Here is a 57,671-nt window from a genome sequence, read left to right as displayed (position 1 = left end):
TCCTCATCCTCGATCAGTTGTCCGGCATTCTCCATCGCCAGGATCATCGTACCGGAATTGTACCGTTTCGGCGGAGAAGTTTCTCCCTCTTTGATCTCATATCCATCGACCGGAAGAATGGCGCCCTTTTTCAGCTTTTGCAGGCAGGCAAGAAAGGCGGCATCACACTGGATATCATCCGTTTTCTCCTCTGCATTTTTCGCATCCTCTTCTTTCTTTCCGGATGGTACGTTGGCCACCTTCAGATACCCTTCCTCCACCAGTACCTTGAAACTCGAAAACAGCTTCTCTTTTCCGACCGCCGACACCAGGCTCACCTTCTGATACACCGCCGCCGGATAAAACACACTCAAAAACCGGCGAACGACCACCTGATACACTTTCTGTGAAATCTGCGGCAGTCTGCCAAGATTCTGCAGTCCCTGACCGGTAGGAATAATCGCATAATGGTCTGTGATCTGCTTGTCATTGACATATCTGGTCTTTTCGATCTCTTGAAAACTTCCCGCCTCCAGGATCTCCTGTGCAAACGGTGCTGCCATCTGGTATCTCGTTAAACCCTTCAGGTTTCGGCTTATCTCCTTGGCAACTGCAGTGGAAAGCACACGGGCATCCGTTCTTGGATATGTCACCAGCTTCTTTTCATACAGTTCCTGCACCACCCGCAATGTCTCGTCCGGACTGATCTTGAACATCCGTGAACAGTCATTCTGCAATTCTGCCAGGTTATACAAAAGCGGTGGGTTCTTCTTCTCTTTTTTCTTCTCGATTTTCTCAAGTACCGCCTGATGCACCGGAGCTGTCTGCTGTGCCATTCTGTTGGAACCGGAAAGTTCATTCGTCACACTGACTGCACTCTCCCGTTCCAGAATGCCTTTCAGTTCTTCCGCCCGGTTTCTGTCCTTGAAACCATTTTCCTTATACAGATCCGGTGACTGAAAATACCGGCTGTCTTCCACAGCACGCCATTCTCCGTCGAAGGTTCTTCCTTCCAGCAAGAATTTTCCAAGCACCCGGTAAAACGGTGTTTTTACGAATTCACGGATCTCCCGCTCTCTTCGCACTACCATTCCAAGCACACAGGTCATGACCCGTCCCACGGAAATTACCTGATATTTATTTCCCAGATAGTTGGACACGCTGTTTCCATACCGCAGTGTCAGGATCCTGGAAAAGTTAATACCCATCAGATAGTCTTCTTTCGCCCGCAGATATGCCGATGCACTCAGATTATCATAAGCACTCAGATCCTTCGCTTCTTTGATTCCACGGATGATCTCCTCTTCCGTCTGGGAATCGATCCAGACACGTTTCTCTTTCTTTCCCCTGACGCCGGCCATCTGTGCCACCAGACGGTAGATATACTCTCCCTCTCTTCCTGAGTCGGTACAGACATAGATGGTGTCCACATCCGGACGGTTTAACAGTCCCCTGACAATCTCAAACTGCTTTTTTACCGACGGGATGACTTCATACTTGAACTCCCCGGGCAGAAAAGGCAGAGTTTCCAGAGTCCAGCGCTTGTACTTGATATCATAGGCTTCCGGATAACTCATCGTCACCAGATGACCCACACACCAGGTGACAATGGTATTTTCCGATTCCAGATATCCGTCATGCCGCGTGGTCTTCACCTTTAACGCTTTGGCAAATTCCTGGGCTACGCTTGGTTTCTCTGCGATAAATACGGATTTATTCATATAAATTTAACCCTTTCTCGTCTCTTCAGCGTCCCTGCGATATAAAAACCTCACAGGGGCAACAAAGAGTATACCGTTTTTCTTCCGGAAATTCAAGTGCACTCCGGAACTTGCCTGGTTTCTATATTGAAATCGTTACTGTTCGCTCCGTGCCCAGCAACACGCTGCGCGATGCACAGAATCTTACAGGAAAGCAATTTCCTGTAAAGTAAAAAATCCCGGGCATGCAACACACCCGGGATTTTATTTTTCTTATTTGCATTCTTATTTATTTTGCCTGAATATATCCTTTTGCTTTCAGAGTCTCTGCACACAGAACAGCACCGCCGGCAGCTCCTCTTACAGTATTATGGGACAGACCTACGAATTTCCAGTCGTATACAGTGTCCTCTCTCAGACGGCCTACGCTGATCCCCATACCGTTTTCGAAGTTGACATCCATCTTAACCTGTGGACGGTTGTCTTCTTCCAGATACTGGATAAACTGCTTCGGAGCACTCGGAAGTTCTGCTTCCTGTGGGAATCCTTTGAAGTTCACCAGTTTTTCGATCAGCTGTTCTTTGGTAGGATTCTTTCTGAATTTTACAAAGACTGCTGCGGTATGTCCGTTCAGTACCGGAACACGGATACACTGGCAGGTGATCACCGGTTCGCTGGCTTTTACGATCTGACCGTTTTCTACTTTACCCCAGATACGAAGCGGTTCCTGTTCACTCTTCTCTTCTTCCCCGCCGATGTATGGGATGATGTTTTCTACCATTTCCGGCCAGTCTTTGAAGGTTTTACCTGCTCCGGAGATTGCCTGGTATGTAGTAGCAACTACTTCGTATGGCTCGAATTCTTTCCATGCAGTCAGAACCGGTGCATAACTCTGGATGGAGCAGTTTGGTTTTACTGCGATGAATCCGCGTGTGGTTCCCAGACGTTTTTTCTGAGATTCGATAACCTCAAAGTGTTCCGGGTTGATCTCCGGCACTACCATTGGTACATCCGGTGTCCATCTGTGAGCACTGTTATTGGAAACAACCGGTGTTTCAGTTTTTGCATATTCTTCCTCGATCGCTTTGATTTCCTCTTTGGACATATCTACTGCTGAAAATACAAAATCAACGGTGGAAGCTACTTTTTCCACTTCATTTACATTCATAACTACCAGTTTTTTTACAGCTTCCGGCATCGGAGTATCCATTTTCCAGCGTCCGCCTACGGCTTCTTCATATGTTTTTCCTGCACTTCTCGGGGATGCTGCTACAGTTACTACTTCAAACCATGGGTGGTTTTCCAGCAGAGAAATAAATCTCTGTCCTACCATTCCTGTTGCTCCTAAAATACCTACTCTTAATTTGCTGCTCATTGTGATTTCACTCCTCATTCTTCTTACTCAATGCACAACCGTAACTTTTTGTATTTCTCTCGCGTACATTTGTATTTACTTGGTAATACTATACCAGTTTTCTGAAAAAATCAACACTTTTTTACTTTTCTTCCAAATATTTTTTATTCCACTCTACCACCTTTGCCATGGCATCCGGTCCCGGAGCACCGATGGTCATACGTTTTTCCACACAGGTTTTTATGCTGATGGCTTCGTAAATATCTTCTTCAAATACCGGACTGATCGCCTTGTATTCTTCCAGGGTCATCTCGTCCAGCGGAATTTTTTTGTCCAGGCAGTACAGCACCAGACGGCCGACAATGCCATGTGCATCACGGAACGGTACTCCATGATTTACCAGATAATCTGCTGCATCCGTTGCATTGGTAAATCCGTGTTTTGCACTGTTTTCCATCACATCTTTACGGAACTTCATTGTGGAAACCATACCTTCAAACAATGCCAGACACCCTTTTACGGTATCAATCGCGTCAAAGGTCAGTTCCTTGTCTTCCTGCATGTCTTTATTATATGCCAGCGGAATTCCCTTCATGGTTGTCAGAATCGACATCAGCGCGCCATAAACACGGCCGGTCTTTCCTCTTACCAACTCGGCGATATCCGGGTTTTTCTTCTGTGGCATGATACTGCTTCCGGTACTGTAGGCATCATCGATCTCCACAAACTGATACTCGTTGGAGTTCCAGATGATGATTTCCTCGGAAAAACGGCTCAGATGCATCATGATCGTGGACATGGCAGATAACAGTTCGATCACATAATCTCTGTCTGCTACGGAATCCATACTGTTCATCGTAGGACCGGCAAATCCCATCAGTTCGGCACTGTAGGCACGATCCAGCGGATAGGTGGTTCCTGCAAGTGCTCCGCTTCCCAGTGGGCAATAGTTCATTCTTTCGTAAATGTCTGCAAGACGACCTCTGTCCCTGCGGAACATCTCAAAATACGCACCCATATGATGTGCCAGTGTGATCGGCTGTGCTTTCTGCAGATGGGTGAATCCCGGCATATAGGTATGCAGATTTTCTTCCATGATCTTATTCAGTGTCACCAGCAGTTTCTTCACCAGTTCGTCCAGTTCTTTGATCTCGTCTCTGACATACAGTTTCATATCCAGCGCTACCTGATCATTTCTGCTTCGTCCGGTGTGCAGTTTCTTACCTGCGTCACCGATCCGGTCGATCAGATTGGCCTCCACAAAACTGTGGATATCTTCGTACTCACTGGTGATCTCCAGTTTACCGGCATCCACATCCGCCACGATACTGTCCAGTCCGGCGATGATCTGATTTTTCTCATCTCCTGTCAGAATCCCCTGTTTTGCAAGCATCGTCACATGTGCTTTGCTTCCCTGTACATCCTGATGGAAAAACTTCTGATCGAATCCGATGGATGCGTTAAAATTATATACAAGTTTGTCCGTTTCTTTTGTAAAACGGCCTCCCCATAACTGTGCCATATTGTTTCCTCTCTTCCCTGTATTTTCCGGCAGACTTCTTTTCCTGTTCCTCACTTAAATTATTCGGGAATCCGCGGATTCACTGCCATTTACTTTCTCATAGTAAAGTCTGAAATCATTCTATCATTAATCCTGTGTCGGCGCAAGTCGCTTTTTATATTCCGTTATTCTGCAAGATTTCCTGCTCGATCCGGGCTTTTTGCTCTTCACGCTCCCGCATCGAGAACACACATCCGCAGTAATCCTGCCGGTACATCCCGTATTCTTTTGACAATTCTGTGGATCGTTTGTACCCGTTCTTCTTCTTAAAATCCGACGGCAGCCACGCCACTTTTGTATCCCGGCACAGTTCTTCTCCGATCTCATTTAATTTCTGTGCATTTTTCATCGGACTGATCGTCAGCGTAGTCGTCACATAGTCAAATCCACCCTTCTCGGCCTCTTTGATCGCCTCCGACAGCCGCAGACGGTAACAGGCAAAGCACCGCTCTCCACCCTCCGGGATCTTCTCCATGCCTTTTACTGTCTCATAAAACCGTTCTTTTTCATAGTTGCCTTCCAGAAAAGAGATTTTATGTTTCGCAGGCAGAAGACCGATAAACCGCTCCTGTTCTCTCACCCGTTTCCAGTATTCTTCTTCCGGATAAATATTAGGATTGTAATAAAACACCGTGATTGCAAAGTCCTCACTCAATGTCTCCAGACAATAACTGCTGCACGGCGCACAACAGCTGTGTAAAAGCAAGGCAGGAACTTTCTGCTCCTGCCTGTTGTGTGCGATTTCATTTTCCATTAATTTCTGATAATTTATTTTCTGCATTTTTCCACCTTATCTCCTACAGCCTCTCCCTGGGTTACTTTTGTTTCGTAACCGTCCCGGCTGTTGTCCAGAAGATCCTGATCCGGCTGAACCTGTCCCCGCTGATAAAGCACCACGATCGTAGAACCACCGAATGCAAATCTTCCCTTTTCCTCTCCCCGGTGTACAAACGCTTCTTCCTGAGCATTCTCGATCTTCCCCACCATCAGTGCACCAACCTCCATCTGCAGGACGGTTCCTGCATCGGTTGTCCTGATCAGGCAGAACTCTCTGGTATTTTCCTTATAGATCGGCTCCAGATCGTTTGCAATCGGGTTAACCGTATGGAAGATTCCGGGTATCTTATAGTTGCCGGATTTTTTTCCGGTTTCTGTATAAATATACCTGTGATAGTCGTCCACTGTCAAGCGGTAAACGAATCCATAGCCGCCTTCATAGGCACGAGCCAGTTTTTCACTCTTTAACAGTTCTTTTACCGTATACGGTGTATGCTTGATCTTCATGATCCCGTACTCCGTGATCGGACAGACGGTAAGTTTGGCATCACAGGGACTGATGATCCGCGCTGTATCTTCTTCCACCGGACGTTGTCCCGATTTCAGCTTTCTCATAAAGAAATCATTATAGGAGGTAAATCTTCGTTTGACCCAGCCGGACTGATCCATCGGATGTCCTTTTAAGAATAACGGGATCAGCCAGCAGGATGCTTTCTGGCTCAATATCCAGCCACCCATTCTGGAAACCCACGGATGTACCAGCACTTTTACCACCACACGCCCCGGTACGCTTTTATATAATTTTTCCAGAAAACGATCCTGCAATCCGGTTTCTTCCCAGCGATTTCCGTATCGATCTGCGTATTTCATATGTTCTCTCCCTTTTACATATATGTTCTCGGAATTATTCTGTACCTGACTTTTCGAAAAAACATGTATAAAATACAAGCCAAAATGTTATCGTATGTCATCTGCAATACTCCGTAATACATTTCGGATTTTGATCATCATTATTAAAAACTAAAAAATATGAAAGATTTTTAAGATTGCCAGGGCAACAACGCCGACCAGGACTGCCAGTGTGGAATTCCTGGGTTTTTTCACCTGGATATTCGTCACAAACAGCGTACCGACAACAAACATAGCCACATGAAGTGCCACTGCAAAATGGTTCCTCAGCACCGTATGCAGCACAAACACCAGCGGCAACACGACAGCGATCGATGTGATTGGCAGACCGCTGTAATATTTTCTCACTTCCTCCGTCTCTTCCTGACGTTTTGTCTCACAGACATTAAAGTAGCCGAGACGGACCACACCATTCATTCCATACCATGCAAGGATCACGATACCAATCGGTCCTCTCATACCAAGGCTGTAGGCCAGCAGAATCGGAAATGCCCCAAAGCAGACCATGTCACACAGGGAATCGATCTGAATACCAAAACATTTTTCATCATCCGTACGGTCTGTCTTTCTTCTGGCGATTTTTCCGTCAAACATGTCACACAGTCCCGAAAGAGCCAGGCACAACACTGCCATCTTATACCACCCGTTCACAGTAAACAACATCCCCGCAATGGAACAAAACAGACTGATATACGTCAGAATCACCGTGTAATTGTAATAACCAATAAAACTTATCATGAGTTCCCCCTCTTTCTTTCGTATCCTTTTCCCTTTTCCTGTATCGTTTTCAGCTTTTCGCTGATCTTTTCTCTGTGTTCTTTTTCATTACCAAGAAACAGCTGCGCAGCTACAGTCATGACTGCACTGATCAATAGCTCTGTGTAATAACTCAGTCCACGGCTCAGGATAAGTCCCGCCAGAACCTTTACCTGCCCGAAAATCCCTGTAAACAGCATGGAAAACAGCTTTTCTGAGATTCCCATACCTCCGGGCAGCGGGAGCATATCCACAGCCACGGAAATCATACCCTGAAGTATTACAATATCATACATACTGTACTGATGTAAACCAAAAGATCGATAAACAAAATATGTTACAAAAAACAATGCAACACGCTGCAGACAGGTGATCAGAAACACGATGCCTACCACTCCCGGATGATTTCTCAGATATTCTGCTGTTTTCTGATACTCGACCATGGATCCTTCCAGTTTTTCCAGACGGGAGGTCTTCTTTTTCAGGATATGCATTTTTACAAGAACTTCATGTCCTTTTACCAGAATCTGCCGCATCAGCTGCGGATGAAAAGTCAGAAGCAGCATAAATATCACACAGAATACATTCAGCCACAGTCCCAGCCACATCACCGGCATCACATTCTGCATATAGGTATCTGTGATCCGCGGCTGAAAGAACAGTACAAATAATCCAAGCAACACCAGTACCAGTTTGTAGGTAATGGTTACGATCATCAGTACTACGGAGGATACCGAGATCGGAATCTTTTCTTTTTTCAGATATACCATCTGCATCGGCTGCCCGCCACTTGCCGATGGTGTAATACAGCTGAAAAAGAAGCCTACCGAAGAGATCAGAAAACACTTCCACTTTTTCAGCCGGATCTGCAGAGTATACAGCAGATAATGTATAATAATCGACTCTCCCCAGATAAAAAATATCACACAGATGACTGCCGGGAAGAGATAGCGATTATCCGCTTTTTTGACATTTTCCCAGATCAGTCCCAGATCTTCTCCATGAAAGACACCGTACAAGGTAAGACCAAGCACCAGAAACAGGAAAATACCGTTTCCTATGATTTTTTTCTTATTTTTCATATCCGTTTTTCTCCATCCACAGACGGAACCGTTCTGTTTTTTTCCAGCGGATCACACATATATAGCTGAGTTCCGCAAGTGCTATCCCTGCTGCCACATCCAGAATCCCGTGCTGTTTTGTAAATAACGTGGATGCACAGATTGCCGCAGCCCAGATCCAGGTGATCGTCATATACCAGCCCGGTACTTTCCGGATATTCCGAAGTACCACTACGCAAAACCAGCTGTCCATACAGTGAATCGACGGAAACAGGTTCACTGCTGCATCCATCTGATACAATTCCACAAGCATCCGGCTCCAGAAGTCCGTTCCCACGATCTCCGGCCGAAGATTCGTTGTCGGAAAACACAGGTAAAAGATCCCGCATACTGTCTTGGCCAGAAGCTCTGCACATAAAAACAGACAGGCTTTTTTCTTCCCATAATAACCCATCAGCAGAAAATTAACTGCACAGAACAAGAAAAACGAAAAATAGATTCCCACAAACCAGGGGATTACCGGAATCTGATTGTCCAAAGATATTTCGATATTCCGGGCTTTCGTATGAGTTCCCATCCACTGACCACTATAATAGATCAGCGAATTATACAGCAGATTAAACACCAGCATCAGCAGATAAGTTCGTGAAATCCACTGACCGGTCCGTATTTTATTCCATATTGTCATATTCTTTTCCTTTCTCCGGGACTTTACAGGACTTTATTATAACAGTTTTCACCATCGTCACAACCGATTTTCGGAAATCTTACACTTTCGTAAGCAAATCTTAATATATGACCATTCGTTGTCTTTTTCATATAATAAACTATAGTGTATTCCCTGACTCTTGTTTTCTCTGCTTTTAGTGCATTTTGCCTGTTACTGTGGGAATACATAATTCCAGGTACACGGAGGTTTTTTCTATGCCTGCTTTATTGGAACTTGACCATGTCGGACTTTCGTATCACACACTCTCCGGAGAGATCCAGGCGCTCTCACAAATCAGTTTTTCCGTTCAGGAAGGCGAGTTTGTCTCTCTGGTGGGACCCAGTGGATGCGGAAAAAGTACCGTCCTGAATCTGATAGCCGGACTTCTGATACCGGAACAGGGACAGATCACCATGCAGGGACTTCCACGGGAACATTCTGTTCTCTCTGTCGGATATATGCTGCAGAAGGATCATCTTTTCGAATGGCTGACCATCTATGAAAATGTCCTTCTTGGTCTTGAAATTCAAAAAAGGAAAACAAAAGAATCCCTCTCACACGTTGACCGTCTCTTACAGGAGTATGGTCTCTGGAACTTTCGTTTTTCCCACCCTTCCCAGCTTTCCGGCGGGATGCGACAACGGGCCGCACTGATCCGCACCCTCGCCCTGGAACCTGCACTTTTGCTTCTCGATGAACCTTTCAGCGCACTGGATTATCAGACCAGGCTTTCTGTCAGTGATGACATCTGGAAGATCCTGCGTAAAGAAGGGAAAACCGCGCTTTTGGTCACCCACGATATCTCCGAAGCCATCAGCATGTCTGATCGGGTCATCATCCTCTCGAAAGCCCCTGCCTGCGTCCGGTGCGAGATTCCTGTTTTTACTGTTCTTACTGACCGCACTCCCATGCAGATGCGAAATGCCCCCGAATTCAAGCAATATTTTCAACAGATCTGGAAGGAGTTAAATCATGATACCTGATTCATCTGCACAACAGTCTTTTTTACGAAAGCACAAAAAAAGACAGCAGTTTATCCGCCTGATGCGGCTGGCTGTCTTTCTGGTTTTTCTGCTACTCTGGGAGGTCAGTGCACGGCTCGGGTTCATCGATTCCTTTATCTTCGGAAGCCCCGGTCAGGTATATCTTGCTTTCCGGACCTTGCTTCTGACAAACCATCTGCTCTCACATATCGGGATCACAGTGTTTGAAACACTTGCCAGTTTCTTTCTGGTCGTAGTTTTCAGTCTCTTTTTTTCTGTTCTCCTCTGGCTCTGTCCACGTCTGGCAGCGATTCTGGAACCTTACCTTGTGGTGCTGAACAGCCTTCCGAAGTCTGCACTTGCCCCTTTGCTGATCGTGTGGCTGGGAGCCAGTTATAAAACCATTATCCTTGCCGGGATCTCCGTTGCGATCTTCGGCTCCATCCTGAATCTGTATACCAGCTTTACGGAAATTGATCCTGATTCTCTGAAGCTCATCCGTACCCTCGGTGGAAAACGGAAAGATGAACTTCTGCGTGTGGCACTACCCTCTTCGGTCCCTTATCTTCTGAGCGTTATGAAAGTCAATATCGGGCTCTGTCTGGTTGGTGTGGTCATCGGTGAATTCATCGGAGCCAGGCAGGGACTGGGATTTCTCATTATCTACAGCAGCCAGATCTTCAAACTTGACTGGATGATCCTGTCGATCATTCTCCTGTGCATCATCGCCATGATTCTTTATCAGGCGGTCAGTCTGGTGGAAAAACGGGTGGTACACACCTGCGGAGCAGACCGTTCCTGATTTACGCGAGTAACAAGCCAACGTGCATACTCACATGAGACCCTAGCGACTGCCTCGATAATCAAAATTGATCCGCCTGAAAAAGGGCAGGTAAACCGATTTTTGTGGTTCATCTGCCCTTTTTCGCTTTTCTTTCTGTCTGCTTATCTATTCTCCGTGTTTTCTTTTTCTCCGGTTGTCTGCCAGAATCAAAAGTACCGCACCAGATACAATTGCCGCCATAAAATACCTTACATTCTTTTGCAGATCTGCCGTCTTTGCCTCTGCCGTTCCATTCGTCGTGCCTGTCAGATCCGCCTTTGTTCCCTGACTGTTTCCCGTTGATACATCCGTTTTTGTCCCGGAATTGCTGCTGCCGGAAGTACCGTTATTTTTTGTATCGATCGGCTTTTTATCTGTAGGTTTTGTGTCCGCAGGTTTTTTATCTTCCTGCTCACCGCCTCCGGTGGAATCGTCTTTTTTATCATCTTTTTTGTCGTCTTCCTTGCTCTCTTCCGTCTCCACGACAAGTAACTGATCTTCATAGACTTCCGGAAGTGTCAGCATCCCGTCTTTCAGCTGATCCGTCACATCCTCTCCGTTTACCAGCACTGCTGTGATCTTCCATCCTTTTTTCGGCTGGATCTGAAACTGCGGGCTAGAAAAGCGCTCCACCGCGTAAGTCACCGTCTCCTGTGTTTCCTCATCGTCACCCTCCTCATGCTGATAGCTCACCTGCGCATGTTCGGATCGTATCGTGACCATGTAGGTATCCGATACTGTCGTGTTGATGGTGCTTTGCTGCGTAACGGACGAAGTACCTGTCTGCGCAGCCTCTGCCGCAACGGGTATGGAGAGGCACAGGCAAATCCCTATCAGAATAATTGCTGCCTTTTTCATCTGTCCATCCTCCTACTCTAATCTGTCGCATCCACATAGGATATCTGAAAAGTAACCGTATCCGCATAGGAGCCTGACGGTGCCTTTTTCCAGGATTCTCTGTCGATCGTGATACCAAGCACCGTCTCTTCCCCTGCCGTAGTATAACGGGCTTTTGTAAATGCTGTCGTGTCCGCCAGAATCTCATAGGGGATCTCCCCTTCTTTTCCACTCTGATTTTTCAGTTTCTTGTCCGAGATCAGCTCCACCTGGATGCATTTTCCTTCTTCGATCTGTGCTTCTTCGATACGGATTTTCCCGTAGTTTACCGATTCTTCGTTAAATGGAATCGTGGTGTTTGCCGGAACCAGCACCATATAGGACGGATCCACATGATACGTTACGGTCGTGGTTCCTGCTGATACGCTCTGTGCGATCCCTAAGACAAGCAGTAACCCTCCTGCAACTGCTCTTTTTTTCTTCATGTTTCTCCCCCCTTACTGTACTTTCAATACGGTTTCCACATTGGCACCGTTCATCGCCCGACCGTCATCCAGTGCCGCAGTACTGATCTTCAGTATCGCAGGATATTCCCCGGCGGACAGTTCTTTGGACAGTGTGATCTGTGTGATCGCTTTTCCCGGTTCTACCATTTTGGACTGATAGATCGTCTCATCTGTATCTTTCAGTACCAGTGTAAAGGTAAAATAACACGGATTTCCTTCCGGATTCATCAAATTTACCGTTACATCTTTCGTATCTGCCGGAATGGTGATCGACGGATATCCCGGGATACGGATGCCCTCCGGCGGATCACTCTCCTTTGCCTCCTGCGTGGAAGCGTCAGGATTCAGATCCTGCACAAAGGCCGAATCCGGGGATTCCTGTGTTTCCTGTTTGTTGTTTCTCGTAAGATACAGACCGGCTCCGATCAGCAGAATGCATGCGCACACGGCGATTCCGATTCCTATCTTTCTTCTGTTGTTATTCAATCTTCTTCCCCCTTACGCATTATTCCAGATTCACTTCTACTTTCAGATTGCTCATGTAGTATTCATCTGCGTGGTTTCCATGTGCATCAAATACCAACATGAAATAATTTAAATCCAATCCATTTTTACGGGTAATTTCAAATGTATGCGATACCGTTTCTCCATCACATTTTCCAATATCATTTGCCCGCGTTTCTGCGTTGTCATAATATGTGCCATCCTGTAACTGATAACTTAATCTCAGATCTGCCCATCCATCTTCTTCATCAATCTTATAGCTGACTTTTATCTTCATCTTCTGATACAGGCGTGCTGCATCCATGGAGATATCCGGCAGATACAAATTATACCAGGATGGATGAAGTCCATAATCACCGGTTGTTACAACCTTTCTGTCCGCCTGAATAAAGAAAGTAAACATAGTCAGTTCATGTTCATCCGTGATAAAGTATTTGTGTTCCGTCTGTCCCGTAAAAACAGCTGAAGTTATCGGTTTGTATACCGCATATAAAGTAAGATCCTTTTCATCCTCAAATACAGCCGTTTTAACATTCGGTGCATAGCTGATCACATTTGTCGAACCCGCGGACCGGCTCCAGCCTTCGAAGGTCCATCCGAGTCTGTTTACGGTCGGGAGCGTATATGTTTCTTTATATTTGCATGTTACTTTCTCCCGTTTATTACCGGTCTGATAGTCAAACGTAATCGTATATTCGCACGGTTCCCAGATCGGGTACAGGTTGACCGTTCCATTATTGGTCGCACAAAGTCTGCTGACTTTGTCTCCCGGCTGATATACTTTTTGCTCACTTTTCTTTCCACCGGTTCTCCATCCGACAAACTTATAGCCTCCGCACACATATCCGTTTTCCGGTATCGTGGTTTCCTGTGTATAACGAAGCGGGATATTTTTCATCTCTCCCCTTGTTACTTCACCTTCTACATTGAAAACGATCGTATAGGAATTTTCTTTCCAGTTTGCCGTATAGGTTCTATCTTTCAACGGGCGGGCGGTAACCGTAACCTGTGTATCTTTTTCTTTGATATCGGTTCCTGACCATCCTTCAAACGTATAGCCTTCCCGTTTTGGCTGTACCAGATTCATCGGTTTGCTGTTGATGGTAAATGTTGTCGGATTGGTCTTTCCGGTCGGAAGGCTTCCTCCTGCCAGATTATAGCTGATGGTATATGCTATTTCTTTCCATACTGCCTTAAAGACCAGTTTTCCGTTTTTCACATTTTCATCGGATACGGTATCCGGTACGTTTTTATCCCAGCTTACGAACGTATATCCTTCTCTGGTCGGTTCCTCCTGAGCCGGGATCGCATCCCATAAGAAAGTGTATATTCCTTGAGTACCGTTCCCTCACTCACAAACTGCACCAGATAGCTGTTCTTCCTCCACTGTGCCTGATAGGTTACATCCTCATTCGGGATCTTCTCCGGAAATTCCGGTGTCCAGCCTGTGAAGGTGTATCCTTTTCGAACCGGCTGTTTCACATTGAGTGTGGCACCGACACGACCTTCCACAGTCTGTGTCTTCTCTCCGTTTTCCGGTTCAAAGGTCAGTTTGTGTACTTTTCGTTTGTAATAGTAGGTTACCACTGTCTGCTTTTCCGCAGAAATGGTTACGGTCTGCGGTTCCGGTAATTCATATTCGTCACCATAGGTTGTATTGACCGGTGGTGTTACTGTTTCATCCGTCTTGCCCTTCGGGTTTTGTGTTGCCACCCATTGGTAACCGTCTCCTTCTGCTTTCTGCAGATAATGTTTTACGGTGTAGGTTCTTGTATTTGCTTCCCATTTTGCATACAGCGTCAGATCTTCATTCGGCATATTTCCGGTATACACGGTCTGTAATGTGCTGTCTGTATACCAGCCCATGAAAGTATAACCTTTCCGCATGGATGGTGCCGGAATCGCTGCACCCTGTTTCATCTGCTGCTGTTTTGGTTCCGTTCCGTCATTATTTTCCAGCTGTAAGGTATGTACCTCACGTTCATACAGATACTCGATCACCAGTACCTTTCCGCCTTGGATCTGTCCGGTCTGTGGCTGCGGAGATATGTATCCTTCGAACTTGCGTACTTCCGGTGTAATCACATCCTCGGTCCTGCCTAACAGAGATTCCATGGATGCAACCGTATAGCCGTTATCGTTTGCGTTCTGCAGGCTGTATTTTACCCAGTAATACGTTGCTCTCGGTTCCCATTTTGCGTAAATCGTACTGTTTTGGGCCGGAACCGTTCCGTCAAATACTTTCGTAAGACCTGCATCCTGATACCAGCCGTCGAAGGAATAGCCTGCCCGTTCCGGCATCTCTTCCACCCGGGTTCCGTAAAGGTATGTCTTTTCGGTCGCCGGATCTCCGTTATTTGTCACCATGGTTACCTGATAGGAATTACGCCGGTAGCGGTAGGTGATGGTATCCGGATCATCGGAAACAGTCAGCGTACATCTCTGTTTTTCCGGTGCAGTAAATCCATCATACGCCTTTACTTCCGGTTCCACCGAATCTCCGGCTGTTCCGGTAAAGGTTTCTGTCTCTGCCGTCTCCCAGGTATCCGATCCGTCTGCACTCTGTAACTGATGGATCACCTGATAGGTCTTCTTTCCAGGCTCCCACTTCGCATACAGGGTCAGTGCATGCATCGGCATGGTTTTTCCTTCAAAGGAAACCGTCAGGGCTGCGTCTTCATACCAGCCGGCAAATGCATGTCCGGAGTATTTCGGAACCTCCGAAATAACTGCTCCATACATCACATCTGCTGTCTCATCGGCTTCCCCGTTATTTTTCACATAAGTAACCGAATAGCTGTTTCTGTCATAGTAGTACTGCATGCATGCCACATCGTAGCCGGTCACCCATAAGGTCTGCGCTTCCGAAGACTGGAATCCCGGATAAGATTTCACTTCCGGTGTCACCTCGGTATCCGTCAGGGCTGTCTTTGTCTCTTCTTCCACCAGGATATACGAACTCGGATCGAATGGATTCTGCTGGTAATGTTCCACGCGGTACTCACTCGGAACCGGGGTCCATTTTCCATAGATTTTAAAACCATCGTTCCAGGCATCCGGTTCCTCTGTGTTCGCATCCACTGCCGGCATGATACCGTCAAAAGGATTCTGATGGTTACCGTCTGTATACCAGCCTTCGAAAGTATATCCTGCCCGATCGTTCTGTCTTTCTACTACAGCTTTTATCTCGCCGATCGGTGTGCCATATGGTACATACTGAACCCGGGCAAATTCTTTTCTGTCGGGGCTTGTATGTCTCGGGATTTTGACATATTCATGTCAAAACACCTCGCGGGACAGTGGCTACTGAATAGTTACATATATTCTTTTAAATTCTCTTCGCTATTTTCTACATTCACAGACTTCGACGAACAACAAATACGCCCGCTCAGACATTCCAGGTTTCCATTGTTACCTGCCTGTCTGAACGGGCGTATCTGTTTTCATATTTCCGTTTTATTCTTTTCCTGTTTTTTTCATTTTTTCTCAGTCATCATTCCGTCTGGAAATCAAGATCAATCGAATCAGCTGCAAAATCGCCGATGCCAGTGCTGCCACATATGTAAGTGCTGCCGCTGTCAGAACTTTCTTCGCACCCTGTAATTCCTGATCGCCCAAAAGATGTTTTCCTTCAAGAATCCGGATTGCCCGGTGAGAGGCATCGAATTCCACCGGAAGTGTGATCAGCTGAAAAGCTACCACAAATACAAATAACAGAATACCGATCTCCAGTAACCCGGACCATCCCAGGATCAGTCCCAGTACGATGATGGGCCAAGAAAGCCGGGAGCCGATATTGGCCAACGGTACAGAAAAAGAACGCAGCTTTAACGGTGCGTATCCTTCCTGGTGCTGGATCGCATGCCCACACTCATGGGCGGCCACACCGATCGCCGCTACAGAGGTTGATCCGTATACCGAATCCGACAGACGAAGAACCTTTTCATTCGGCGAATAATGATCGGTCAGATCACCGCGGATCCGCTCGATCCGCACATCATAGATTCCGGCATCGTGAAGGATCATCTGTGCAATATCCTGCGATAGGATGTTTCTGCTGTTCCAGACTCTGCTGTATGCCCGAAACGTGTTCTGCACATTCCAGGAAGCAAACATACTGATTAGCGCACCGATCAGTACCAGTATATAAGTTGCATCATAAAAATAATATGGCATAGTATTCCCTCTTTCTTTTCACTCACTGACACTTATTCTACCATAATTTTTCCCGGCTGACAGCAATTTCACACGCTTTTCATAAAGTTCACGTTTTTTTCAGATTTTTCACCGGTCTGCTGCAGGAAATTTAAAAGAGTGGAAGGAAAAATCCCTTCGTTTCTTCCTCTTCTTTGTTCTCCGCGATCAGATTACGGATACTCTGCATTCGTTTATCCAGTGCCGCACTCTGTTCTGCACAGTCGTACAGTTCGTCCTGTAAGTACTTCATCTGCTCAGCTGGAATGTTCTTTTTATAACGCATCTTATGTTCCAGACTAGCCCAGAAGTCCATCGCGATCGTACGGAACTGCACTTCCACCGTCACCGGTTTTTTCTCATCCTGCAGGAAAATGGGAACCTGTACAATCAGATGGAGACTTCGGTAGCCGCTTGGTTTCGGATTCTGGATATAGTCTTTGCGCTCTAATAGCGTAATATCATCCTGTCGCAAAAAGCTGTCTGCCACTTCATAAATATCGGCCGGGAAGGAACAGATGACCCGCACACCGGCGATATCTGTGATATTTTTCTCAATGGATTCCAGTGTCATCGGAATATCTTTTCTACGGATCTTCTTTAACAGACTGTCGTAGGATTTGATTCTGCTTTTAATCCCTTCGATCGGATTTTTATCGTATTCCAGAGAATACTCTTCGTTTAACACCTTAAATTTTGTCTCGATCTCCATGATCGCACACTGATAATAGGACATCAAAAGATCAAACGGTTTCCGGTTTCTCTGCATCATATCGATGAATTCATCTGAAAGCAGGCTCTGCTTGACAAATTTATCACGTTTTTCTTCGATCAGAGTCCAGCTCTGCTTTCTTATTTCATTCAGTACTTCTTTATTTCTCATCATATCCAGTTTCCTCCGTATATAACTCCCACTCGCTAACACTCATTATATCATGATTCGCACCTGCGGTGCTTGACGCTGCTTTCGCAGCTATCATGATCGCCATTCGCCGCTCCCGATGAACATACTTCGTTTGTTCCCGCTCGCTAACGCTCATTATATCATAACGTCCTTACCTGTGGCTACTGCGAAAACAAGGATTGCCCTACAGGACGCAAAAAGTCCGCCGGAACCTACTGCCTCCGGCGAACTTTCATCACATCACAGATTACCACCCGTGATCTTATTCCATATTTATTTTACTGTCAACCATTCGCCCAGTCCGTCAAACTGATTTTCATAGCTTACGGCCTCCTCATACTGGTTGGACTGCAGGATGATATTTACGGTATTGTAGATACATCTCTTCAGTTCACGGATATCCAGTGTACCTTCCTTCAGCTCTTTGCGGATGTTTTCATGATCTTCTTCCATTCCCGGCATAACCATGTCATTGCCGGCTCTCATACAGCCTGCTGCGGTACACTCGCCCTGGATCTGTACGTTAGTGGTTGTCCAGTCGGTCATAATCGCTCCGGCAAATCCCCACTCGTCTCTTGCTGCTTTCGTACAGGTATCGTAACAGTTCGCAGCATGTACGCCGTTGATCAGGTTGTAGGATGTCATGATGGACATTGGCTGTGCATCCTTGATTGCAATCTCAAATCCTTTCAGATAGATCTCACGGAGGGTTCTCTCGGACAGGATAGAATCCGAACCCATACGGTTGTCTTCCTGGTTGTTGCATGCATAATGTTTGATCGTTGTTCCGCATCCCGGTACTTTCTGTACACCAAGTGTCATGGAGGCAGCCATCATACCGGCCAGCAGCGGATCTTCGGAATAATATTCAAAGTTTCTTCCGCACAGCGGATTTCTGTGAATGTTCATACCCGGTGCCAGCCAGAGGGTGATACCGAACAGTTCCATCTCGTGGCCGATCATTTCACCGAGTTCACGAACAAGATCCAGATTCCAGGTCTGTGCCAGAAGAGTTCCTACCGGAATCGCGGTACAGTACTGATAATAAGAAGTTCCTCTCTTCTCTTTTGATGCTGCGAAGAATCCGCCCTCCAGCGCAGACAGGAAATCGGTCGGAACGATACGGCCGTTCTCTACCTGATATTCTTTTTTCAGACGCAGGCCTGCAGGTCCGTCAGCCAGTGCGATACTTGCCACATTCCATGGTTCTTCTGCTGCCACCAGAGGTGTCTCTGCAGCAGAACCCGGTACGGAGATACCTGCTGAACCAAGCGCATTACCCTGATCTTTTCCAGGGTCTCCGGTAGCCATCTGCACCAACTGTTCCTCGGACATCTGTTCAACAATCTCTCCGGCTCTTCCCGGCAGCACTTCCGGAATCTTCTGATAATCCACTTTTTCTGTCGGAATGTCTGCTGCTTTCACTGCAACCGGCACGATTCCTTTTGCTTTCAGTTCCTCATGCCATGCCAGTTCTCTCGCCTGTACCTTTTTAGCAAATGGCATGATCTCTTTTAACTCTTCTTTTAACGGACAGATATTTTCACACTGTACCATCACTGCTTCCTGATCCAGTTCTAATGCACCACTGAGTACGGAAGTATTTAACTCATTACCAACCCAGATACCGTATTTGCTCGGTTCCAGAATCCATGCTGCCTGGTCCTCACTGTATGATGCCAGCTGGTACAGCGGGAACGTAATGGTCATCTGCTGTTCTTCTCCCGGTGCCAGCAGTTTTGTCTTGCCAAATCCTGCCAGTCTGCGGAATTCTTTCACCAGTTCTCCCTGCGGGCAGGATACGTAGATCTGTACAACCTCTTTTCCTGCATAAGTATCACCGGTATTTTTCACAGTAACTTCCACAGAAACCTTCGGATCCATGGTTCCCGGATTACTGACACTTACTTTTCCTGCTGTGATCACAAAATCGGTATAAGACATACCATAACCAAAGCCATAACGAACCGGTACCAGGAAGGTATCAAAGTAACGATATCCCACAAAGATTCCTTCCTCATATCGTTCTTTCGTCAGATCGCCACTCTTGTAGCTGTATACTTCGGCACCCGGATAATCATTGTATGTTTTCGCCCAGGTATCTGTCATCTTTCCGGACGGGGTCACCGCTCCGGTAAACACATCGGCAAATGCATTGCCGCCTTCCTGTCCGGCCTGTACATACTGTACGATGGAACGGATATTGTCAAATGTATCGGCAAACGCGAGATCCATAAGACCGCCTGTATTGATCACCAGCACCACATCTGAATAGCTCTCACATACCTGTGCCAGCAATACTCTTTCTTCTTCGGAGATAAAATAATCTCCTTCTTTATCAAAACGGTCTTTATTTTCTCCTGCGATACGTGCCATCACAAATACAGCAGTATCTGCACCGTCCGCTTTTGCTGCATCCACATCGATTTTTTCTCCACACGGCATGAAGAACGGAGTGGAAGAATAGGCCTCAAAGAACGCATTTGGATTCTCCAGCTTTTCTGCCTTTTTCAGGATCTCTGCTTTCCAGTCTTCTCTTGCCTGATCATAGATCTTCACATAAGAATCCAGCCAGCCCTCTGTAGTTACTTCGTATCCGGCATTTTTCATTCCCTGTGCGATGGTCACATAATCACGCTCATTTACATCACCCGAACCGGTACCTCCCTTGATGGTTTTGACTGCCCCCGCACCATACAGTGCAATCTTTCCACCTTTTGGAGCCGGAAGAAAATGTCCCTCATTTTTCAGAAGGACAAATCCTTCTGCTGCCGCTTTTCTTGCAAGGGCACGGTTAGCGATCTCACGCTGTGTTACCTCGTTGGATGTTGTTCCGCTGAATGTTCTAGCTTTTACTTTCATCTGTTACTTACCTCCCAATTTCCTGCGTTACTCTATCTTGTTTCCGTCACAATCTCCATGTTCTGTGACACAGACTTCTGATGTTATTATCGCTTATTTTCTGTAAATATACTAGTATCTTTTTATCTTATTTTAGGTCGATATTGATATTTTTCATATTTTTTGATATGATTTTTTCAAAGTTTTGTTTCTTATTTGATATTTTCGAATTATATATTCACTTATTACATTTTTCGGGACTTTTCTTTCTCTTTCGAAAAGTTCCCTTTTCTTAACAGGAGGTTTTATGGAATTGCAATATTATGAAACGATTCGGGAAACCGGTCATCTTCAGGTGCGCTTTGAGCCGGTACTCTCTCCCGCCGGAGTCTTCCCGGCACACTGGCATGAATATGTGGAAATTCTCTACATTAAAGATGGTGTTCTTTCTGCTATTGTACAGGCCGTGGAATATGAACTTCATACAGGCGATCTCATGATCATCAACTCCGGAGATCTTCACATGACCAGAACACCGGGCTGTCACTATCTGATTCTCCAGATCTCTGCCAGACAGCTTCGCTCTTATCTGCCGGACTTTGATCAGTTACGATTTGATACGTTGATTTCTTACACAAAAAGTAAGCAGAACGCGCAGCTCTTTTCTGCTCTTCATGCCATGGAAACTATTTTTCAGGAGCAGCCGCACCATTATGAGCTGCTGTTCACCGCAAGATTATATGAATTTTTATATATTCTCTGTCGGGATCACTGCACCACTACTGCTTCCACTGTCACAGCCGACAGTGATCGTGACCGACTGCGGATTACCCGTGTCATGCAATGGATCCGGGAACATTATCAGGAAAATCTGACACTGGATACCGCAGCCTCCCTGCTCGCAGTCTCAAGGGAATACTTTTGCAGGCTTTTTAAAAAATACACTGGTCAGACCTTCCTGGAATATCTGAACGATGTCCGCACCATTCACCTGGCTAAAGATCTCTCTGCCTGTGACGATACCATCACTTCACTGATGGAAAAACACGGTCTTACCAATTATAAGATCTTTCTCCGGACTTTTCGAAAACTCTACGGAACTTCTCCACAGAAATTTCGTAAGGGAAAGTCCTAGAGCGTGTTTGAAAAAGGCTTTTCGTGAGCTGCGAGTCCCAGTTTGTGGGAGATTTTATCCGAATGAGGGCGGCGTAGCGGGCTACGGCAACCGAATGAGGGTAAAATATACCGCAAAGTGGGGCTTGCAGATTGCGGAAATGATTTTTCAGACACGCTCTAGATCGTGTCTGAAATAACTGTATCATTCACTTGGCCGCGGAATCAAAATCACTGCTTCCCATCATCAACAGGAAAAGAAAACGTCAGCTGATAAACATGGCATCCCCAAAACTAAAAAACCTGTACCGTTCCTGTACTGCCACTTCATATGCATGCATGATTTTTTCTTTCCCTGCCAGCGCAGATACCAGCATCAGTAACGTGGACTCCGGCAGATGGAAATTTGTGATCAGGGCATCGATACATTTGAACCTGTATCCAGGATAGATGAATATCTCGGTCCAGCCGCTTGTTGCTTTTACGATTCCATCCTCTCCTGTTGCGGATTCCAGTGTACGACAGCTGGTAGTTCCCACCGCGATCACTCTGCCACCATTTTTCTTTGTGGCATTGATCAATTTTGCCTGATCTTCCTCTACAATATAGAATTCAGAATGCATATGATGTTTCTCTACATCATCCACTTTAACAGGACGGAAAGTTCCAAGACCTACATGAAGGGTGACATGCGCGATGTTCACACCCATCTCTTTTACCTGCTCCAGAAGTTCCGGTGTAAAATGTAATCCGGCAGTGGGTGCGGCCGCAGATCCTTCGTGTTTTGCATATACGGTCTGATAACGGTTCTTATCCTGTAACTTATGTGTGATATACGGCGGCAGCGGCATCTCCCCCAGCTGATCCAGAATCTCCTCAAAGATTCCTTCATAATGGAACTGGATCAGACGGTTTCCCTCATCTACCACATCGATGATCTCCCCGGTCAGTAATCCTTCTCCGAAATCGATCACGGCTCCCGGGCGGGCTTTCTTTCCCGGTTTTACCAGGCATTCCCAGATATCATTCTCTCTGCGTTTCAGCAGAAGAATCTCGATCACAGCTCCGGTCTCTTTTTTATGTCCGTACAGTCTGGCCGGGATTACTTTCGTATCATTTACCACCAGACAATCGCCCGGTTTCAGAAAATTCAGAATATGTTTAAAATCTGTATGCTCTAGTTCCCCTGTCTCTTTGTCCAGGTGCATCAGTCTGGAGGAAGAACGGTCTTCCAACGGATCCTGCGCAATCAGTTCCTGGGGAAGATCATAATAAAAATCTGCTGTTCTCATTTTCTCTAAACTCCTTTATTTTTTGCTTTTCACACTATAGCACTTTATGAAACTTCCCGCAAGTGGGGAGTTCCTGTCAGCAGATGCTTTCTCTGCATTTTCCTCTTATTATCACTTCCACGAGATCCAGTTCCTGATTCAGGATACAAAGATCCGCATCGCACCCTTCCTCAATCTTTCCCTTATCTTTCAACTGCAGAATCCGCGCCGGATTGGCCGTGATGGTGGAGATGGCAATCTCCAGAGGAATGTCTGCTTTACATACACACTCTTTTACCTCTTTCAGGAGACAACTGGACTGTCCGACGCCCATTCCAAGGAATTCTCCTCCGGCCGTATACATCGGCAGGCTTCCCTGACCATCGGAAGAAATAGTGATATGTTTCGGATCCACCCCTGCTTCCATCATCCGCCGGATCCCGTTGCATACTCTGACTTCATCACAGATAGTTTCCCAGTAATCGATATCTTCGTTGCCGGTAAAATCAACATTTCCACCATTCTTTGCATACTCAGTGGCCTTACAGAACAGTTTCTCGTTCCGGTTGATATGAGTCGGAAGAATCTGAGAGGCCGGTATCTCGGTCTCTGCCACCACGCGCTCGATCAGATCCATGCATCTCGGACTGTCCCCGAGATGCACATTGACAACACCTGCTTTTCCTGAAAGAACACCGCCCAGTCTCGTATCCGCCACCACACGAACGAATTCTTCAAACGTCGGCTGGGAAGAACGATGATCGGAAATGGCGATTTCTCCGGTTCCGATGATTTCCTGAATCATCATGATATCTTTTGTGATGCTGTCCGTCAGTGTGTGCACCGGAATCTGATAGCTTCCGGTATAACAGTAAGCTGACATTCCCTGTTCACATAACCCTTTTGTTTTTGCCACCAGTGCGCACATATCTCTTCCGATACCGTCCGTTCCAAGACATCCGACCACTGTGGTGACACCGAACTTTGTAAGCCCTTCCACCGTTGCTTCCGGTGTGCGGTTGGCAAAACCGCCCTCTCCGCCACCGCCAAGAATATGCACATGGCAGTCAATAAAACCCGGTGTCAGAATCTTTCCACTGCCGTCAATAATATCCTCCGCTGTGAGATACGGTATCTCCGGCATGCATCCTGCCTCTTCTATCTTTGCAATTTTATCTCCGATGACCAGCACATCCTTGTTTCCAAGATGTTCCGGTGCATATACATTGATATTTTTAATTAATTTCATACGTCTGTAATCCTTCCTGCAACATAAATATTAAACGCTTCCTTTCAACAAAAAGAACAAAAAGCGTGTAGTGGAAAATAATTTTCCATCTACACGCTTTATTTTACAATAGATTCCCTTTTCCTTCAATCTGTTTCCGTGAACAATACCATCATCAGAATCCGATTCCAACCGCAATCAAAATCGTGATCACAGCACCGATCATCAACACACCCAGGTATTTCCACATGAACTTGATCCAGCTGGACCACTCGATTCTGGCAATAGCCAGAGAACCGATCAGACATCCGGAAGTCGGAACGATCAGATTGGTAAATGCATCTCCCAGCTGGAAAGCAAGTACCGAAGTCTGACGGGTAACTCCCAACAGATCTGCCAGCGGAGCCATGATTGGCATCGTGACTGCTGCCTGACCGGATCCGGATACCACAAAGAAATTAAATACGGACTGAAACAGATACATCCGCACAGCTGCTGCCGCACCGGAAAGTCCTGCCAGTGCTTTGGAGATTCCATACATGATCGTATTGATCACGGTTGGAGTTGTAGGATCGGAACCGCCGAGTACCTGCATGATTCCCTGCGCCATGGCTACAACCAGAGCCGCTCCGATCAAATCTTTTGCACCATTTTTAAAAGAAGTTGCAATATCATTCATCTTCATATCGTTCAGATGGAACATCACACCGATCACACCTGCAACGATACCCATGATAAAGAACTGTGTCGCGATCTCAGGCATATAATACCCTTTTTTCATAACACCCCAGACTACCCATACAACGGTAACAGCCAGTGTAAGCAGAACCAGAATGTGTCCGATCCCGAAAGAATGACCATCATCGATACCTGTTTTCTCGTTCTGCTCACGGAAATACTGATCTGTCTTATAAGCAACCGAGATCGTCGGTGTTTTTTTCACTTTCGCTGCATAGAACATGGTCATTCCACAGCCGAGTGCAGTAAATACCACCCACATCGCCATACGGAATCCCGCACCGGAAAACACATCAATACCGGCAATTCCCTGTGCGATACCCACAGAAAACGGGTTCATCCAGGAAGTACCAAAACCAATCTGTGTTGCCACATAAGTAACCAGAACTGCAATGACCGTATCATATCCAACCGCAACAAACAGTGGACACAAAATCATGGTAAACGGAAGTGCTTCCTCTCCCATTCCAAAAACAGCCCCGCCTAGAGAAAACAGTACAAAAAGAACCGGAATCAGCAATTTTTCTGCCCCTTTTGCCTTGCGGATCAGTCCGACCAGTCCCGCTTCGATGGCTCCTGTCCGGATCATGATACCAAACGCACCACCTACTACCAGCAAAAATGCAATGATCTGAATCGCAGAATCGCTGACAATTCCATTAAACATGTAATTAAAGAAACCACTTTCGCCGTCACCACTGAATAAGGTAACCCCTTCTGTGACTGCTTTTCCCGCATCGTCTGTCAGATACTGGAAACTTCCATCTTTAATTACCGTACGGGTCTTCTCCACCCCGTTCATCATGTACGTAACATCCTGTGTTTCGTAGTAGCCCTTCGGAACAAAGAACGTAACGATCGCAGCAAGGACAACCACAAAGAAAATAATAATGTAAGTGTCCGGAACGCTAAACCCTTTGTTAAATGATTTCAGGCCTTCTCCTTTTTTCTTGCTCATACTTGAGTATCCCTCCATTTTATCTTTACATCCCATAATGGATATGCACATACGATTGTACCACAGAAGTACAAAGAAAGTAAGCCATAAAAAGAAAAAGCTGAAAGTTTACTGTACTTTCAGCTTTTTCTGCTCCACAAGAGTTTTATCGTATCCGAAGCATCTTCTCCATCTCTTCTTTTGTGCAGAATGTTTCTGCATATCGCGCTTTCTCATAAATCTGTGCAAATACTTTCGCATCGACATCCTCTAGCTCCATGTGACCTGCAGTCTGGGTTGGTGTCCAGGCACTGTCCGGGGATCCTTTCAGTTTTTCGAGAACTTTTTTCCGATAGTGCTTTCGGATCCTTCCATCTGCAGATCGATTCCAGAAAAGATGTTCTTTCTTTTTCCGGTTCAGATTTTTCTTTTTTTCAGCTGCCGGTGGTGGCAGTAATCGTTCGATCTTGTCTCCGTTTTCCTCGGTCTTTTCATTAAAACGCAGATACAATCGATACAGCGCCCGCACTCCAACAAAAACGCACACAAGCACCAGACTGATACCGATCATCCAGCCGATCAGATCCAGCAATTTGTACAACAGTTCCAAAAACCACGGAATCTCTCTGCTGGCAGTCGCCTGCATCATCTGATTCGTCTGCTCTGCTGCCATCGTTCCCTCTTGCGCCGGTGAATTCGGAATCAGATGTAGCAGCCAGCGTATCACAGTTTTTAACGCCTGACCACCCTTCCGTATCAGCTGATCAATACCCAGATAAGGAGCTGCGATCATGGCCACCGCCGTAACTGCGGAAACCAGCCATATCATCCCCTGGTTGATCTTAGCCAGCCGCCGTACCGGAAGTCTTTCCAGAGATGCATGTGTTTTTAAAAAAGAATCCACCTCTTTCAGGTTGATATGGAAATTACAGAGCAGATAATATAATGCCGCAAGAACCGGAGCAATCCGAATCGCCGTATCCGACACAAAATGCTGACCAAGAAAATACAGAACCAGAGCAATTCCAAGCCATGGATACGACGGAATCTTCAACCAACAGGTTTTCTTTGATGCCCTCCCATAAAAATAGGAAAATGCCGCAATAACTCCCAGAATTCCTGTCCAGATTCCGCAAACACCACTTCCTGCAAGCATCACAGACCCTCCGATCAGAAGCAACGTAACGATTCCGAACTGCCAGAAATGAGTTGCTTTCTTCTCTGCCAGAAACAGGCCTGCATTTAGCGGAAACAGCAGACATCCCACCAGTACAAACGGTTCGCTTCCATGCCCGGATATTACCACTGCACACGCATAGATGGCAAATAAGATCAAAAATCCATGACACAGCTCCAGAAGCATCAGTGCCGCCTGTCGTTTGGTTATCTTCAACTGCTTCATTTTGCCACCTCCCATCGAAGTGCTGTCATATTTCGGCTGTCCGGAAGTTTCCATTCCATATCCTCATATAAGGTAGCGATCCATACACCGGTTCCTCCTTCGTTCAGAAGCCTGCAGAATCCGTCATAACAGCTCTCTCTCTGATTTTTGGAAATCATCACATAGGTCCGGTTTCCCCTGTTCGCCTCTTCCCGTAGACGATCCAGGATCACTTCCATGTGTTCTGCTTTCTGATCCAGATCCAGCCGTGTCAGTCCTTCATACAACGCACGCACCTGCTGTGGTCCGGTACCCGGTTCCAGACTGAAACATGTTTTTGTCTTCAGATCTCGTCCATTGGTACGGATCCCCGCAGGAATTCCATTCTGCAACAGACGGGAAACCAGGGCTGCTGCCAGCCGGATTCCCTCTTCGTGGATCGCATCAAATTTCCAGATGGTCTCGTCTTCTACATCCAGCAAAACCACCACTTCCTGTGCAGATGTGGAATCATAGAGATTGACCATCCACTGATCCGTCCGTGCAGATACTTTCCAGTTAATCTTATGCATCGGATCTGTCGGCTGATATTCCCGGATTCCCCGAAATTCAAAAGGATCTTCATACAGATTCTTCCGGGACAGCACACTTCCCATTATTTTCTGAAAGGGGATCTCCAGCCTGGTCTCATCCACCATCCGCGGATACACATAGAAATGATCCGGCGATTCCAGTGTTTTATAGAATTTTCCATTCATCAGCGGACTTCTTGTCACCAGTTCCACCTGAGACAGTTCATAATATCCACGCCTGGAACAGTAGAATGAAATCGACCTGGTAATTTTCTGATAACTGCCTACCGAAAAGATATCTCTTTTATAACATTGATCCGAGACACTTGTATTTTCTCCGTCGGCAAACCGAAGATTCCGGTGCATCTGAAATCCCACCTGCAGCACAGGAAGAAACAGCCATTTTCTGTTATAGATGGTTTCCGTCAGTATGGCATCCCGCCCTTCCAGAGAAGGTTCTTTCTGAAATTCCACACGTGCATCCAGATGTTTTTCCCACAGATGCCCGTAGATTTTCACCAGCACAGCATTCATCACAAATGCACCGATCAGTACTACTATAATGATCATCTGCTATCTCTCCCATTCTTCTGTCGGCACGCTCACCTGTCCCAGAATCTCCTCAATCTTTGTCTGACCGGTAACTGCCCCGCCAAATCCTCTTGACAATACCAGACGATGTGCCATGACAGGACCGGCTACTGTTTTGATATCCTCCGGCACCACATAGTCTCTTCCCCGGATCCATGCATACGCCTGAGATGCCCGAAGAAGCGCCATCGTTCCACGTGGACTCACACCGGACAGAATCTCTTTGTCTTTTCTTGTCGCCTGTACCAGATCTGCCATATACTCCAGCAGAAGTTCATGTACATGAACCTTCTTTACCTGCTCCCGCGCTGCCAGAATCTGTTCTTTTTTACATACTGCCTGTAATGTTTCATACGGCTGATCCAGTATAAAACGCTTTAAAATTCCCACTTCTTCTTTCTTATCCGGCAGTCCCATCGACAGTTTCATAAAGAAACGATCCAGCTGTGCTTCCGGAAGGGGGAAAGTTCCTGTCGTTTCCAACGGGTTCTGGGTTGCAATAACAAAGAAAGGTTCTGCCAGTTTTCTTGTCACCCCGTCTACCGTCACCTGGCGTTCCTCCATACATTCCAGAAGACTTGCCTGAGTTCTCGGAGTCGCGCGGTTGATCTCATCTGCCAGAATAATATTGGCAAATACAGGACCCGGGCGAAACTGAAATTCACCTGCCTGCTGATTATAATAGTTCAGTCCAGTGATATCCGATGGCAGAAGATCCGGTGTAAACTGAATACGTCCGAAATCAACATCCAGTGATCTGGATAATGACTTCGCCAGCATCGTCTTTCCGGTTCCCGGTACATCTTCCAGAAGTACGTGTCCTCCCGCTGCCAGCGTGGTCAGTACCAGATCAATAGTCTCCTCTTTCCCGACCAGAACCTTTCCGATATTTTCTCTTAACGCCTGCACCCAGGCTCTTGACTGTTCCATGCAAAAAATCCTCCCATATAAAGTCTTCAGTCAGTATTTATCGGCATTTTGCCTGATATTTCTTCCTGTTTTTGTAACACTTTCGTCACTATTAACGAATAGTTACATTATAACTTTATATGAGAGGACTTGCAAGTTATTTATGCCACACGGATCATACCGGAAATTTCTTTCACGGTAGACATTCCTTTTGCCACTGCCAGTGCATCTTTCAGATTCTTTTCTTTCACTTCATCTGTGATCACAACGATCTCTGCATACTGGTCTTTCTTTCTTCTCTGGATAACCTGTGCCAGACTCACACCACTGTTGCCGAACACGCTGGCGATATTTGCCAGGACACCCGGACGGTCTTCCACGAACATACGGATGAAGAATTTGCTGCTGATCTCGTTCATATGTTTGATCGGAAGGTTCTTATAACAGGTACATCCGATTCTTCCACAGCAGTCATGCAGAATATTTCTTACGATATCAAAGACATCACCGACTACCGCACTCGCTGTAGGCAGTTCTCCTGCGCCACGGCCGTAGAACATCGCGTCCTGCACCGCATCTCCCTGTACAAATACGGCATTGTATGCGTCATTAACCGATGCCAGCGGATGATTCACATCGATCAGCATCGGATGGACCCTCGCCTCGATTCCTTCCGGTGTGTTTCTTGCCACACCGAGAAGTTTTATCACACAGCCCATCTCATTCGCGTACTCGATATCCGTTGCTGTGATTTTGGTGATTCCTTCGGTATATACATCATCAAAAGTCACTCTGGAATTGAAAGCTGCACTGGCAAGAATCGCCACTTTTCTTCCTGCATCCAGACCTTCCACGTCCGCTGTCGGATCACTTTCCGCATAGCCAAGATCCTGCGCCAGTTTCAGAGCATCGGCAAACTCCATACCGTTCTGGCTCATCTTGGTCAGGATAAAGTTAGTCGTACCGTTCACGATACCCATAACTTCAGAAATATGATTGCCTGCCAGACACTGTTTGATCGGGCGGATGATCGGGATTCCGCCGGCCACTGCTGCTTCATGGAGAAAATCTTTTTTGTTCTTTGCAGCGGTATCTAACAGAATGTGACCGTCCGCTGCGATCAGATCCTTATTTGCCGTCACGACATTCTTTCCTGCCTCCAGCGCTTCCAGAATATAAGTTCTCGCCGGTTCGATGCCTCCGATCAGCTCGATTACAATCTCAATCTCCGGATCGTCTACAATCTCTTTCCAGTTATTCGTAAGCAGTGACGGATCGTCTGTCTTCTGAGCCGCTTTCTCTATATTCCGAACCAGTATCTTCTTCAGTTCCACTCTGGCTCCCAGCTTTGAAACCATCTCTTCCTGCTGCATTTTTAACACTTTATATACACCACCACCTACGGTGCCAAAACCAAGCAAAGCTGCTTTAATGACTCTTTCTGCCATATCCTTTTTCTCCTTTTCTGCCACAGAGGGCAACATCACTTTTCGCCCATTTTACCACACTAAAGTGAACTTGTGAAGTGCGAAGTGTCTGCTACACTGAAATTCCTCCGAATTTTCCTGCCAGACACTACTGTTTCTGAATTTTCTCTTGCATTTTCACCTGTTCTGATACATAATAACACCAAGACAACCTTTATATTGCTGACGGGGAGCTGGTGAAAGCCGGCTGAGAGGAGACGTGATTCCGTTTCGACCCGAAAACCTGATTTGGATAATGCCAACGTAGGAAAAATATACCGGACAAAAGAAGTATACATACACACTGTTTCCTTTTTTCGTCATACAGATCACAGGATCCTTACTCAGGTAAGGGTCCTTTTTACTGCATAGTAAAAAGTCCTCCACAAGAAGCCGCCGAACTGTTCCTTCTCGCAATATATCCGTCTGTCAAAAGCGATACATCGGGGACACCACCTTGTACCGCTGTAAAAAAGACAAGATCTTATGATTTTGTTCAGCATCAGAAACCCGGAACCTGCTTTCTGATGCAGGCGTCAGCAACTACTTCTATATATTGTCCGGACGTATGGATTTTTGTTCTGCATGGATACGTCTGTGTTTTGCTGACGTCAAAAACAGATACTTTTTTATTATGTATGTGAAAAGAATGGAGGCAAAACAACATGAGAAATTACACCACTCAGATGGATGCGGCACGCAAGGGAATCATCACACCCGAAATCAGCCTTGTAGCCGAAAAGGAACATATGGATGTCAGTAAACTGATGACGCTTGTTGCCGAAGGTAAAGTAGCGATCTGCGCCAATAAAAATCACACCTGTTTAAGCGCGGAAGGTGTGGGAAGTATGCTCCGCACAAAAATCAATGTCAATCTCGGTGTTTCCCGTGACTGTAAAGACTATGATATCGAAATGAAGAAAGTAATGAGCGCTGTGGAACTCGGTGCCGAAGCCATCATGGATCTTTCCAGCCATGGAAATACCCAGCCTTTCCGCCGTAAACTGACAAGTGAATGTCCGGTTATGATCGGTACGGTTCCTGTCTATGACAGCGTCATTCATTATCAGCGTGATCTTGCAACTCTGACCGCAAAAGACTTTATAGATGTGATCCGGATGCATGCGGAGGACGGTGTGGACTTTGTCACTCTCCACTGCGGAATCACACGAAAAACCATCGAGCAGATCAAAAAGCACAAACGAAAAATGAATATCGTCAGCCGTGGAGGAAGTCTGGTTTTTGCCTGGATGAGCATGACCGGTGAGGAAAATCCATTCTATGAGTATTATGATGAAATTCTTGATATCTGCGAGGAATATGATGTGACCATTTCTTTAGGTGATGCCTGCCGGCCGGGATGTCTGGCAGATGCAACCGATGTATGCCAGATTGAAGAACTGGTTCGTCTCGGAGAACTGACAAAACGTGCATGGGATCACAATGTACAGGTTATGGTGGAAGGTCCCGGACATGTTCCTCTGGATCAGGTAGCTGCCAATATGAAAGTCCAGCAGAGCATCTGTATGGGAGCTCCTTTCTATGTACTCGGACCACTTGTCACCGATATTGCTCCCGGATATGACCATATCACCGCAGCCATCGGTGGCGCCGTTGCTGCCATGAACGGTGCTGCATTCCTTTGTTATGTAACACCAGCCGAACATCTGGCTCTTCCAAATGTAGAAGATACCAAGCAAGGAATCATTGCCTCCAAAATCGCAGCTCATGCAGCTGATATTGCCAAAGGAATCCCCGGCGCCCGTGATATAGATGATAAAATGGCAGATGCACGTCGTGTGCTCGACTGGGATGCCCAGTATGCCTGTGCTTTAGATCCGGAAACTGCCAAATCCATCCGCGCCAGCAGAATGCCGGAAGATGACCACAGCGATACCTGCAGCATGTGCGGCAAATTCTGTGCTGTCAGAAGCATGAACAAAGCCCTCGCTGGAGAGTATATTGATATTTTGTAAAATTATCACTTTTTAAATGATCTTGTATTTTTCATTTAAAAGTAATTATGATGAAATTATAAAACGCCACGAAGCGCATCGAATCTGCTGAATACCACCAGATCTTCTTGCGTTTCGTGGCGTTTTGACACGTTTCTTTATTTACTTTTTACAAATGTAAGGATTTATTTGTAGTTTACGATCTGTCCGAATTCTTCTTTGAGGGAAGCGCCTCCAACCAGTCCGCCATCGATGTCTGCCTGAGCAAACAGGTCTGCTGCTGTTTTGGAGTTTACGGATCCACCGTACTGGATACGGATCTCTGCTGCTGTAGCATCATCGTATACTTCAGCGATGCACTCACGAATCTTACCGCATACTTCCTGAGCCTGCTCAGTAGTAGCTGTTTTTCCGGTTCCGATTGCCCAGATTGGTTCGTAAGCGATAACGGCTTTCTTTGCCTGATCTGCTGTCAGACCCTGGAAGCCAATCTTAACCTGCTGACGGATGAAGTCCATGGTTACACCCTGCTCTCTCTGTTCCAGAGACTCACCACAGCACATGATAGGTGTCAGTCCATGTTCGAATGCTTTGTGCATTTTTTTGTTGATATCTTCATCTGTTTCTCCGAAGTATCCTCTTCTCTCGGAATGTCCCAGAACAACGTATTTTACGCCTGCATCTACCAGCATGTTCGGGGAGATTTCTCCGGTGTAAGCACCTTTTTCTTCGAAGTACATATTCTCAGCACCAACCTGGATGTTAGTTCCTTTTGCAGCTTCTACTACAGGAACGATGTCGATAGCAGGTACACAGAATACTACGTCTACTTCGTCATTCTTTACCAGTGGTTTCAGAGTTTCAACCAGTTTTACAGCCTCACTTGGAGTCATGTTCATTTTCCAGTTACCGGCAATAATTTTTTTTCTAGCCATGTTACGTTTCCTCTTTTCTTGTATCCTTTCCAGGATCTGATTCTTATTTATCGTTTGCTGCTGCTACACCTGGCAGTTCTTTTCCTTCCAGGAATTCCAGGGAAGCTCCACCACCGGTAGAGATGTGAGTCATCTTGTCACCAAATCCCAGGATATTAACAGCTGCTGCGGAATCACCACCACCGATGATGGTTGTAGCGTCTGTCTCAGCCAGAGCTTTTGCTACTGCTGCGGTACCGTGTGCGAAGTTCGGCATTTCGAAGCATCCCATCGGTCCGTTCCATACTACAGTCTTAGCATCTTTTACAGCGTCTGCAAACAGTTTTTCTGTTTCCGGTCCGATATCCAGACCTTCCCAGCCATCCGGAATCTGTCCACATGGAACAACCTTCATGTTGCAGTCGTTAGAGAATTCATCACCGATTCTGTTATCTACAGGCAAAAGCAGTTTTACACCTTTTTCTGCTGCTTTTTTCTTCATATCCAGAGCATACTGCAGATAGTCATCTTCACACAGGGATACACCGATGTTACCACCTTCTGCTTTTGCGAAAGTATAAGCCATACCACCGCCGATGATCAGAGTATCTACTTTATCCAGCAGGTTGTTGATTACGGAAATCTTGCTGGAAACTTTTGCTCCACCCAGGATAGCAACGAATGGTCTTTCCGGGTTGTTTACTGCATTACCAAGGAAATCGATCTCTTTCTGCATCAGATATCCAACAACAGCAGTATCTACATATTTTGTAACACCTACGTTAGAGCAGTGAGCTCTGTGAGCGGTTCCGAATGCATCGTTTACGAAAACATCACACAGGGAAGCCAGTTCTTTGGAGAATTCGTCTCCATTTTTGGTTTCTTCTGCACGATAACGGGTGTTCTCCAGAAGGATTACTTCGCCGTCTTTCATAGCTTCTACAGCTGCTTTTGCGTTTGGTCCGACAACTTCCGGATCAGCTGCAAATTTTACTTCCTGTCCCAGCAGTTCACTCAGTCTTACTGCAACCGGTGCCAGAGATAATTCTGGTTTCGGCTCTCCCTTCGGTTTGCCAAGATGAGAACACAGAATTACTTTTCCACCATCAGCAATCAGTTTTTTGATAGTAGGAAGTGCTGCTACCAGACGGTTCTCGTCTGTGATCTTTCCATCCTGCAGAGGTACGTTGAAGTCGCAACGAACCAGAACTCTTTTGCCTTTTACGTTGATATTATCAACAGATTTTTTATTAAGCATTGGCATATGCCTCCTTTTTATTATTCGCACATCTGTGCAATTACAGCCGCAGCTGTATAAAAAAGGAGCCCGGTCCAAAGAGACCGGACCCCCAATGAGCCTATGGATTATGCATTCAGCAGTTTTCCGAAGTGTTTGATTGTTCTTACCATCTGGCTTGTGTAAGAATTCTCATTGTCATACCATGAAACAACCTGTACTTCTGTTGTACCATTTTCCAGTGGCAGTACCATTGTCTGAGTAGAATCAAACAGAGAACCGAATCTCATACCAACGATATCGCTGGATACGATTTCGTCTTCGTTGTATCCGAAGGACTCGTTAGAAGCTGCTTTCATAGCTGCGTTGATCTGATCAACTGTTACGTTACCTTCAACAACTGCTGTCAGGATAGTTGTGGATCCTGTAGGAGTTGGAACACGCTGTGCAGAACCGATCAGTTTGCCGTTCAGTTCCGGGATAACCAGACCGATAGCTTTTGCAGCACCTGTGCTGTTTGGAACGATGTTAACTGCAGCTGCACGGGATCTTCTCAGATCGCCTTTTCTCTGCGGTCCGTCCAGAGTCATCTGATCTCCTGTGTAAGCGTGAATTGTGCACATGATACCGGATTTGATCGGTGCCAGGTCATTCAGAGCTTTTGCCATAGGAGCCAGGCAGTTTGTTGTACAGGAAGCTGCAGAGATGATATGATCATCTGCTGTCAGAGTTTCATGGTTTACGTTGTAAACGATTGTTTTCAGATCGTTTCCAGCCGGAGCGGAAATGATAACATGTTTAGCACCAGCATCGATATGAGCCTGAGCTTTGTCTTTGGATGTATAGAATCCAGTACACTCCAGAACTACATCTACACCGATTTCTCCCCAAGGAAGTTCAGCTGCATTAGCTTTTGCGTAGATTTTGATTTCTTTTCCATCAACAGTGATAGAATCTTCACCAGCTTTTACAGTGTCAGCCAGAGCATATTTTCCCTGTGTGGAATCATATTTCAGTAAGTGTGCTAACATTTTTGGGGAAGTCAGGTCGTTGATTGCAACGATTTCAAATCCCTCTGCTCCAAACATCTGTCTGAATGCCAGACGACCGATACGTCCAAAACCATTAATTGCTACTTTTACTGCCATGATTTTCATTCCTCCTAAAAAGTAAATAAAATTTGTGAGGTTTCTATAAGATTGTTAAAGAAACATCAACCTGTAATTATTCTACCTAATTTGCCTGAAAAATTCAAGCATATTTTCAAATTTTCACCAAAACTTTTCTGAATTCTGGTTTCCCCTTTCTGAACACTGTATAAGAATCGAATCCACAGTCAGACAGTAATTCCGGAAGTCGGTCAAATCCATAGCCCAGATACTCCGGCACATGACCGTCGGAACCGACTGTAATCAGTTCTCCGCCCATTTCCCGGTATCTGCGGATCACATCCGGGTGGGGATTGGTAAAGCCAAGCATTCGAAGACCTGCTGTATTTACTTCCAGTGCAATCTGATGACTGATCAGATACTGCAGGATTGCATCGATTTCCTGTGAAAATCTCTCATAGGAATAATATTTGTCTTTCTCTTTCCCGTAGCGCACCGCATAGTCCAGATGTCCCAGTGTATGGATTTTCGGTGCTCTTTTTAAGTTTTCCAGAGTTGCCCGGAAGTATTCACGATACGCCTCTTCATCCCCCATTTCTTCATATATTTTTCCAAAATAAGGATCTTCTCCGTGGATCAGATGCATGGAACCAATGACGAAATCAAAAGGATATTTTTCAATATAGGCCTGCTGGCGGTCTTTCAGATGCTCCTGCATGCCCAGTTCCACACCAAGGCAGATGCGGATCCGGTCTTTGTATTCTTCCTGTAGCTCCAGTACCCGTTTTACATAGGCATCCGTATCCAGTTCGAATTCTCCCTCCGGATAATCCATATCCATATGATCTGTAAAACAGATATGATCCAGTCCCAGTGCGATGGCACGTTCTACCTGATCTGTGATTTTTGTCTCGCTGTCCGACGAAAATTCCGTGTGGATATGACAGTCTGCAGTTATTCTTCCTCCATATGGAATGGTTTCTTTCCGGCTCGTCATACAATGGTTCCCCCTCCCAGCACATACTCTCCCTGGTACAGTACCAGTGCCTGTCCCGGTGTCACTGCCCTGACCGGAGTATCAAAGTGGCATTCCAGTAAATCTTCACCGATTCGTTTTACTTTGCAGGTATCCCCTCTGTGATTATAACGAATCTTTCCGAGAGCTCCGATCTCTTCCGGAATGTCTTCCACTGCCATAAAATTCAGGCGGTTCGCCCGCACAGTGGTCGTAAACAGATCTTCGTTACTTCCAAGAACCACTTCATTGGTTTCCGGGCATATCTTCTGTACAAATACCGGTTTTCCAAGCGCGATATTCAGTCCTTTTCTCTGTCCGATCGTATAACGGGTGATTCCTTTGTGACGTCCGAGAACTTTACCGTCTTTGTCCACAAAATTACCTTCCGGCACTTTTCCCTGACCGTACCCGTCGATAAATCCTGCATAATCGTTATCATCCACAAAGCAGATCTCCTGAGAATCTTTTTTGTGTGCGGTCGGAAGTCCGATCTTTTCTGCCATGACACGGATCTGGTCTTTGGAGTACTCACCTACCGGCATCAGTGTCCGCTTTAACTGTTCCTGTGTCAGATTGTACAGTGCATAGGTCTGATCTTTTGCCGCAGTCACAGAATTGCGGATCGCATATCTGCCGTTTGGCAGCTGCTCGATTCTTGCATAATGTCCCGTGGCAATATAGTCCGCACCGATGGCAAGACTTCTTTGCAGCAGGGACTCCCATTTTACATAGCGGTTGCAGGCGATACACGGATTCGGTGTGCGGCCGTGCAGATACTCATCCACAAAATAGTCCATGACATTTGCCTTGAATTCTTTTTTGAAATTCATAACATAATATGGAATATCAAGGATCTGCGCCACTCTTCTGGCATCGTCAACGGCAGAAAGGCCGCAGCATCCCCCGTTTTCTTCCTGGATCAGCTCCGGCTCGTCCTGCCAAATCTGCATGGTTACTCCGATCACATCGTAACCCTGTTCTTTTAACAGCCAGGCTGCCACAGAGGAGTCAACTCCTCCGGACAGCCCTACAACTACCTTTTTTTTCATTAATATTCTTCCTCTTCGGTCTCCCCTTCACTGATATCGGACTTCGGTTTGCTTAAGCCTTCGATCTTGATGTGATGTTTCTCCGCATAATCCCACAATGCTGCGTGGATGGCTTCCTCAGCCAGCAGGGAACAGTGTACCTTTACAGGCGGCAGTCCGTCCAGTGCTTCCATAACAGCTTTATTAGTTACTTCCAGTGCTTCCTGAATAGTTTTTCCTTTTACCAGTTCAGTGGCCATACTGCTGGTTGCAACAGCTGCACCACAACCGAATGTTTTGAATTTGCAATCCTGAATGATACCGTTGTCATCGATATCCAGATACATTCTCATGATATCTCCACATTTTGCATTACCTACGGTACCTACACCGCTGGCGTTTTCGATTTCCCCTACATTTCTCGGATGCTGAAAATGATCCATTACTTTTTCACTATACATATCTATATTTCCTCCGTATATTCGTATGTTAATCTTTTTTATTATTTATTCTGTTTTTTCATAAAGTCTTCGTACAGCGGAGACATGCTTCTCAGACGCGCTACGATACCTTTGATCTGCTCAACCACAAAATCTGCATCTTCTTTTGTGGTTTCCTCACTCAGCGTCAGACGCAGAGATCCATGTGCGATCTCGTGAGGCAGCCCAATGGCCAGCAGTACATGAGAAGGATCCAGAGATCCGGAAGTACAGGCGGAACCACTGGATGCACAGATACCTGCCATATCCAGCATGATCAGCAGAGATTCTCCCTCGATAAACTGGAAGCTGAAGTTTACATTGTTCGGCAGACGCAGTGTTGGATGTCCGTTCAGTTTGCAGTACGGGATCTCTTCCTGGATCTTTTTGATCATGTAATCTCTTACTTCGATTTCTTTTGCGGTACGTTCTTCCATGGTACGAAGTGCACGTTCTGCTGCCACACCGTATCCTACGATACCCGGTACATTTTCTGTTCCGGCTCTTCTTTTTCTCTCCTGAGCACCACCGTGAACAAAGGAACGCAGTTTCAGTCCTTTGCGGATATACAGACATCCGATACCTTTTGGTCCGTTGATCTTATGTCCGCTGGAGCTTAACATATCAATATTGCACTCATCTACATTGATCGGAATCTGACCAAATGCCTGTACGGCATCTGTATGGAATAAAATACCATGTTCTTTTGCAATAGCACCGATCTCTTTGATTGGCTGCAGAGTGCCGATTTCATTGTTTGCTGCCATTACAGAAATCAGGATGGTCTCCGGTGTGATAGCCTTCTGCAACTGATCCAGATCTACAACACCATTTTCATCTACATCGATGTAAGTGATCTTTGCGCCCTGTTTTTCCAGCCATTCGCAGGTATGCAGGATCGCATGATGCTCGATCTTTGTGGTGATGATGTGGTTTCCTTTTGATTTATATGCTTCATAAGTAGCTTTCAGTGCCCAGTTATCAGACTCGGAACCACCTGCGGTAAAGTAGATGTCGTTCGGATTTGCTCCGATGACAGATGCTACCTTTTCTCTTCCTTCTGTTACGGCTTTTTTGCTGATTCCTGCCAGTTCATATACGCTGGACGGATTGCCATAGTACTCCGTAAAATACGGGAGCATCGCCTCTACTACTTCCGGTGCAACTTTTGTGGTTGCCGCATTATCCAGATAAATAATTTTCTTCATGATGATTTTGCCTCCTATCCCTGACAGCCTGCAGGCTGTACCTGTCCTTTTTCTTTCAGTTTTTTACTCTCTTCCACCAACTGGTTGAGATACATGGTATCCACTGCATGAGTAATTCCTTCGTTGATGCGCTGCCATACATATCGCGTCACACACAGATCTGCATTTTCGCAGCCACCGTTTCCTTCTTCGCCGTTTGCCGGACAGGTTACTGCCCGCAGATCTCCTTCCAGTGCACGAAGAATATCTCCAACCGAGATACCGATTGCCGGTCTTGCCAGCTGGTACCCTCCGTTGGCTCCCCGGATGCTTTTCACCAGTCCTTCCTTTTTCAAACTGGCCATCAGCTGTTCAAGATAACGCTCGGAGATGTTCTGCCGATCCGCTATACTCTGTATAGACACCGGTTCTTTTTCACTATATACAGCCAGATCGATCATCGCTCGGAGACCGTATCTGCCCTTCGTTGATAATTTCATGTTGCCTCCCTTCCGGAAGTTTCCTTTGGTCTTTCAGATTCCCTAGTAATCTACTGGGATATGACCCTTTGTCAATATAACACGACTCCCCGGTTCTGTCAAGGCTGGCAGCCTCATATATTTTAAAAAAAGCCCCGGAGCTTGTTATGTTTTCTTCTGCGAAGCATCCTGTCCTCACCGGTACTGCCATCCTCACCTGTGCGGGTATCTTGAGCCGCCTGATTGGCTTCTTTTATAGGATATTCCTATCCCGCACCATTGGTGCACAGGGTCTGGGAATCTACCAGATGATTTTCCCGGTCTATGCCTTCTGCCTCTCCGGTGTCACCGCCGGCATTCAGAGTGCCTTATCCCGCTGCTGCTCCGCCGCTTTATCCAAGGGAAATCCGAGAAAGGGATGGGTATTTTTCCTGAGTGGCAGCGGACTTTCTGTGGGACTTTCACTGATCGTGTCCTTTTTTCTGTACACCCGCGCACCCTGGATCAGCCTTCATATCTTACATGAGATCCGATGCTGTGAACTTCTGCAGCTGCTTGCTTTCAGTCTGCCCCTCTGTTCCATACACACCTGTATCCACGCCTGGTACTTTTCCGCCCGTCAAACCACAGTTCCGGCTGTATCGCAACTGCTGGAACAAATTGCCCGGGTGAGTTCTTCTTATGTTATTTACCTGATTTTTCTGGAACAAGATCTTACCCCGACACCCATTCTCGCCGTTGGCGGCATACTTTTCGGGGAGCTGACAGCCTGCTTCTTCTGTGTTCTCTGTCTCGCATTCCAAAAACCTGCCCACAAAGGCACTGCCGGCTTTCACGTCCGCTCCTGCCTTAGGGAAATTCTTACATTATCTGCCCCACTCACTCTGAACCGGATGCTCGTCAACCTTCTTCAGAGCACCGAAGCTATCCTCATCCCCGGAAAACTCGAAGCATCCGGACTCTCAAACACGCAGTCCCTCAGCCTGTACGGTGCACTGACCGGTATGGCATTACCCTTTATTTTATTTCCTTCTGCGATTACTTCCGCCCTCTCCACGATGCTCCTCCCAACCATCGCCGGTCAGCAGGCAGCCGGAAAAGAAGATGCCATTATCCGCTCTACCGAACAAACGATTCAATACTGCCTGTGGCTCGGCTTTCTATCAGGAGGAATCTTCTTCTTTTTCGGAAAAAAACTGGCACTGATCTTCTACAGAAACCCGGACGCCGGCATCTTTTTACAGATCCTGGCATTCCTCTGTCCTTTCCTCTATCTCACCGCCACTCTGACCGGAATCCTGAACGGCCTGGGACACACCGGCCAATGCCTGATCCAAAACCTCGCCGGCCTTGGAATCCGAATCCTCTTCGTGACCTTCGCAATCCCCCACATGGGAATCCGCGGCTACCTCTTCGGACTGCTTTTAAGCCAGCTTATCATTACGGGATTAAACCTGATCTTTTTACATAAAAGTGTAAAATTTCGATTTCCGGCAGTAGAATGGATCGTCCTGCCCTGTTGTGGAATGATCCTTGGATGTGGATGCGGTCTGTTTCTCTACCGCATACTGTCTGAAATGAAAATGAGTGGATATATTGCACTGTTCGGAAGCGTTCTTATAACCGGAGGAATATTCCTGCTGATGATGAAATTATTCAACCAAAAAACTCCATGCTAGAGCGTGTCTGAAAAAGGCTTATCGTGAGCTGCGAGTCCCAATTTGTAGGAGATTTTATCCGAATGAGGGCGGCGTAGCGGGCTACGGCAACCGAATGAGAGTAAAATATACCACAAAGCGGAGCTTACAGATTGCGGAAATGATTTTTCAGACCCGCTCTAGCCATGTTTCTCTTACATATCATAAAACAGTTTTTTATAACACACGAACTTTTCAGATTTACTCTGTGCCTTCTTTTTCACACCATTCACAAACGACTTTTCGTTTATCTCAAAAGCATCACAACAATTTTGGATTCACCGAGTCCAAAATTCTCGAAACCACTTTATAAACCAAACTTAACGTCGTTTGCCAAAACCAGTGGCTGGCTTGTGATCCATGGGTGGACAACACTTTTTGGGCGTTCAAAGTTGCCCTGCCCAAGTTGTCCACCCATGGATCGCAAGCCAGCCACGTCCCCTTAGCCAACTACTCTTATTTTTTTGCTTTTTATCCTAACAAAGCTCCGCAATCGTATGCAGCAGCTCTCTCGAATCCTCCCAGCCCAGGCAAGGATCCGTAATTGATTTTCCGTACACGTGATTCTCACATCCGATCTTCTGGCTGCCCTCAACCAGATAACTCTCGATCATCACGCCCTTCACCAGCTTCTTAATATCCCCGGAAACATTTCTGCTGTGAAGCACTTCTTTCACAATACGGATCTGCTCCTTAAACTGCTTGTTCGAATTCGAATGATTCGCATCCACGATCGTCGCCGGATTCTGCAGATCTCTCTCATTATATTTTTCCAGCAGGAACTGCAGATCCTCATAATGATAGTTCGGGATCGCATTGCCATGTTTATTCACTGCTCCGCGAAGAATTGTATGAGCCAGCGGATTGCCGTCCGTCTCAGCCTCCCAGTTTCTGTAGATAAAGTTCTGTTTGATCTGTGCTGCCACAACAGAATTCAGCATCACAGACAGATCCCCACTGGTTGGATTTTTCATACCCACTGGAACATCCATACCGCTTGCTACCATACGATGCTGCTGATTCTCTACAGAGCGAGCTCCAATAGCAACATAAGAAAGAATATCATCCAGATATCTCCAGGTTTCCGGATACAACATTTCGTCGGCGGCTGTCAGACCCGATTCCTCGATGGCACGCATATGCATCTTACGGATAGCGATCAGACCATGCAGCAGATCCGGTTTCTTCTCCGGATCCGGCTGATGAAGGATCCCTTTGTAACCCTCTCCGGTTGTTCTCGGTTTGTTTGTATAGATTCTCGGGATCAGGATCAGCTTATCTGCCACTTCTTCCTGTACCCTGGACAGACGGTTGATATATTCACAAACTGCCTCTTCGTTATCTGCGGAACAAGGTCCGATGATGACCAGAAACTTATCGGACTCTCCGGTAAATACTTTTCGGATCATCTCATCTCTCTCCGCTTTGATCTGTGCCACTTTCTGTGTCACCGGATAATCAGCTTTGATCTCCGTCGGTGTTGGCAGTTTTTTCAACAGTTGAATACTCATAATAATTTCTCTCCTCTTATTTCCTCGGGTGTGCTTTGGTATAAACATCCCTGATTTTATACACATTCATATTCAGATACATCTGCGTTGTCGATATATCCGAATGTCCCAACATCTCCTGCACACTTTTTAAGTCTGCTCCGTTCTGGATCAGATGTGCAGCAAACGAATGCCGCAGAGTATGCGGCGTAATATCTTTCTCGATCCCGGCAGTCTGTGCATAGTGTTTCAGTACTTTCCAGAATCCCTGTCTGCTCATCGGTTTTCCCGAACAATTTGTAAAAAGCACTTCGCTTTCCTGCTCCTTCAGGAACCCGTTCCGCACTGTATGCATATATTGCTGTAATGCCTTTTTTGCCTGGCTTCCAAAAGGGATCACCCGCTCACTGTCCGTATCCCGACAATTAATATATCCCATCGCCAGATTCACATCCGACATTTCCAGATGGATCAGTTCACTGACCCGGATTCCGGTGGCATACAACAGTTCCAGCATTGCCCGATCCCGCAATCCTTTCGGCGTCCTGTCCGACGGCTGACGGAGAAGCAGATCCACTTCCTCCACAGACAAAATCTGTGGCATCTTTTTTTCTACCTTGGGTGGATGCAGATGATCTGCCGGATTATTTTCTATGAGATGTTCCTGATACAGATACTGGAAAAACGCACGCATGGAAGCTACGCTTCTCGATACCGTAGACGCTGCAAAATGATTCTTTTCCAGATACAACATATAAGAATTCAGACTGGTTTCCGTGATATCCTGTACCCGGGTAATCTGATGTGCTTCCTGAAAATACTGCATCATTTTCCTCAGATCTCTCTCATAGGACACCACCGTATTGCCGGACATTCTTTTTGTATTATGTAAATAAGATATAAATATTTTTATCTCTGTTTCCATATTTTCCCGTGTCCTCATTGTATAATGATAGAGCAAAAACCTCACCTGTTTTTGCATGTAAATTTATTATAACTGTGTTTTTTCAGAAAAGCAAACCCTTATTTTTCAGATTTATCTCTACATTTCCCAATTTTCATCCAAAACTACAACATATCGAACGCTTAAATCTTATGTCTACCATATCTTGTAAAATATTTTCTCAGCATAATCGTCCCAGAATCCATCTCATCCATACCGGATGAATATATGCTTCAAAAACAACACCTGAAAGACACAGAATCATTGCGATCAGACCGGTCAGAAAATAGATTCTTATTACTTTTACCGGTTTCTTCCAGATATTTCCCCCTTCTTTGTAAATTTTTGTCATCAACAGTGCAACTGCAGGAAAATATACAAAAGCCTGTGGAAATAAAGAACCTGCAAAAATCAGGAATCCCTCCAGTCCAAGTTCCAGAATCAAAAGGCTTCCCACCGCACCTGCAAGAAATCCCATCCAGGCTGCCGCTGCCACCACAATAAAGTGCGCGGCACCTGTAAGTCCCGTCAGTATAAAAAACAGAACTGCAAATATTCTGTTTTCCAGAAGATAACAGAAATATTCTGTTGATTTTCCTTCTTTCTTTTTAATCTGCGTCAGTGCATACAATTCTAATATCTGATTTTGTCCGTTTCGGCACGGATATGCAAGATTGGCAAACAGGATCCCGCCTGCCATTCCAAGAGCAAAACATCCGGCAAGAAATCCCAGCACTATCCACATCTCCCGCTCCCAGATTCTTTTCATTTTTACCCCTCCTATGTATCCTATGATAGAAAAGACCCGTTTAGTATGATAAGATAGACGTATCGCAACTGTTCGGTTTTTAGTGGAATACTATCTTCCGGATAATTACCAAATAATTTTATCAGCAGGAGGAACTTTATATGAATCAGACATCTCAGCAACCGTCTCTGAAAGAAAAGCAGTCCCACGGTACACGCCTGTTTCCCTGTGCTTATTATCATTTTTGCAATCCCAGTCACCGTCTTCGTGTCCGCCATCACTGGCATGAGGAGGTTGAAATCGTTTATCTTCATCACGGTTCTTTCAAACTGGATATCAATATGGAACCTTACGGAACTGACCGGGAATGTTTTTTATTTATTAACAGCGGAGAACTTCATTCTCTGCGTTCCCTGAGTATGGAATTTGATGAACAGGCAGTTGTTTTCTCACCATCTATGCTCCTTTTCCAGGATTATGACTCGATCGATGAATCCATTTTACTTCCACTGACGCAGAATAAGCTGACATTTCCCCGTTTTCTCGATCAGACCAGCCCCTTTTTTTCTGCCTTCCGCAGCTGTTATCAACAGATCAGTCATATTTTTTCGCGAAGCAAAGAAACTCTGATCACCGGCGAACAGATTCTTACGGATGATGTCATCTCTCAGCTGCAGATCAAGGCAGGGATACTTCAGCTCATCGGGATTCTCATGGAAGCCGGTTTGATGTGCCAGTCACCCAGAACAGAAAGTCAGAAGATCACAGCCATCAAAACCGTGCTTTCTTATATCACGGATCATTACCATGAAAAACTGTATGTGCAGGATCTGGCTTCCCAGGTAAATATGAACGAACAGTATTTCTGCCGCTTTTTCAAACGTTCTATCGGGAAAACTCCCATCGATTTTATTAACGATTACCGTTTGAATAAGGTCATCCGGCTGTTAGAGACAGGTGATGCACAGATAACAGAAATCTGTCTGGAATGTGGATTCAATAATATGGGGAATTTTCAGCGACTTTTCAAGCGGAAAACCGGAATCACTCCTCTGCAATACCGAAAATTATATCTTTCCAAAAAGTCAGAATAATATACTTTTTAATCAGTTTTTCGGTGTTTTTTCTCCTCATCATTGTCTATAATGTCACTAAATAATTCACAGGCCATACACAAGGAGGATTCTACAATGTTAAAGAAAAAATGGTGGCACGAAAAAGCCGCATATCAGATTTATCCAAAAAGCTTTTACGATACCAATGGCGACGGTATCGGTGATCTGAAAGGTGTGATCAGCAAACTGGATTATCTTAAAGATCTGGGAATCGATATCATCTGGCTCTCCCCGATCTATTGTTCTCCACTGGCAGATCAGGGATATGATATCTCCGATTATTATGATATCGATCCAAGATTTGGAACCATGGAGGATATGGACGAACTGTTAAAAGAAGCAAAATCCCGTAATATGTATATCGTTATGGATCTGGTTGTCAACCACTGTTCCGACGAACACGAATGGTTTAAAAAAGCCTGCGAAGATCCGGACGGCGAATACGGTAAATATTTTTATATTGCAGATGCCAAGGATTACAAATTACCAAACAACTGGCGTTCTTATTTCGGCGGTCCTGTATGGGATCTTCTGCCGGGACACACCGACAAATATTACATGCATGTCTTTCACAAAAAACAGCCGGATCTGAACTGGGAGAATCCCAAACTCCGGGAAGAAATATACAAAATGATCAACTGGTGGCTGGATCGCGGTGTAGCCGGCTTCCGTATCGATGCAATCATGAACATTAAAAAGCCGAATATTTATACCAGCTATCCTGCAGACCGTGATGACGGGCTGGCAAGCATCGATAACATGCTTCATGATGCGGAAGGTATCGATGACTTTCTGCATGAGATGAAAACAGAAACATTCGAAAAACATCAAGCATTTACTGTAGGTGAAGTATTTACCGATCGCCCGGATGCTCTGGAAGCATTTATCGGAAACAATGGCCACTTCTCTTCCATGTTTGATTTTGCCGAAACCATCGCCGGCAAATCCGATGACGGATGGTACAAATGCAAACCGGTTGTATGGGGTGAGGAATACAAAAAAGCTGCTTTCGGTACCCAGAAACGCCTGGGGGATATCGGATTCATCTCCAATATCATCGAAAATCATGATGAGCCTCGCGGTGTCAGCCACTATATCCCGGAAGCAGACGTCAGCGACACCAGTAAGAAAATGCTTGCCGCTGTCAACGTTATGCTCCGCGGACTGCCTTTCATCTATCAGGGACAGGAACTTGGTATGACAAATGTTGTTTTCCACTCCATAGATGAAATTGATGACTGCAGCACCCTCGATGAGTATCAGGTAGCACTGGACGCCGGACTGACTCCGGAATCCGCTTTCAAAGCTGTTGTTCCTTATAGCCGTGACAATGCCCGTACTCCATTCCAGTGGGATGCAACTGCTAACGCAGGATTTACCACAGGAACCCCATGGCTGAAAGTGAATCCGAATTATACCGATATCAATGCCGCTGAACAGGCAAACCGCCCGGATTCCATGTATCACTGGTACAAAGAGCTGATCGCCCTCCGCAAGAATCCGGAATACAAAGATGTGGTTGTATACGGCGAAGTTGTTCCATACAAAGAAGAACAGACCAATCTGATGGCTTATTACAGAAAAGGCACAGACAGAACTCTGCTGGTAGTTGCCAATTATCAGCACGATGCTCAGGACGTTGTTCTTCCTGGAACTTACAAAAAAGTGCTGATGAACAATCTGGACACACTGGATCTTAACGGAGATATCCTTCATATGCCAGGTTATCAGGCAGTAATTTTCGAGATGTGATGATTCTGATACGTTCTGCGCAGATCGTAATGTAAACCAGGAACCGATACTGTTACTTTTTCAAAACTGACGGGAAAACAGTTTTCTGTTTCATTCCCGTCAGTTTTTGTATCAAACAGTTACCTGTCTGCCGAATAATCATCGCCCTTTATCATTCTCTTTCTGATATGTTTGATATAATCCCACAGACCTGCCTTTTTTACAGATTTTGCAGCCACTATATCCGTTTTGCCAACCACCTTTCCATCCAGCAAATACTGTGCTTCGCCAACGATATCTCCTTTCTTTACCGGTGCTTGCAGATTCTTCATATACACAATTTTCTTTTCTATCTGCGAAAGATTTTTCCCTTCTGTATCCAGATACCGGAATTCCCCTGTATATCGGCATGCCACCTCCGCTTTCACGCCTCCTTTTATCGGTACCGGATCCGGGTTTATCCTGTTTTCATCCAGATAAAGATCACAATTTCCAAACCCATAATCAAGCAAGGCTGCCGCATCTTTAAATCGCACCTTGGCATCCGGCGCACCCATGACTACCGCAAGCAACGTCATGTCTCCCCTCTGTGCAACTGCTGATACACAGTATTTTGCCACACTGGTACTTCCGGTTTTCAGACCAACGCACCCTTCATAACTGCGAATCAGCTTGTTGGTATTGGTCAGGCAGAATTCTTTCTCTCCCTGTGCCGTTCTGTGGATAATATTTTCCATCCAGATAGAGGAATACTCAAGGATACGGGGAAAGCGGGTAATCAGTTCTCTCGAGACAATTGCAACATCAGAAGCCGTGGTATAATGTTCCTCGGAATCTGTAAGTCCGCAGCAGTCCTCAAACTGTGTATGTAGCATGCCAAGCTCTCCGGCTTTTTCATTCATTCTTTTGACAAATTCTTCCTCGCTTCCCGCAAGATGTTCTGCCATTACCACGGATGCATCATTCCCCGATGCAACTACGATACATTTGATCAGGGTCTCCACTGTCTGTTTTTCTCCCTCTTCCAGAAAAACCTGAGATCCCCCCATGCTTTTTGCATAGGCACTGGTTACCGCCTCTTCCTCCAGCGTGATCTGTCCGTCTTCCAGTGCTTCAAAAATCAGAAGCAGAGTCATGATTTTTGTAATGCTTGCCGGACTTCGCTGTTCTTCTCCGTTTTTTTCGTATAAAACAGTTCCTGTAGATGGTTCCATAAGTACCGCTCCCGGTGCGCTGATCTCCGGCGCCGGCTGTACAGCACCCTGGATTTTCACCGGACAGATTTCAGCCATTATCAGCATCAGAAGTAATACCCATGTGATAATTCTTTTCTTCATCATCTTTGCCCGTTTCTGATCTTTGTTTCACTATATGCCGGAACATCTGCTTTTTGCACGGGAATATGAATAGTAACCTGTTCTTTACTTTTTTTATACAATTTGCTTGAGATTTTCTTGCCACTTTCTTTCTTTTTGTGTATAATAGTTATATTTATATGTCAGCTAAAGAAAATCAATAACTGTTCAGTACCCTAGCAGTTACGAGTCAATATGCATTTCTAATCACCTTCGGTGATGCTTGACTTGTATGTCTCGGGATCTTGGTAAAACACATGCCAAAACACCTTGCGGAATGCTACCTGCTGAATAGTTACAATAATTATTACAGAATGAGAAACAACGAGGAACTTTATGGATACACCTAACACACAAAACAATACCAGCCGGATGCGGGAATCACGCAAACTGGAACAAAAACGGAAACGCCAGCAACAGGTCCGGCGTCAAAAGATATTTCTTGCCTGTTCCTGTCTGATCCTGACTGCCGGAATCGGTTTATTCGTCACACTCTATCACAATCATCAAAGGGCCGCCGCCCAGGAGGCCGAACTCCGGAAACAGATAAAACAAAAGCAGATAGCTGAGCTGCAAAAACAGCAGAAACTGGAAAATAATACCATTCATTTTGTCGCCGTCGGCGATAATCTGATTCATCAGGGAATCTATGAATCTGCAGATACCACACAGACCGTATGGAATTATGATCACCTGTATGAACACATCCGGGATGATATCTCTGCCGCAGACCTCGCCGCAGTCAATGAAGAAAGCATCTTTGTATCCGATCACGCAAACATTTCTTCTTATCCCGCTTTCGGATCCCCTGTGGAAATCGGTGATGCACTTGTTACCGCCGGATTCGATATCGTGGAACAGGCAAACAACCATGTTTTTGACAAGGGAATCACTGGTATTACCGATACTATCCGATACTGGGAAACCAGTCACCCGGAAGTTGCTCTCCTCGGTATCCATGATTCCGCAGAAAGTGCCGGTGAAATCACTACCATCAGTTGTAAGGATGTTACTTTTTCCCTTCTCAACTACACAACTACAGTAAACAATGAACCTTACGATGAACTTCCGGATTATGCAGTTGATCTTCTCCGCACAGATCAGGTAATATCCGATGTCAAAAAAGCAAAGGAAATCAGTGATATGACCATCGCCTTTCTTCACACCGGAGCAGAATATTCCACTGAACCAGATACTGAGGAGAAAACATTTCTCCAGTTGCTGTTACATCAGGGTGTCGATATTGCCATCTGTGCCCATAGCCATACGCTACAGAATTTTGAGACACTGACAGATGACAGCGGACATCAGATGTTGGTCTATTACTCTCTTGGAAACTTTATTTCCACGCAGAAAGAGCCTATCTGTCTCCTTGGCGGCATGGCAGATATTACCATTGTTCGGGATCCGGTCTCCGATGCTCTTTCCATCCGTAATGCTGATCTGGTTCCTCTGGTTACTCATTATAATCATGATCAGAATATCTATACCGTTTACAAGCTTTCCGATTACACCGAGGAGCTCGCTGCCTCCCATGGTGTTCATGCCGAAAGCACAGAACCTTTCACTCTGGAAACTTTACAGGAACAATATAAAAAGGTGCTGACTCAGGATTATCACACCCTGGGTTAGCACCCGTTTTTTACTCATTCTGTGACTGTTTAGTATCCTCACAGTTACCTGCGGAATAGTTACCTCATTTTTCCAATATGAAAACCGACACGTTCTTTCATCTCTTCCACTTTTCTCGGCATTCTGTTCATTTTCGCTTTGAACAGATGCAACGAAAAATCAAATGTATAGATCACAACCACAACTGCCGCCAGGTTTCTGCCAAATCGAACAGAATAGCTGTCGGATACGAAGTTTACAAATCTCTGCAGGAAGCCAAACATAGAGATTGTATAGAATCCCCACGCTATAGTACTCTCCAGACAGATCACACCTTTATAATTAAAAGGTTTCTCCGTATAATCCCACCAGACCTGTCCAAACAGATTTCGCATAAGCACTGCCGTAATATATTCAAGCATCGTAGCAAGAACCGCGCCCGCCAGATAAAGCACCACATATTGGCCTTCCAGCGGACGAAGCATGCCATACACTGACAAAGCTCCTACTGCATAGATCGGACAAAAGGGTGAAAACGCAAATCCGCGGTTAGTCAGTTTCCTGTTACAAAATGACATATAGATGGATTCCACTAGCCACCCCATGAAACTATACAGGATAAACCATTGGATAAAATGATACAGATCCGTGCCATACACTGCATGTGTCCACATAGAAAATTCCCCTCATTTCTTTTTCTGCACTTATCGGCAGATTTCTATTCTGCGAAAATTATATCATATGCCTTTGCAAAAGACTATACAGATTTCAAATCTTAAAGAAATTATAAGATTTGAAAAATATATACGTAAAAGAGGGATCCTGCTCGCAGTATCCCTCTTCTCATGGCTTACGCCAATGTGCACATATTAATTATATTTACGTTTTCTTGCAGCTTCAGATTTTTTCTTACGACGAACACTTGGTTTCTCGTAATGCTCTCTTTTGCGGATTTCCTGCTGAATGCCTGCTTTTGCACAGCTACGTTTAAATCTACGCAGAGCACTATCTAAAGTTTCGTTTTCTTTTACGATAACGTTTGACATAGTCTCACACCTAACCTCCCTCCAGTTGTAGATTGTGCATAATACAACTGTTTGGGTATTTTATTGCACTGGTATTTATTATAACAGATTTTTTTATTTCGTCAACTGGTTTTTTGAAATTTTTCCGGTTTTTTTGTTGTTTTTCCGGACTGGAATTATTTCAGCTGTCCCTCTACCAGTTCTGCTACTTTTGCGATAGCTTCTGGAATCTTATCCGGGTTCTTGCCGCCGGCCTGTGCCATATTCGGACGTCCACCACCGCCGCCTCCGACGATTGCAGCCGCTGCTTTGATCAGATTACCTGCATGTGCTCCTTTATCCATAGCACCCTGTGTTGCCATGACAAGAAGGCTTACTTTGCCATCTTTGGCAGATGCCAAAACTACCACACCTTCACCCAGTTTTTCTTTCAGCTGATCGCCCAGGTCACGCAGTCCATTCATATCTACGCCATCAACGGCAGATGCCAGAACTTTCACACCTTTTACTTCCACAACCTGATCCATAACATTTCCCAGAGAATCCTGAGCCATCTTACTCTTCAGAGATTCATTTTCACTCTGCAGTTCTTTTACTTCTTTCTGCAGATGTGTGATCTTTTCTGTGATCTCAGCAGGACTGGTCTTCAGTGTTTTTGCGATTGTATGCAGATTTTCTTCCATCTGACGATAATATTCGATCACGTTGTTACCTGTCAGTGCTTCGATACGACGAACACCTGCCGCAACACCTGCTTCGGATACGATCTTGAACAGTGTAATATTCGCTGTATTTGCCACATGAGTACCACCACAGAGTTCTACAGAGAAATCGCCCATGGATACCACACGTACCTCATCACCGTATTTCTCACCGAACAGTGCCATAGCACCTGTTTTCTTAGCTTCTTCGATACCCATGATCTGTGTGGTTACCGGCAGTGCAGCCTGGATCTCTTTATTTACCAGAGCCTCTGTTTCTGCAATCTCTTCCGGAGTCATTGCCTGGAAGTGTGCGAAATCGAAACGCAGTCTGGTCGGATTAACCAGAGAACCTTTCTGTTCTACATGAGCACCCAGAACTGTTTTCAGAGCTTTCTGTAACAGATGGGTTGCGCTGTGGTTCTTACAGGTATCTTTTCTTTCCTGCTCGTCTACTTTCAGAGTTACTTCTTCTCCACCGGAGATCATACCGGATTCCATCACACCGACATGACCGTATTTGCCGCCACGAAGTTTGATGGTATCTTCTACACGGAATACACCGTTTGCAGTGGTGATCACACCGGTGTCACCTTCCTGTCCACCCATGGTAGCGTAGAACGGTGTCTTTTCTACAAAGATGGTTCCTTTCTGACCTTCCATCAGTGAATCCACGATCTCTGTCTCTGTGGTCAAAACAGTTACTTTGGAGGCAGCTTCCAGTTTGTCATATCCGTCAAATTCGGTTGTGATATTGCGGTCGATCTCATCGTATACAGTTGCATCTGCGCCCATATAGTTGCTGACTGCACGGCTTTCTCTTGCACGTTTTCTCTGCACTTCCATCTCTTCTTTGAAGCCGTCCTCATCAATAGTGTATCCTTTTTCTTCCAGAATCTCTTTCGTCAGATCGATCGGGAATCCATACGTATCATACAGACGGAAGGCATCGGAGCCTCCAAGGACGGACTTTCCTGCTTCTTTCATCTCGGCTTCCAGATCGGCGAGAATCTTAAGTCCCTGGTCAATGGTCTTGTTGAACTGACTTTCTTCGTTATGCAAAACGTTCAGGATAAAGGTTTTCTTTTCTTCCAGTTCCGGATATCCATCTTTGGATCCTTCGATGACAGTCTCACTCAGTTTCTCCAGGAACGGTCCTTCGATACCAAGAAGACGTCCGTGACGGGCTGCACGACGGATCAGACGGCGAAGAACATAGCCTCTTCCTTCATTGGTCGGCATAACCCCATCAGAGATCAGGAAGGTAGCGGAACGCATATGATCCGTGATCAGACGGATGGATACATCGTCCTCGTGATTGACACCATAAGTTTTTCCGGCAACTTCACAGACCTTATTTCTCAGGGCACACAGTGTATCTACATCAAAAATAGAATCTACATCCTGAACAACGACAGCCAGACGTTCCAGCCCCATACCGGTATCGATATTTTTCTGTTTCAGAGTCTCATAATGACCTTCCCCGTCATTTTCGAACTGGGTAAATACGTTATTCCATACTTCCATATAACGGTCGCAGTCACATCCTACAGTACAGCCCGGTTTACCACAGCCGTATTTTTCTCCACGGTCATAGTAAATCTCAGAACACGGACCGCAAGGACCTGCGCCGTGCTCCCAGAAGTTGTCTTCTTTTCCGAAACGGAAGATTCTGTCAGCCGGAACACCAATTTCTTTATTCCAGATATCAAAGGCTTCATCATCCTCTTCGTATACAGACGGATACAGACGATTCTCATCCAGACCTACCACTTTGGTCAGAAATTCCCAGGACCATGCGATGGCTTCGTGTTTGAAGTAATCACCAAAAGAGAAGTTACCAAGCATCTCGAAGAAAGTACCGTGACGGGCTGTCTTTCCTACGTTCTCGATATCACCGGTACGGATACATTTCTGGCAGGTAGCCACACGGGTTCTCGGCGGAATCTCTGCTCCGGTAAAATACGGTTTTAATGGTGCCATACCTGCATTGATCAGCAGAAGGCTGTTATCATTCTGGGGTACGAGGGAAAAGCTGTTCATTACCAAATGACCTTTGCTCTCGAAAAAGTCCAGAAACATCTGACGAAGTTCGTTTACTCCATACTTTTTCACTGTATGTTCCTCCTCATATTTATTGCTGTCAGAAGCTCCACGATTCCGGAGCTTTTCCAGAAACATTCCGGAGCTTCCACAATTTTTCTCTATCTTTCTACTTTAGCACAATTGTGATGCCCGTGCAAGTGACACCTTTCTTATAAGCAGATTTTCATGAATTTTTTCTTACCACGTTTTACAATAAGACCTTCTTCTGTAATATCTTCTTTTTTCACGTTGTAACGGATATCTGTAATTTTCTCTCCGTCTACGGATACACCTCCCTGCTCGATGGCACGACGTCCTTCAGAACGGGAAGTTACCAGACCGGCTTTACACAGCAGAGAAATCAGGTCGATGGCACCATCCTGAAAATCATCGGCTGCCAGTGTTGTGGATGGCATATTAGCTGCATTACCCGCAGAGAACAGTGCTCTTGCGCCTTCCTGTGCTTTCTTTGCTTCTTCCTCACCATGTACCAGGGCAGTCAGTTCGTAAGCCAGGATCTCTTTTGCCTGGTTTAACTGGCTTCCTTCCCATTTATCCATTTCGTCAATCTGCTCTAACGGCAGGAAAGTGAGCATACGGATACATTTGAGGACATCGGCATCTGCCACATTTCTCCAGTACTGATAAAAATCAAACGGAGAAGTTTTGTTTGGATCCAGCCATACCGCACCGGACTGTGTTTTACCCATTTTCTTTCCTTCAGAGTTTAACAGCAGGGTGATGGTCATGGCACATGCGTTCTTTCCTAATTTACGGCGGATCAGTTCGGTACCACCCAGCATGTTACTCCACTGATCGTCTCCGCCAAACTGCAGGTTACAGCCGTATTTCTGGTACAGCATGTAGAAGTCATAGCTCTGCATCAGCATGTAGTTGAACTCCAGGAAGCTTAATCCTTTTTCCATACGCTGTTTGTAGCATTCTGCGGTAAGCATACGGTTTACAGAGAAATGCGGTCCGATCTCACGCAGGAAATCTACATAGTTTAATCCTAACAGCCAGTCTCCATTATTTACCATCAGTGCTTTTCCGTCAGAGAAATCAATAAAACGCTCCATCTGTTTTTTAAAGCAGTCACAGTTGTGCTGAATAGTTTCCTGTGTCATCATCTGACGCATATCACTTCTTCCGGACGGATCACCAACCATGGCAGTACCTCCACCGATCAGTGCAATCGGTTTGTTTCCTGCCATCTGCAGACGTTTCATCAGGCACAGTGCCATAAAATGTCCTACATGCAGACTGTCTGCAGTCGGGTCAAACCCGATGTAAAAAGTCGCTTTTCCATTATTGATCAAATCTTTAATTTCTTCTTCGTCGGTTACCTGGGCGATCAGACCACGGGCAACTAATTCGTCATAAATTGTCATGATAAACTTTCTCCTTTTATGTTTATTTAGAACAAAGAATGTGTCTTGGCACATTCCCGCGGAACATTTTTTACTTTACGGGAAAGCAATTTCCTGTAAAATAAGAAAACCTGGCCTCGCCCTTTTTTATAGGACGGAAGCCAGGTTCCGTGATACCACCTAATTTCACAGAAGGTTCGCACCTCCTGCCTCTGTAAGTACAGGTAAATCTATACTCTGACCCGTATAACGGAGGTCCTTCCGTTGCAGCCTACCAGCACGATGCGTTCGGTGCAAAGCTCAAAGATGTATTCACAGAAAGTTCCCCGCGGGCCTCTCACCAACCGGCTCCTCTCTGTGCGGATGCTTGCTGCTACTGGTTCTTATCAATGCATTTTCTTATGAATCAATCATATGGATGTAGTATACAAACTTCTGCTTTTTTTGTCAAGGGGCTGATTTGCCGTCAAAGTTACTACCCGCTCCGTTTTCGGTAACTATTTCCTTACTCTGCCTTCACCGGGTCACTTACGCTTACTTCGTGGTCATACCATTTTCCTTTTGTTCCGACCAGTGCCAGATCAAAGGTTTCATCCAGTGCTTTTACCGGAACATCAAAGCCATATACTTCTTCTGTACTTCCGTCATCATAGGTGATCGTATCGGTTGTTGGCTGCAGAAGTTCTGCACCGTCTTTCTGTGCATCTGCTGCTTTTCCCACATACAGGTTTACGATATTCTTAGATACCAGGCTGATATGGATCGTCATTTTTCCGTCTTTTACTGTCAGGATACCTTTTCCGTCATTTGCTTCGTTAACATGGAACATTCCACTGTCTGTGTCAAATTCTGCTTCATAAGTACCATCTTCCAGTGCGCCGGATGTTTCCTCTGACTCTTCGGAAACAGCTGCATCATTTCCATCCATTGCAGCTTTGGTATGTGCTACATACAGATCCTGGATGGCAGCGATCTCTCCCAGTCCTGCGATCTGAGTATCAATCTTGTCAAATGCTCCTGATGCCTCGAACTGGCTCTTCCAGGAATCCTCATCATCTCCGGCCATATCGTTATTTGCATGGTCTCCGGCTACTACCATCAGCGGACGAAGCACTACTTTTTTGTATCCCGCTTCTTTGATCTTTTCGATCACTGCTTCACATGCAGTATCTTCCGGTTTTCCTTCTACGGTACCGATAAATACATTGTCATATCCCAGATCATTCATCTGGCTCTGCATCTGGCTGTAGCTGATCTTTGCAGTGTGAGAAGTTCCGTGTCCCATGAATACAAATGCGGTTCCGTCTGCTTCCGCAACTTCCAGACTGTCGTATCCGGCTGTTTTCACTGCTTCTGCCGTGATGGCTTCTGCTACTGCTTTTTTGTCATCATTGACTGCATCGTCACTGTCCCCAACTTCTCCTAACAGTGGTTCTGCGATGGTTACGGATTCAAATTTATCTTTGTAGCTTTCTACTGCTTCTGTCAGTTCGTCATACTCAGCGCCATGCATCAGATGGGTCGGCTGTACAACCAGGTTCTTTACACCATTGTCTACGGCACGCTGCAGAGCCTGATCCATATTGTCGATCTTCTCGTCATCACGGGCCTGTACATGGTTGATGATGATCTGTGCGGTAAAGGCTCGTCTTACGGACCAGTCCGGATATGCGGTCTGCAGGGCTTTCTCGATACCTCCGATATCTGCTGTACGGCTGTCATTGAAAGAAGTACCGAAACTTACTACCAGCAGTTCGTTGTCACCGATGTCATCTCCGTTTAACGGATCG

At 45.7% G+C, this 57,671-nt stretch carries 52 protein-coding genes, 1 pseudogene, 1 riboswitch and 1 other annotated feature (1 of these 55 running past the window's edge); of the genes and pseudogenes, 10 read left to right on the top strand and 43 right to left on the bottom strand.

The genetic code is table 11. From position 1 onward, the window contains the following. The 8 genes from FYJ57_RS10255 to FYJ57_RS10220 all read right to left on the bottom strand — a co-directional run. A protein-coding gene (locus FYJ57_RS10255; protein WP_154432563.1) for a DNA topoisomerase crosses the window boundary here: on the bottom strand, window positions 1-1,700 show its 5' portion. The gene continues 376 nt to the left of window position 1, outside the view; only the first 1,700 of its 2,076 coding nucleotides appear in the window; it begins with the start codon at window positions 1,698-1,700; its stop codon lies beyond the left edge, outside the window. Between the two features lie 268 nt (window positions 1,701-1,968). Then, window positions 1,969-3,054: an aspartate-semialdehyde dehydrogenase gene (asd, locus tag FYJ57_RS10250; RefSeq protein WP_022173203.1), complete on the bottom strand. Its 1,086-nt coding sequence runs from the start codon at window positions 3,052-3,054 to the stop codon at window positions 1,969-1,971. Window positions 3,055-3,175: 121 nt separating this feature from the next. After that, on the bottom strand, window positions 3,176-4,555 hold the full coding sequence (argH, locus tag FYJ57_RS10245) for an argininosuccinate lyase (protein WP_154432562.1): 1,380 nt from the start codon (window positions 4,553-4,555) through the stop codon (window positions 3,176-3,178). 154 nt (window positions 4,556-4,709) lie between these two features. Further along, the gene (locus FYJ57_RS10240; protein ID WP_129257417.1) at window positions 4,710-5,375 is read right to left on the bottom strand and encodes an epoxyqueuosine reductase QueH; all 666 of its coding nucleotides are present in this window, start codon (window positions 5,373-5,375) and stop codon (window positions 4,710-4,712) included. Further along, the gene (locus FYJ57_RS10235; protein ID WP_154432561.1) at window positions 5,363-6,241 is read right to left on the bottom strand and encodes a phosphatidylserine decarboxylase; all 879 of its coding nucleotides are present in this window, start codon (window positions 6,239-6,241) and stop codon (window positions 5,363-5,365) included. The genes FYJ57_RS10240 and FYJ57_RS10235 overlap by 13 nt, the downstream gene beginning before the upstream one ends. A gap of 150 nt (window positions 6,242-6,391) precedes the next feature. Further along, window positions 6,392-7,018: a CDP-alcohol phosphatidyltransferase family protein gene (locus tag FYJ57_RS10230; protein WP_022398791.1), complete on the bottom strand. Its 627-nt coding sequence runs from the start codon at window positions 7,016-7,018 to the stop codon at window positions 6,392-6,394. Then, window positions 7,015-8,118, bottom strand: coding sequence for a lysylphosphatidylglycerol synthase transmembrane domain-containing protein (locus tag FYJ57_RS10225; protein ID WP_154432560.1), 1,104 nt, complete (start codon window positions 8,116-8,118; stop codon window positions 7,015-7,017). The genes FYJ57_RS10230 and FYJ57_RS10225 overlap by 4 nt, the downstream gene beginning before the upstream one ends. Further along, a complete protein-coding gene (locus tag FYJ57_RS10220) occupies window positions 8,108-8,785 on the bottom strand; it encodes a phosphatase PAP2 family protein (protein ID WP_154432559.1) in 678 nt (225 codons plus the stop codon). The genes FYJ57_RS10225 and FYJ57_RS10220 overlap by 11 nt, the downstream gene beginning before the upstream one ends. Before the next feature lie 236 nt (window positions 8,786-9,021). Between FYJ57_RS10220 and FYJ57_RS10215 the strand changes: the two genes are divergently transcribed. Together FYJ57_RS10215 and FYJ57_RS10210 are read left to right on the top strand one after the other, a co-directional pair. Further along, window positions 9,022-9,789 (top strand): ABC transporter ATP-binding protein, encoded by a 768-nt coding sequence (locus FYJ57_RS10215; protein ID WP_154432558.1) that lies wholly within the window; start codon window positions 9,022-9,024, stop codon window positions 9,787-9,789. After that, a complete protein-coding gene (locus tag FYJ57_RS10210; protein WP_154432557.1) occupies window positions 9,779-10,591 on the top strand; it encodes an ABC transporter permease in 813 nt (270 codons plus the stop codon). Before FYJ57_RS10215 ends, FYJ57_RS10210 begins: the two co-directional genes overlap by 11 nt. Before the next feature lie 147 nt (window positions 10,592-10,738). Here FYJ57_RS10210 and FYJ57_RS10205 read toward each other — a convergent pair whose 3' ends face one another. From FYJ57_RS10205 to FYJ57_RS10160, 9 genes are all read right to left on the bottom strand, one after another. Continuing rightward, on the bottom strand, window positions 10,739-11,470 hold the full coding sequence (locus tag FYJ57_RS10205) for a hypothetical protein (protein WP_154432556.1): 732 nt from the start codon (window positions 11,468-11,470) through the stop codon (window positions 10,739-10,741). Window positions 11,471-11,487: 17 nt separating this feature from the next. Continuing rightward, on the bottom strand, window positions 11,488-11,934 hold the full coding sequence (locus FYJ57_RS10200; RefSeq protein WP_154432555.1) for a hypothetical protein: 447 nt from the start codon (window positions 11,932-11,934) through the stop codon (window positions 11,488-11,490). 12 nt (window positions 11,935-11,946) lie between these two features. Continuing rightward, window positions 11,947-12,441: a hypothetical protein gene (locus tag FYJ57_RS10195; protein WP_154432554.1), complete on the bottom strand. Its 495-nt coding sequence runs from the start codon at window positions 12,439-12,441 to the stop codon at window positions 11,947-11,949. Window positions 12,442-12,460: 19 nt separating this feature from the next. Beyond that, entirely contained in the window at window positions 12,461-13,678 is a 1,218-nt protein-coding gene (locus FYJ57_RS10190; protein WP_154432553.1) for an InlB B-repeat-containing protein, read from the bottom strand. Window positions 13,679-13,719: 41 nt separating this feature from the next. After that, window positions 13,720-15,723, bottom strand: coding sequence for an InlB B-repeat-containing protein (locus tag FYJ57_RS15895; protein WP_328597468.1), 2,004 nt, complete (start codon window positions 15,721-15,723; stop codon window positions 13,720-13,722). A 222-nt stretch (window positions 15,724-15,945) separates the two neighbouring features. Next, window positions 15,946-16,635, bottom strand: a complete 690-nt coding sequence (locus FYJ57_RS10175) for a zinc metallopeptidase (RefSeq protein WP_154432551.1) — start codon at window positions 16,633-16,635, stop codon at window positions 15,946-15,948. Between the two features lie 130 nt (window positions 16,636-16,765). Beyond that, window positions 16,766-17,539 (bottom strand): GTP pyrophosphokinase, encoded by a 774-nt coding sequence (locus FYJ57_RS10170; RefSeq protein WP_154432550.1) that lies wholly within the window; start codon window positions 17,537-17,539, stop codon window positions 16,766-16,768. Further along, on the bottom strand, window positions 17,526-17,693 hold the full coding sequence (locus FYJ57_RS10165) for a hypothetical protein (RefSeq protein WP_154432549.1): 168 nt from the start codon (window positions 17,691-17,693) through the stop codon (window positions 17,526-17,528). The genes FYJ57_RS10170 and FYJ57_RS10165 overlap by 14 nt, the downstream gene beginning before the upstream one ends. Before the next feature lie 137 nt (window positions 17,694-17,830). Then, entirely contained in the window at window positions 17,831-20,419 is a 2,589-nt protein-coding gene (locus FYJ57_RS10160) for a glycoside hydrolase family 3 protein (RefSeq protein ID WP_154432548.1), read from the bottom strand. A 286-nt stretch (window positions 20,420-20,705) separates the two neighbouring features. Between FYJ57_RS10160 and FYJ57_RS10155 the strand changes: the two genes are divergently transcribed. Further along, window positions 20,706-21,533, top strand: coding sequence for an AraC family transcriptional regulator (locus FYJ57_RS10155; RefSeq protein WP_154432547.1), 828 nt, complete (start codon window positions 20,706-20,708; stop codon window positions 21,531-21,533). On the opposite strand, the pseudogene FYJ57_RS16295 reads toward FYJ57_RS10155, so the two are convergent. Further along, window positions 21,451-21,624 (bottom strand): annotated as a pseudogene (locus FYJ57_RS16295) (DUF6783 domain-containing protein); the annotation flags it as partial. The gene FYJ57_RS10155 and the pseudogene FYJ57_RS16295 sit on opposite strands and share 83 nt — an antisense overlap. Between FYJ57_RS16295 and FYJ57_RS16290 the strand changes: the two are divergent. Next, the gene (locus FYJ57_RS16290; RefSeq protein WP_328597467.1) at window positions 21,562-21,711 is read left to right on the top strand and encodes a DUF6783 domain-containing protein; all 150 of its coding nucleotides are present in this window, start codon (window positions 21,562-21,564) and stop codon (window positions 21,709-21,711) included. The pseudogene FYJ57_RS16295 and the gene FYJ57_RS16290 sit on opposite strands and share 63 nt — an antisense overlap. A 66-nt stretch (window positions 21,712-21,777) precedes the next feature. On the opposite strand, the gene queA is transcribed toward FYJ57_RS16290, so the two are convergent. The 7 genes from queA to FYJ57_RS10120 all read right to left on the bottom strand — a co-directional run bounded on the left by queA (window position 21,778) and on the right by FYJ57_RS10120 (window position 30,586). Continuing rightward, window positions 21,778-22,803: a tRNA preQ1(34) S-adenosylmethionine ribosyltransferase-isomerase QueA gene (queA, locus tag FYJ57_RS10150; protein WP_154432546.1), complete on the bottom strand. Its 1,026-nt coding sequence runs from the start codon at window positions 22,801-22,803 to the stop codon at window positions 21,778-21,780. A 76-nt stretch (window positions 22,804-22,879) separates the two neighbouring features. Then, window positions 22,880-24,031: a beta-aspartyl-peptidase gene (iadA, locus tag FYJ57_RS10145; RefSeq protein WP_154432545.1), complete on the bottom strand. Its 1,152-nt coding sequence runs from the start codon at window positions 24,029-24,031 to the stop codon at window positions 22,880-22,882. Window positions 24,032-24,185: 154 nt separating this feature from the next. Further along, a complete protein-coding gene (yfcC, locus tag FYJ57_RS10140) occupies window positions 24,186-25,706 on the bottom strand; it encodes a putative basic amino acid antiporter YfcC (RefSeq protein WP_154432544.1) in 1,521 nt (506 codons plus the stop codon). 145 nt (window positions 25,707-25,851) lie between these two features. Beyond that, window positions 25,852-27,087: a hypothetical protein gene (locus tag FYJ57_RS10135; RefSeq protein WP_154432543.1), complete on the bottom strand. Its 1,236-nt coding sequence runs from the start codon at window positions 27,085-27,087 to the stop codon at window positions 25,852-25,854. After that, window positions 27,084-28,208, bottom strand: coding sequence for a DUF58 domain-containing protein (locus FYJ57_RS10130; protein ID WP_154432542.1), 1,125 nt, complete (start codon window positions 28,206-28,208; stop codon window positions 27,084-27,086). Before FYJ57_RS10130 ends, FYJ57_RS10135 begins: the two co-directional genes overlap by 4 nt. A gap of 3 nt (window positions 28,209-28,211) precedes the next feature. Beyond that, a complete protein-coding gene (locus tag FYJ57_RS10125; RefSeq protein WP_154432541.1) occupies window positions 28,212-29,159 on the bottom strand; it encodes an AAA family ATPase in 948 nt (315 codons plus the stop codon). A gap of 140 nt (window positions 29,160-29,299) precedes the next feature. Then, the gene (locus FYJ57_RS10120) at window positions 29,300-30,586 is read right to left on the bottom strand and encodes a homoserine dehydrogenase (protein WP_154432540.1); all 1,287 of its coding nucleotides are present in this window, start codon (window positions 30,584-30,586) and stop codon (window positions 29,300-29,302) included. A 195-nt stretch (window positions 30,587-30,781) separates the two neighbouring features. Then, window positions 30,782-30,892: riboswitch (TPP riboswitch) on the top strand. A 377-nt stretch (window positions 30,893-31,269) separates the two neighbouring features. Here FYJ57_RS10120 and thiC point away from each other — a divergent pair. Continuing rightward, the gene (gene thiC, locus FYJ57_RS10115; protein WP_022398772.1) at window positions 31,270-32,580 is read left to right on the top strand and encodes a phosphomethylpyrimidine synthase ThiC; all 1,311 of its coding nucleotides are present in this window, start codon (window positions 31,270-31,272) and stop codon (window positions 32,578-32,580) included. Window positions 32,581-32,744: 164 nt separating this feature from the next. Here thiC and tpiA read toward each other — a convergent pair whose 3' ends face one another. From tpiA to FYJ57_RS10075, 8 genes are all read right to left on the bottom strand, one after another. Then, complete coding sequence (gene tpiA / locus FYJ57_RS10110; RefSeq protein ID WP_106492644.1) at window positions 32,745-33,494, bottom strand: triose-phosphate isomerase; 750 nt, start codon at window positions 33,492-33,494, stop codon at window positions 32,745-32,747. Window positions 33,495-33,537: 43 nt separating this feature from the next. After that, a complete protein-coding gene (locus FYJ57_RS10105) occupies window positions 33,538-34,731 on the bottom strand; it encodes a phosphoglycerate kinase (RefSeq protein ID WP_154432539.1) in 1,194 nt (397 codons plus the stop codon). A 107-nt stretch (window positions 34,732-34,838) separates the two neighbouring features. Next, window positions 34,839-35,858: a type I glyceraldehyde-3-phosphate dehydrogenase gene (gene gap / locus FYJ57_RS10100; RefSeq protein WP_022170805.1), complete on the bottom strand. Its 1,020-nt coding sequence runs from the start codon at window positions 35,856-35,858 to the stop codon at window positions 34,839-34,841. 115 nt (window positions 35,859-35,973) lie between these two features. Then, complete coding sequence (locus FYJ57_RS10095) at window positions 35,974-36,816, bottom strand: histidinol-phosphatase HisJ family protein (protein ID WP_154432538.1); 843 nt, start codon at window positions 36,814-36,816, stop codon at window positions 35,974-35,976. Continuing rightward, on the bottom strand, window positions 36,813-37,886 hold the full coding sequence (mnmA, locus tag FYJ57_RS10090; protein ID WP_022170803.1) for a tRNA 2-thiouridine(34) synthase MnmA: 1,074 nt from the start codon (window positions 37,884-37,886) through the stop codon (window positions 36,813-36,815). Before mnmA ends, FYJ57_RS10095 begins: the two co-directional genes overlap by 4 nt. Then, window positions 37,886-38,326, bottom strand: coding sequence for a Fe-S cluster assembly scaffold protein NifU (nifU, locus tag FYJ57_RS10085; protein WP_022170802.1), 441 nt, complete (start codon window positions 38,324-38,326; stop codon window positions 37,886-37,888). Before nifU ends, mnmA begins: the two co-directional genes overlap by 1 nt. 41 nt (window positions 38,327-38,367) lie before the next feature. Then, complete coding sequence (nifS, locus tag FYJ57_RS10080; RefSeq protein ID WP_154432537.1) at window positions 38,368-39,552, bottom strand: cysteine desulfurase NifS; 1,185 nt, start codon at window positions 39,550-39,552, stop codon at window positions 38,368-38,370. 14 nt (window positions 39,553-39,566) lie between these two features. Beyond that, entirely contained in the window at window positions 39,567-40,031 is a 465-nt protein-coding gene (locus tag FYJ57_RS10075; protein ID WP_022170800.1) for an RrF2 family transcriptional regulator, read from the bottom strand. Between the two features lie 146 nt (window positions 40,032-40,177). Here FYJ57_RS10075 and FYJ57_RS10070 point away from each other — a divergent pair, with 146 nt between their 5' ends. After that, window positions 40,178-41,689 carry a putative polysaccharide biosynthesis protein gene (locus FYJ57_RS10070; protein WP_154432536.1) on the top strand — a complete coding sequence of 504 codons (1,512 nt, stop codon included), beginning with the start codon at window positions 40,178-40,180 and terminating at the stop codon, window positions 41,687-41,689. Here the strand turns inward: FYJ57_RS10070 and FYJ57_RS16285 are convergent. Further along, window positions 41,667-41,753, bottom strand: coding sequence for a DUF6783 domain-containing protein (locus tag FYJ57_RS16285; protein WP_328597466.1), 87 nt, complete (start codon window positions 41,751-41,753; stop codon window positions 41,667-41,669). The genes FYJ57_RS10070 and FYJ57_RS16285 overlap by 23 nt on opposite strands. On the opposite strand from FYJ57_RS16285, the gene FYJ57_RS16280 reads away from it, so the two are divergent. Next, entirely contained in the window at window positions 41,718-42,020 is a 303-nt protein-coding gene (locus tag FYJ57_RS16280) for a DUF6783 domain-containing protein (protein ID WP_328597465.1), read from the top strand. The two genes, FYJ57_RS16285 and FYJ57_RS16280, sit on opposite strands and share 36 nt — an antisense overlap. A gap of 163 nt (window positions 42,021-42,183) precedes the next feature. Here the strand turns inward: FYJ57_RS16280 and FYJ57_RS10065 are convergent, their stop codons facing one another. From FYJ57_RS10065 to FYJ57_RS10055, 3 genes are all read right to left on the bottom strand, one after another. Continuing rightward, window positions 42,184-43,218, bottom strand: a complete 1,035-nt coding sequence (locus FYJ57_RS10065; protein ID WP_022170798.1) for a 3-deoxy-7-phosphoheptulonate synthase — start codon at window positions 43,216-43,218, stop codon at window positions 42,184-42,186. 16 nt (window positions 43,219-43,234) lie between these two features. Beyond that, a complete protein-coding gene (xerD, locus tag FYJ57_RS10060) occupies window positions 43,235-44,122 on the bottom strand; it encodes a site-specific tyrosine recombinase XerD (RefSeq protein WP_154432535.1) in 888 nt (295 codons plus the stop codon). 199 nt (window positions 44,123-44,321) lie between these two features. Continuing rightward, window positions 44,322-44,909, bottom strand: coding sequence for a stage II sporulation protein M (locus tag FYJ57_RS10055; protein WP_154432534.1), 588 nt, complete (start codon window positions 44,907-44,909; stop codon window positions 44,322-44,324). 140 nt (window positions 44,910-45,049) lie between these two features. Here FYJ57_RS10055 and FYJ57_RS10050 point away from each other — a divergent pair, with 140 nt between their 5' ends. Then, the gene (locus FYJ57_RS10050; protein ID WP_154432533.1) at window positions 45,050-45,982 is read left to right on the top strand and encodes an AraC family transcriptional regulator; all 933 of its coding nucleotides are present in this window, start codon (window positions 45,050-45,052) and stop codon (window positions 45,980-45,982) included. 96 nt (window positions 45,983-46,078) lie between these two features. After that, on the top strand, window positions 46,079-47,755 hold the full coding sequence (locus FYJ57_RS10045) for an alpha-glucosidase (RefSeq protein WP_154432532.1): 1,677 nt from the start codon (window positions 46,079-46,081) through the stop codon (window positions 47,753-47,755). Between the two features lie 119 nt (window positions 47,756-47,874). On the opposite strand, the gene FYJ57_RS10040 is transcribed toward FYJ57_RS10045, so the two are convergent. Then, a complete protein-coding gene (locus FYJ57_RS10040; protein ID WP_154432568.1) occupies window positions 47,875-49,071 on the bottom strand; it encodes a D-alanyl-D-alanine carboxypeptidase family protein in 1,197 nt (398 codons plus the stop codon). Between the two features lie 354 nt (window positions 49,072-49,425). Between FYJ57_RS10040 and FYJ57_RS10035 the strand changes: the two genes are divergently transcribed. Then, on the top strand, window positions 49,426-50,721 hold the full coding sequence (locus FYJ57_RS10035; protein ID WP_154432531.1) for a CapA family protein: 1,296 nt from the start codon (window positions 49,426-49,428) through the stop codon (window positions 50,719-50,721). Between the two features lie 59 nt (window positions 50,722-50,780). On the opposite strand, the gene FYJ57_RS10030 is transcribed toward FYJ57_RS10035, so the two are convergent. The 5 genes from FYJ57_RS10030 to FYJ57_RS10010 form a co-directional block, all read right to left on the bottom strand. Continuing rightward, window positions 50,781-51,374 carry a putative ABC transporter permease gene (locus FYJ57_RS10030; protein ID WP_154432530.1) on the bottom strand — a complete coding sequence of 198 codons (594 nt, stop codon included), beginning with the start codon at window positions 51,372-51,374 and terminating at the stop codon, window positions 50,781-50,783. Window positions 51,375-51,569: 195 nt separating this feature from the next. After that, window positions 51,570-51,746 (bottom strand): 30S ribosomal protein S21, encoded by a 177-nt coding sequence (gene rpsU / locus FYJ57_RS10025; protein WP_004222305.1) that lies wholly within the window; start codon window positions 51,744-51,746, stop codon window positions 51,570-51,572. A 155-nt stretch (window positions 51,747-51,901) separates the two neighbouring features. Continuing rightward, complete coding sequence (gene alaS, locus FYJ57_RS10020; RefSeq protein ID WP_328597464.1) at window positions 51,902-54,541, bottom strand: alanine--tRNA ligase; 2,640 nt, start codon at window positions 54,539-54,541, stop codon at window positions 51,902-51,904. 140 nt (window positions 54,542-54,681) lie between these two features. Continuing rightward, complete coding sequence (gene tyrS, locus FYJ57_RS10015) at window positions 54,682-55,902, bottom strand: tyrosine--tRNA ligase (RefSeq protein ID WP_154432528.1); 1,221 nt, start codon at window positions 55,900-55,902, stop codon at window positions 54,682-54,684. Between the two features lie 126 nt (window positions 55,903-56,028). Continuing rightward, window positions 56,029-56,280 (bottom strand) — a binding site (T-box leader). A 106-nt stretch (window positions 56,281-56,386) separates the two neighbouring features. Next, window positions 56,387-57,671: sirohydrochlorin cobaltochelatase (locus FYJ57_RS10010; protein WP_154432527.1), on the bottom strand; the 1,285-nt coding region annotated here is incomplete at its 5' end.

This window comes from Oliverpabstia intestinalis (assembly GCF_009696065.1).
GTDB classification, from domain to species: Bacteria; Bacillota; Clostridia; order Lachnospirales; family Lachnospiraceae; genus Oliverpabstia; species Oliverpabstia intestinalis.
The sequence above is the reverse complement of the archived record's forward strand: the minus strand, read 5'-3'. Positions and strand labels throughout refer to the sequence as shown.

Excerpts from the sequence above, each read along its gene's own strand:
- FYJ57_RS10120 (WP_154432540.1), bottom strand. The coding sequence starts at position 30,586 with ATGGCAGAAAGAGTCATTAAAGCAGCTTTGCTTGGTTTTGGCACCGTA.
- FYJ57_RS10155 (WP_154432547.1), top strand. The coding sequence starts at position 20,706 with ATGGAATTGCAATATTATGAAACGATTCGGGAAACCGGTCATCTTCAG.
- FYJ57_RS10200 (WP_154432555.1), bottom strand. The coding sequence starts at position 11,934 with ATGAAGAAAAAAAGAGCAGTTGCAGGAGGGTTACTGCTTGTCTTAGGG.
- FYJ57_RS10225 (WP_154432560.1), bottom strand. The coding sequence starts at position 8,118 with ATGAAAAATAAGAAAAAAATCATAGGAAACGGTATTTTCCTGTTTCTG.
- FYJ57_RS10125 (WP_154432541.1), bottom strand. The coding sequence starts at position 29,159 with ATGGAACAGTCAAGAGCCTGGGTGCAGGCGTTAAGAGAAAATATCGGA.
- argH (WP_154432562.1), bottom strand. The coding sequence starts at position 4,555 with ATGGCACAGTTATGGGGAGGCCGTTTTACAAAAGAAACGGACAAACTT.
- FYJ57_RS10230 (WP_022398791.1), bottom strand. The coding sequence starts at position 7,018 with ATGATAAGTTTTATTGGTTATTACAATTACACGGTGATTCTGACGTAT.
- FYJ57_RS10040 (WP_154432568.1), bottom strand. The coding sequence starts at position 49,071 with ATGAAGAAAAGAATTATCACATGGGTATTACTTCTGATGCTGATAATG.
- FYJ57_RS10135 (WP_154432543.1), bottom strand. The coding sequence starts at position 27,087 with ATGAAGCAGTTGAAGATAACCAAACGACAGGCGGCACTGATGCTTCTG.
- yfcC (WP_154432544.1), bottom strand. The coding sequence starts at position 25,706 with ATGAGCAAGAAAAAAGGAGAAGGCCTGAAATCATTTAACAAAGGGTTT.
- gap (WP_022170805.1), bottom strand. The coding sequence starts at position 35,858 with ATGGCAGTAAAAGTAGCAATTAATGGTTTTGGACGTATCGGTCGTCTG.
- FYJ57_RS10235 (WP_154432561.1), bottom strand. The coding sequence starts at position 6,241 with ATGAAATACGCAGATCGATACGGAAATCGCTGGGAAGAAACCGGATTG.
- FYJ57_RS10105 (WP_154432539.1), bottom strand. The coding sequence starts at position 34,731 with ATGCTTAATAAAAAATCTGTTGATAATATCAACGTAAAAGGCAAAAGA.
- FYJ57_RS10205 (WP_154432556.1), bottom strand. The coding sequence starts at position 11,470 with ATGAAAAAGGCAGCAATTATTCTGATAGGGATTTGCCTGTGCCTCTCC.
- FYJ57_RS10165 (WP_154432549.1), bottom strand. The coding sequence starts at position 17,693 with ATGAGCGTTAGCGAGCGGGAACAAACGAAGTATGTTCATCGGGAGCGG.
- FYJ57_RS10055 (WP_154432534.1), bottom strand. The coding sequence starts at position 44,909 with ATGAAAAGAATCTGGGAGCGGGAGATGTGGATAGTGCTGGGATTTCTT.
- xerD (WP_154432535.1), bottom strand. The coding sequence starts at position 44,122 with ATGGAAACAGAGATAAAAATATTTATATCTTATTTACATAATACAAAA.
- FYJ57_RS10065 (WP_022170798.1), bottom strand. The coding sequence starts at position 43,218 with ATGAGTATTCAACTGTTGAAAAAACTGCCAACACCGACGGAGATCAAA.
- thiC (WP_022398772.1), top strand. The coding sequence starts at position 31,270 with ATGAGAAATTACACCACTCAGATGGATGCGGCACGCAAGGGAATCATC.
- FYJ57_RS10075 (WP_022170800.1), bottom strand. The coding sequence starts at position 40,031 with ATGAAATTATCAACGAAGGGCAGATACGGTCTCCGAGCGATGATCGAT.
- tyrS (WP_154432528.1), bottom strand. The coding sequence starts at position 55,902 with ATGACAATTTATGACGAATTAGTTGCCCGTGGTCTGATCGCCCAGGTA.
- FYJ57_RS10045 (WP_154432532.1), top strand. The coding sequence starts at position 46,079 with ATGTTAAAGAAAAAATGGTGGCACGAAAAAGCCGCATATCAGATTTAT.
- rpsU (WP_004222305.1), bottom strand. The coding sequence starts at position 51,746 with ATGTCAAACGTTATCGTAAAAGAAAACGAAACTTTAGATAGTGCTCTG.
- FYJ57_RS10050 (WP_154432533.1), top strand. The coding sequence starts at position 45,050 with ATGAATCAGACATCTCAGCAACCGTCTCTGAAAGAAAAGCAGTCCCAC.
- FYJ57_RS10130 (WP_154432542.1), bottom strand. The coding sequence starts at position 28,208 with ATGATCATTATAGTAGTACTGATCGGTGCATTTGTGATGAATGCTGTG.
- FYJ57_RS10210 (WP_154432557.1), top strand. The coding sequence starts at position 9,779 with ATGATACCTGATTCATCTGCACAACAGTCTTTTTTACGAAAGCACAAA.
- FYJ57_RS10240 (WP_129257417.1), bottom strand. The coding sequence starts at position 5,375 with ATGCAGAAAATAAATTATCAGAAATTAATGGAAAATGAAATCGCACAC.
- tpiA (WP_106492644.1), bottom strand. The coding sequence starts at position 33,494 with ATGGCTAGAAAAAAAATTATTGCCGGTAACTGGAAAATGAACATGACT.
- iadA (WP_154432545.1), bottom strand. The coding sequence starts at position 24,031 with ATGAAATTAATTAAAAATATCAATGTATATGCACCGGAACATCTTGGA.
- FYJ57_RS10160 (WP_154432548.1), bottom strand. The coding sequence starts at position 20,419 with ATGAAAGTAAAAGCTAGAACATTCAGCGGAACAACATCCAACGAGGTA.
- FYJ57_RS10170 (WP_154432550.1), bottom strand. The coding sequence starts at position 17,539 with ATGATGAGAAATAAAGAAGTACTGAATGAAATAAGAAAGCAGAGCTGG.
- queA (WP_154432546.1), bottom strand. The coding sequence starts at position 22,803 with ATGAGAACAGCAGATTTTTATTATGATCTTCCCCAGGAACTGATTGCG.
- FYJ57_RS10070 (WP_154432536.1), top strand. The coding sequence starts at position 40,178 with ATGTTTTCTTCTGCGAAGCATCCTGTCCTCACCGGTACTGCCATCCTC.
- FYJ57_RS10220 (WP_154432559.1), bottom strand. The coding sequence starts at position 8,785 with ATGACAATATGGAATAAAATACGGACCGGTCAGTGGATTTCACGAACT.
- mnmA (WP_022170803.1), bottom strand. The coding sequence starts at position 37,886 with ATGAAAAAAAAGGTAGTTGTAGGGCTGTCCGGAGGAGTTGACTCCTCT.
- nifU (WP_022170802.1), bottom strand. The coding sequence starts at position 38,326 with ATGTATAGTGAAAAAGTAATGGATCATTTTCAGCATCCGAGAAATGTA.
- FYJ57_RS10030 (WP_154432530.1), bottom strand. The coding sequence starts at position 51,374 with ATGTGGACACATGCAGTGTATGGCACGGATCTGTATCATTTTATCCAA.
- FYJ57_RS10175 (WP_154432551.1), bottom strand. The coding sequence starts at position 16,635 with ATGCCATATTATTTTTATGATGCAACTTATATACTGGTACTGATCGGT.
- FYJ57_RS10095 (WP_154432538.1), bottom strand. The coding sequence starts at position 36,816 with ATGACGAGCCGGAAAGAAACCATTCCATATGGAGGAAGAATAACTGCA.
- FYJ57_RS10215 (WP_154432558.1), top strand. The coding sequence starts at position 9,022 with ATGCCTGCTTTATTGGAACTTGACCATGTCGGACTTTCGTATCACACA.
- nifS (WP_154432537.1), bottom strand. The coding sequence starts at position 39,552 with ATGAAGAAAATTATTTATCTGGATAATGCGGCAACCACAAAAGTTGCA.
- FYJ57_RS10035 (WP_154432531.1), top strand. The coding sequence starts at position 49,426 with ATGGATACACCTAACACACAAAACAATACCAGCCGGATGCGGGAATCA.
- asd (WP_022173203.1), bottom strand. The coding sequence starts at position 3,054 with ATGAGCAGCAAATTAAGAGTAGGTATTTTAGGAGCAACAGGAATGGTA.